This window comes from Kitasatospora sp. NPDC048715, assembly GCF_043198905.1.
GTDB lineage: Bacteria > Actinomycetota > Actinomycetes > Streptomycetales > Streptomycetaceae > Kitasatospora > Kitasatospora lactacystinica.
Window position 1 is genome coordinate 771817 of sequence record NZ_JBICVH010000001.1, and the last position, 57671, is coordinate 829487.

Below are 57671 nucleotides of genomic sequence, written 5' to 3' on the forward strand. Positions count from 1 at the left end.
CGCACGCGGTGGCGCTGGGTTTCCGCTGGGGCCTGGTCCGCTGACCACCGGCGGCGCCGCCGGGTGCGGCGTGCCGCCGGCGGTTCCCGGAGCGGGTGCCGCACAGGCGTGTGACGTTACGGTCCCGAGGTTGCACCATGGAGGAGTGGAGCACCTCGGGGACCAGCGGACAGGCACTGCGGCGAACCACGCAGCCGCAGGACACTCGGCGGACGGCGCGACGGACGGGACCACCACCGATCGCGGCGGGGCGGGAGGCGGCACGGTGCAGGAGGGGCCGGTGGTGCGGGGCACGCCCTACGGTGCCGCAGCGCATAACGTTCCGGTGCACAACTCCGGACGCGGTGCCGCGTTTTCCCGCTCGACCAGGCACCATGGACCGATGCGCGACGACGTCGCCGGTACGGCCGGCCAGGCGGACCCGGCGGAGGCCGAGCCCTCCGGTCCGGGCCGTGATCCGTCGTACGCCGACTCCGACGGTCCCGTCGGCATGACCGGCCCGGACCGCCCGCCGGTGCTCGGCACGGGCGGCTCGCCGCTGATGGGCGAACTGGTCGCGGCCGCGGTCCGCGGCGAGGGCCCGGCGATCGACGCGCTGCTCGCCTACGTCCACCCGCTGGCGCTGCGGTACTGCCGCGCCCGGCTGGTCCGGCTGCCCGGCGGGGCCCGGCACCACGTGGACGACGTCGCGCAGGAGGTCTGCGTGGCCGTGCTCTGCGCGCTGCCCCGGTACAAGGACCAGGGGCGCCCGTTCGAGGCCTTCGTGTACGGGATCGCCGCGCACAAGATCGCCGACCTCCAGCGGGCCGCGATGCGCGGACCCGGCTCGACCGTCGTGCCGCAGGACGACCTGCCCGAGGTGCCGGACGAGGCGCTCGGCCCCGAGGAGCAGGCGCTGCTGAGCAGCGACGCCGCCTGGGCGAAGGAACTCCTCTCCAACCTGCCGGCCCGTCAGCGCGAGCTGGTGCTGCTGCGGGTGGCCGCCGGGCTGTCGGCGGAGGAGACCGGCGAGGTGCTCGGGATGTCGCCCGGCGCCGTCCGGGTCGCCCAGCACCGGGCGCTCAGCCGGCTGCGGGCCCTCGCGGAGGAGTCCTCCTGATCGGGTCCCCCGATCCGGCCGCCCGTCCCGATCCGCACTCTTTCCACCGTTTCCGGGCGGAATGAGCCACGGGGCCGGGTTGTTGTCAAGGGCACACGAGGACACATTCGCGGTGCCAGTACCATGGGGTATCGGCGCCTGGGCGGGTTGCCAAAGTTTGACGGGTGCGCTCTGGGTCCCCTTGGAGGATCCTCCCATTGCATCCGGCTTCGGCGGTCTGCGCGAGTGAGCGATGAATGCGCCCCCACCCTCGGGCGTGAGCGGATAAGGCCGGCCACGGAAGGTACCCCCCAAATGTCTTACAACGCCGCAGGCGTACCCGAGAAGTTCGCGATGCTCGGGCTCACGTACGACGACGTGCTGCTGCTGCCCGGGGCCTCCGAGGTGCTGCCGAACCAGGTGGACACCTCCTCGCGGGTCTCCCGGAACGTGCGCGTCAACATCCCGCTGCTGTCCGCGGCGATGGACAAGGTGACCGAGTCGCGCATGGCCATCGCCATGGCCCGCCAGGGCGGCGTCGGCGTGCTGCACCGCAACCTGTCGGTCGAGGACCAGGCCAACCAGGTCGACCTGGTCAAGCGCTCCGAGTCCGGCATGGTCACCGACCCGATCACGGTCGGCCCGGAGACCACCCTGGCCGAGGCCGACGCGCTGTGCGCCAAGTTCCGCATCTCCGGCGTGCCGATCGCCGACGAGGCCGGCAAGCTGCTCGGCATCGTCACCAACCGCGACATGGCCTTCGAGTCGGACCGCAGCCGCCAGGTCCGCGAGATCATGACCCCGATGCCGCTGATCACCGGCAAGGTCGGCATCTCCGGGGTGGACGCGATGGCCCTGCTGCGCCGCCACAAGATCGAGAAGCTGCCGCTGGTCGACGACGAGGGCCGGATCAAGGGCCTGATCACCGTCAAGGACTTCGTCAAGGCCGAGCAGTACCCGAACGCGGCCAAGGACGCCGAGGGCCGGCTGCTGGTCGGCGCCGCCGTCGGTGCCAGCGCCGAGGCGTTCGACCGGGCCCAGGCCCTGGTCGAGGCCGGTGCGGACTTCCTGGTGGTGGACACCTCGCACGGCCACAGCCACAACGCGCTGGCCTGGATCGCGAAGATCAAGTCGGCGGTCAAGATCGACGTGGTCGGCGGCAACGTGGCCACCCGGGACGGCGCCCAGGCGCTGATCGACGCCGGCGTGGACGGCGTCAAGGTCGGCGTCGGCCCCGGCTCCATCTGCACCACCCGCGTGGTCGCCGGCATCGGCGTCCCGCAGGTCACCGCCATCTACGAGGCCGCCCAGGCCTGCCTGGCGGCCGGCGTGCCGGTCATCGGCGACGGCGGCCTGCAGTACTCGGGCGACATCGGCAAGGCGCTCGCCGCCGGTGCCGACACCGTGATGCTCGGCTCGCTGCTGGCCGGCTGCGAGGAGTCCCCGGGCGAGCTGATGTTCATCAACGGCAAGCAGTTCAAGTCCTACCGCGGCATGGGCTCGCTCGGCGCCATGCAGTCCCGCGGCCAGGGCCGCTCGTACTCCAAGGACCGCTACTTCCAGGCCGAGGTGGCCTCGGACGACAAGCTCGTCCCCGAGGGCATCGAGGGCCAGGTGCCCTACCGCGGCCCGCTGTCGGCCGTGCTGCACCAGCTCGTCGGCGGTCTGCGCCAGACCATGGGCTACGTCGGCGCCGCCACCGTCGCCGAGATGGAGAGCAAGGGCCGGTTCGTCCGGATCACCTCGGCGGGCCTCAAGGAGAGCCACCCGCACGACATCCAGATGACCGTCGAGGCGCCGAACTACTCGGCCCGCTGACCCGCTGAACCCCGAAGGGCCCGCTGCCGCACCGCGGCGACGGGCCCTTCGGGCTGCCCGGCGTGCGTCGGGGGTGCGGCGCGGGGGCGCGGCTCCGGACGCGGCCGGAGGCCTCCGGGGCGTGTCCGGGCCGTGGGCCGTCGGGGCGGGACCAGCGGCGGTACGGGATACTGGGGTGCGGCCGGGGTGACCCGGCGCGGGCATGAGCAACAAAGCAGAAGGGCTCGAAGTGACTGAGATCGAGATCGGGCGAGGCAAGCGCGGCCGACGGGCGTACGCCTTCGACGACATCGCCGTCGTCCCCAGCCGCCGTACCCGGGACCCGAAGGAGGTCTCGATCGCCTGGCAGATCGACGCGTACCGCTTCGAGCTGCCGTTCCTGGCCGCCCCGATGGACAGCGTGGTCTCGCCGCAGCAGGCCATCCAGATCGGCCGCCTCGGCGGTCTGGGCGTGCTGAACCTCGAAGGCCTGTGGACCCGCTACGAGGACCCGCAGCCGCTGCTGGACGAGATCGCCGCGATCACCGACGAGTCCACCGCGACCCGCCGCCTCCAGGAGATCTACGCGGCGCCGATCCGCGCCGAGCTGATCAAGCAGCGGATCCAGGAGGTCCGCGACTCCGGTGTGGTCACCGCCGCCGCGCTCTCGCCGCAGCGCACCGCCGAGTTCTCCAAGGCCGTGGTCGACGCCGGCGTCGACGTCTTCGTCATCCGCGGCACCACCGTCTCGGCCGAGCACGTCTCCAGCGCCGCCGAGCCGCTCAACCTCAAGCAGTTCATCTACGAGCTGGACGTTCCGGTGATCGTCGGCGGCTGCGCCACCTACACCGCCGCGCTGCACCTGATGCGCACCGGCGCCGCCGGCGTCCTGGTCGGGTTCGGCGGGGGCGCCGCCCACACCACCCGGAACGTCCTGGGCATCCAGGTGCCGATGGCGACCGCCGTGGCCGACGTGGCGGCCGCCCGTCGCGACTACATGGACGAGTCCGGCGGGCGCTACGTGCACGTGATCGCGGACGGGGGCGTCGGCTACAGCGGGGACATCCCGAAGGCGGTCGCCTGCGGCGCGGACGCGGTGATGATCGGGGCCGCGCTGGCCCGCGCGACCGACGCCGCGGGCAAGGGGTTCCACTGGGGGATGGAGGCCGTCCACGAGGAGCTGCCGCGCGGCAAGCGGGTGAACCTCGGCGCGGTCGGCACCACCGAGGAGATCCTCACCGGGCCTTCGCACACCCCGGACGGGACCATGAACCTGTTCGGTGCGCTGCGGCGCGCGATGGCCACCACGGGGTACACGGAGCTCAAGGAGTTCCAGCGGGTCGAGGTGACGGTGAACCCGGCGCTCGACCACCGCTGACGGGTGTCGACGGAGGCCCCTGCCGGGAATCGGCGGGGGCCTTCGGGGTTTTCGGGGGGCTTGCGGGAGGGGCGCCGGCGTCAGCTCCGGGTGGCGGTGCGGCGGGTGAGGAGGAAGCCGCCGATGAGGGCGATGGTGTAGAAGGCGGCGTCGAGGGGGCGGAGGTCGGCGCGCCAGGCGGTGACGGTGTCGTGCAGCAGGCCGTGGGGGGCGGGGCCCTCGGCGCGCAGGCGGCGGAGGTGTTCGATCAGTTGGCCGAGGAGGAGGGCGCCGGCGGCGAGGAGGGCGCCGAGCGGGGGGAGCGAGCGGCTCTTGCCGCCGAGGCGGCCGAGGGGGAGGGCGACCAGGCCGGCCGGGGCGATGGCCAGCCAGCCGAGGCTGTCGGCGGCGCGCAGGGGGGCGCTGCCGTAGGCCAGGCCGCCGATCAGCATGGCGAGCAGGGCGAGGGCCACGGCCAGGGCGGTGCGGCGGCGGGGGACGGGCCGGAGCGGGGGTTCGGTGGGTTCGAAACCGGCCACGGGGGCACCGGGCATGCCGGGGGCGACGTAGCCCTCGGGGGCGGCCGGGGGCGGCGCGACCGAGTAGTGCTCGGCGGTGCGGGGCCGGGTCGATGGGCCGTCAGTGCCCGGCGCGGGTGCGGTCATGGGCGTCGAATCCCCCCGGAAAGACGATGAGCTGCCGAACGGTAGCAGTGGTTCGGGCAGATCTTGGCGAGTTTTCGATCACAGATCGAGCACGGAGCGCCGCGCCCGTTCCGGTTCGTCCCGGCTTGTGGCGGGGGCGGGTGGTCGCGGGCCCTCCGGACAGGAGATGATGGAGGCTTGGGCGTCCGGGCCCCAGGTCGGGCCGACGTGCCGTCACCACGACCGCCAGCAGCACATGGGGGAACGTTCCGAATGACCCAGGCGAAGGGTTCCACCGGCCGCCTCCTGGCCGGCCGCTACCGCCTGAACGGCGTGCTCGGGCGCGGTGGCATGGGCACGGTCTGGCGCGCCGAGGACGAGATGCTGGGCCGGACCGTCGCGGTCAAGGAACTGCGGATGAACGCCAGCGTCGACGAGGAGGAGAAGCACCGGCTGATCACCCGGACGCTGCGCGAGGCCAAGGCGACCGCGCGGATCCGGCACAGTTCGGCGGTGACGGTCTTCGACGTGGTCGACGAGGACGACCGGCCGTGGATCGTCATGGAGCTGGTCGAGTCCCGCTCGCTGGCCGACGTGGTGCGGGAGGACGGGCCGCTGGAGCCCGCCCGGGCCGCGGAGATCGCGCTGGACGTGCTGGGTGTGCTGAGCGCGGCGCACGCGCTGGGCATCCTGCACCGGGACGTCAAGCCGTCCAACGTGCTGATCGGCGAGGACGGCCGGGTGGTGCTCACCGACTTCGGCATCGCCAGTGTGGAGGGCGACGCCTCCGTCACCTCGACCGGGATGCTGGTCGGCGCGCCCTCGTACATCTCGCCGGAGCGGGCCCGCGGGCAGAAGCCCGGGCCGCCGGCCGATCTGTGGTCGCTGGGCGGCACGCTGTACGCGATGGTCGAGGGCCGGCCGCCGTACGACCGGGGCTCCGCGCTGGCCACGCTGACCGCGGTGATGACCGAGGACCTGGCGGCGCCGGTGAACGCCGGGCCGCTGCGGCCGGTGATCGAGGGGCTGCTGGCGAAGGACCCGGCCGAGCGCCTGGACGCCTCGCAGACCCGGTCGATGCTCAAGCGGGTGGTCGCGGAGTCCACCGCGCGGGCGGAGTCGACCACCGAGCACGCGGTGCCGGTGGAGAAGGCGGCGCCGGAGCCCGCGAAGCAGGAGCCGGAGCAGGCCGAGGAGGGCCGCGAGCGGCCCGTGGCCGGGCTGCTGGGGACGGTCCGGGTCGGCAGCCGGGCCCAGGACGAGGAGCCCGTCGAGAAGCCGGCCGGGGAGCCGGAGGCGCCGGAGCCGGAGTCGATCCGGCCGGTGACCAGTGAGTGGACGATGGGTGCGACCCAGGCGGCCGGGGCCGATCCGCGCACCGGTCGGCGGCGGCTGGCCATCGCGACCGTGATCGTGGTGCTGCTGCTGATCGCCGGGGTGGTGGCGGTGCTCCGGATGGTCGGCAACGAGGACGGCGGGTCGGGCGGCGGGGCCGCGCAGAGCGCGGGGGCCACCGCGCCGGCGGCGGCGGGTACGGAGCCGGAGTCGAGCCCGCCGGCGGCGCCGCCGGCGGGCGGACCCGCGCCGCAGCCGACCGGCGACCCGGCCGCGGTGCCGGACGCGCCCGCGCAGTCGGCCGGTGCGCCGGCGGCTCCCGTGCAGCCCCCGGCACCGGTCCAGACCCCGGCGCAGCCCACGCCGGGGGGCGTGCCGGCCGGGTACCACGAGTACAAGGACCCGAGCGGCTTCTCGGTCGTGCTGCCGGACGGTCTGCAGCCGGCCTCGTCCGACGCCAACCGGCGGATCTTCAAGAACGCGGCGGACGGCAGCCAGCTGCGGATCGAGTGGACCACGTCGCCCGGTGCGAGCGCGGTCGCCGACTGGCAGGAGTCGGAGCCGAGCGTCCGCGGTCAGGTCACCAACTACCAGCGGCTGAACCTGGCGGCGATCACCTACCGGCAGTGGAGCAACGCCGCGGACTGGGAGTGGACCAACGGCACGCCCAGGATGCACTCGCTCAACCGCGGCTTCGTGACCGGGACCCCGGCCAAGTACGGGTACTCGATCTACTGGATCGTCCCGGACGCCGAGTGGGCCGCCCAGGCCCCGGTCCGGGACGTCGTCTTCAACAGCTTCCAGCCCGCGCCGTAGACGGGCTCTAACCGATCAGGCGTTGCTTGGCGCGGGTGAACTCGTCCTCGGTGAGGGCGCCGGAGGTGCGCAGGGCGGCCAGCCGTTCGAGCTGGTTGATGAGCTGTTCGCCGGTGGCGGCTCCGGCCGGTTCGGCGGGCAGGGCCTTCGGGGTGTTGCGGGCGGTGCGGGCGGCGGCCCGGAGCCGCTCGGCGAAGAACTCGGCCTTGACCACGTCCTCGAAGCGGTGCGAGCCGGTGAGCGCCACCACCAGGAGCACTTCGCCGTTGAGCTTGGTGCGGGTCACGGTGACGTCGCTGACGGCGGCGAGCGGAACCGGGACCGGCGGCTTGCCGTCCTTCAGGAACAGGAGCCGATGGGTGGTCAGCACGAGCACTCCCTTGCGGAAGTGCTCGGGGTGGCGCCCGGCGGTGGAGGCGACCGGTTTCTCGCCGTCGATGACGGTCGCCTCCATGGCGCGGACGGCCTCGGCCTGGTTGGCCTTGCTGCTGTTCCCGGACGCCTCGAGGGCGGTGTCGATCAGATCGGTCCAGTCCATGGATCGAGCCTAAGGGAGCCGCTCAGTAGGCTGGTCGGCGAGCGAGAGGAACTGGCATGCGAGGCGGCCCCGAGCTGTTGCTGGCGGGACGGTACCGGCTGACGGACCGTCCCGGACCGCTGAGCGCCCACGCGGTGGACGAGCGGACCGGAGAATCGGTGCTGCTGAGCGCCCTGGAGCTGCCGGGGCTGCTGACGGTGGGGCAGGATCCGGAGGACGCCGCCGCGGCGCAGGCGGACCGCCTGGTGCGGCGGGTGGCGGCGGTCGGTTCGGCCGCGCCGGTCGCGCACCCGCGGCTGCTGCGGGGGGTCGGCGCGTTCGTCGAGGGCGAGCTGCTGTGGACGGTGGAGGAGCGGCCCGCCGGGTGGACGGTGGCCGAGCTGCTCGCCGAGGGGCCGCTGCCGCCGTACCGGGCGGCCGAGTTGGCGGCGGACCTGGCCGGCGCGCTGCGGGCGCTGCACGCGGCCGGGCTGACCCACGGCGACCTGACCGCGGAGTCCGTGCTGGTCTGCGAGGACGGTGCGGCGATGCTCGGCGGACTGCTCGCCGGGGTGGCGCAGGAGGCGCTGGCCGAGGAGCTCGGCGGGCCGGCCGGGCGGCGCCGGTACGAGGTGCGGGCGACCCTGGTCGGCCCGGTGGCGGAGCGTTGGCCGCTGGACGGCGGCCCGGCGGGCGACTGCTGGGCGCTCGGGGTGCTGGTGCAGCGGATGGTCACCGGCCGCGCGCCGTACCCGGAGCGGAACGTGCCGGAGCTGGTGACGGCCGTACGGGACGGGCGGCGCGAGCCCTCGGTGGTGTGCGGGCCGCTCGGGCCGCTGGTGGAGCGGCTGTTGCAGGCCGATCCGGTGCGGCGGCCGACGGCGGAGGCGGTGCGCGGGGAGCTGGCGGAGCTGCTGGCGGGGGCGCCGGAGCCGGTCGACGAGGAGCGGGCGGCGGCGGTCGCGGTGCCCGCGCCGCCGGAGTCGCGGCAGCCGCGCCGGCGGGGCGGGAGGACCGGGCGCCCCGGGGGCGGCAGGAGTGCCCGAAAGGGCGGGAACGGCGGGGACTTCGGGGCAGGAAACGGTGCGAAGCCGCCCCGGATACCCCCGGCCCTATTGGGCCCGCTGTTGGTCGGTGGAGTGTTTGCGCTGCTCGCGCTGGGAATTGTCGCGGTGGTGCTGTTCGCGGGCTGACGATCCGCCGGGATTCCGGTCCTGCGGTTCAGCGGGTGGGCGTGATTACCCGGGGCGGCAAGGTGCGCCTAATGTGTGCGTGGGATTTGTTCGAACAGTGGTCTGCACCAGGCCCTCCGTCGCTGTGACGGCTGGCGGAGTGTGTGGGGGAGCGGGCGCAGATGGGCGTGCAGGACCGGCCGGAGGCGGCCGAGGCGGAGCGGTTGCTGGCCGGGCGGTACGAGCTCGGCGAGCGGCTCGGCCGGGGCGGCATGGGCACCGTCTGGCGGGCCTGGGACCGGATGCTCGACCGCGAGGTCGCGGTCAAGGAGCTGACCGTCAACCACCTGCCCGAGGAGGACCTCCAGATCCTGCACACCCGGATGAAGCGCGAGGCCAGCGCGGCCGCGCGGATCAAGCACCCCGGTGTGATCACCGTGCACGACGTGCTGGAGCAGGACGGCCGGCCGTGGATCGTGATGGAGCTGGTCGACGGCCGCTCGCTGGCCGACGTGATCAGCCAGGACGGCACCCTGCAGCCGCGCGCCGCCGCCGAGGTCGGCAGCCAGGTGCTGGCCGCGCTGCACCGGGGCCACCAGCTGGGCGTGCTGCACCGGGACGTGAAGCCGGCCAACGTGCTGCTGGAGCGCGGCACCGGGCGGGTGGTGCTGCTGGACTTCGGCATCGCGAAGTACGAGGGCTCGACCGAGCTGACCCGGCCGGGGGACCTGGTCGGGTCGCCGGACTACCTGGCGCCGGAGCGTGCCCAGGGCCAGCGGCCCGGGCCGGCCTCCGACCTGTGGGGCCTCGGGGCGACGCTGTACGCGGCGGTCGAGGGCCAGTCGCCGTTCCGGCGGGATTCGCCGATCACCACGCTCGCCGCGGTGGTCGACGAGCCGCTGCCGGAGTCGCGGCGGGCCGGGCCGCTGGGGCCGGTGCTGGCCGCGCTGATGGCCAAGGACCCGGCCGAGCGGCCCACCGCGGACGAGGCGGCCAGGATGCTGGCCGAGGTGCAGGCCGGGCACACGATGGGCCTGAAGTCGGTTGCGGCGGTGCGCACGCCCACCCGGTCGGTGCCGGTGGTGGACCGCAGCGACGGCCCGGTGCCCGAGGCGGAGCCGGCCGAGGGCTCCGAGGAGCCGACCGAGCCGAAGGCCGCCGCACCCGCCGCGCCCGCCGTCCCCGTCGTCCCCGTCGTCCCCGCCGTGCCCGCCGAACCGGACACCACCGGGGGCGCACAGGCCGCTGCCCGGGCGCACACCGGGCCCATCGCGCCGGTGCCGCACTCCGTCACGCCCGAGCGGGGACCGGCCAAGCGCCGCAGCCTGCTGAAGATCGTCGGCATCGCGGTGGCCGTCGGCCTGCTGGCCGCCGCGGGCACCTTCCTGGTCACCCGGCACGTGGTCGGCGGCGACAGCCCCAACGACCCGACGCCGACCGCCGCGGAATCCACCGGGCCCGAACCCACCAGCGACGCCACCCCCGCGGTGGCACCGCCCAACGGCTACCACTGGGTCGACGACCCGGCCGGCTTCCGCTTCCCGCTGCCGAACGGCACCCCGCCCTGGCAGCGGATCAGCGCCGGCGACAACCAGATCTTCTACAGCCCCGACGGCAAGGTGCACTACCTCCAGTTCGCCGTCACCGTCGGCCAGTCGGTCAAGCCGCTGGAGCACATGCGGCAGATGGAGGCCAGCGTCTCCAAGTCGCTCAAGGACTACAAGCAGCACCGGATGGCCGGCACGGCGGTGAAGGGCCAGGAGGCGGCGGTCTGGGAGTTCAGCTACCTGGCCAAGGAGGGCGGCCGCCGGCGCGCGATCGAGACCGAGTTCATCAGCCAGGACGGCACCAGCTACGCGATCTACTCGTCCAGCCCGGAGCGGGGCAGCGAGTGGAACGAGGCCGAGCAGCGCTTCTACGCCGTGCTCAACAGCTTCACCCCGACCCGCTGACCGGGGCCGGTCGAGGCGCCCGCTTTCACCCGACTGCGGCAGATTCTTGTTACCGACGGGTACCGGACCGGGCGCCGAACGCCTAGGCTGCGCCGTATGTCGGACCTCACAGCAGACGCAGTGGCCACCGAACACCCCGGCACGGGCAACCCGGCGGCACCCGGCGGCGCGCGGACCGTCGCCGCGGCCGTCCCGCCGTCCCTGGTCGCCAAGCTGGCGACCGGCGTCACCGCCACCGGCGAGCCCGACCTGGTGGAGACCGTCGCCCCGCTGACCGGCGAGCGGCTGGCCAGCCTGCCGCAGTCCACCCCGGCCGACGTCGAGGTCGCCTTCCAGCTGGCCCGCCGCGCCCAGACCGCCTGGGCCGCGCTGCCGGTGCGCCGCCGGGCCGCCGTCCTGCTGCGCTTCCACGACCTGCTGCTCAAGCGGCAGGACGAGGTGCTGGACCTCGTCCAGGCGGAGACCGGCAAGGCCCGGCTGCACGCCTTCGAGGAGGTGCTGGCCGTCGCCATGGCCGCCCGGCACTACGGGCGGGCCGCGCACGGATACCTCCGGGACAAGCGGCGCGGCGGCGCGCTGCCGGTGCTCACCCAGGCCGTCGAGGCCCGCCGGCCCAAGGGCGTGGTCGGCCACATCTCGCCGTGGAACTACCCGCTGGAGCTGTCCGTCGGCGACGCCCTGCCCGCCTTCGTGGCCGGCAACGCGGTGGTCAACAAGCCCGACACCCAGACCGCGCTGACCGCGCTGTGGGCCCGCGAGCTGCTGATCGAGGCCGGGCTGCCGGCCGACCTGTGGCAGATCGTGATCGGCGACGGCCCGGTGATCGGCCCCGCCGTGGTGGAGCACGCCGACTACGTCTCGTTCACCGGCTCCACCCGTACCGGCCGCGACGTCGCCCAGCGCGCCGCCGCCCGGCTGGTCGGCGCCTCGCTCGAACTCGGCGGCAAGAACGCCATGCTGGTGCTCGCCGACGCCGACCTCGACGCGGCCGCCGCCGGCGCCGTGCGGGCCTGCTTCTCCTCCGCCGGACAGCTGTGCATCTCGATCGAGCGGCTGCTGGTGCACCGCTCGGTGGCCGACGAGTTCCTGGAGCGCTTCGCCGCCCGCACCCGGGCGCTGCGCCTCGGCGGCGGCCTCGCGTACGGCGCCGACATGGGCTCGCTGGTCTCCGTCCGCCAACTGGAGACCACCACCCGGCACGTCGACGAGGCGGTCAAGGCGGGTGCCACCGTGGTTGCCGGCGGACGGGCCCGGCCGGATCTCGGTCCGTTCTTCTTCGAGCCGACCATCCTCGACGGCGTCACCCCGGACATGGCGGTCTGCGCCGAGGAGACCTTCGGCCCGGTCGTCTCCGTCTACCGCTTCGACACCGACGAGGAGGCGGTGGCCGCCGCCAACTCCACGCCGTACGGCCTCAACTCCAGCGTCTGGACCAGGGACCTGCGGCGCGGCCGGACGGTCGCGGCCCGGCTGCGCACCGGCACGGTCAACGTCAACGAGGCGTACGCCGCCGCGTACGGCTCGATCGCCTCGCCGATGGGCGGGATGGGCGATTCCGGGCTGGGCCGCCGGCACGGCGCCGAGGGCATCCTGCGCTTCACCGAGGCGCAGACCATCGCGACCCAGCGGCTGATGCCGATCGCGCCCTCGTTCGGCCTGGACGACAAGCAGTTCGCCGCGGTGATGACCGCCGGCCTGCGGGCGCTCAAGGCGCTGCGCTTCAAGTAGGCCCGCTTCACGTGGGCCCGCTTCACGTGGGCCCGCTTCACGTGGGCCCGCTTCACGTGGGCCCGCTCACGTGGGCCCGCTTCACGTAGGCCCGCTTCGCGCGGGCCCGGGCGGCGGGCCGGGCCCCGCGGTGCGCGCGGGCCCGGCCTGCCGCCCCACAGACAGGTTCACCCGGCGAAGGAGCGGTGGCAGATGGTGCAGTCCGGCGGTGCGGCGGAGTTCGACTACGACGTGGTGGTGGTCGGGTCCGGCTTCGGCGGTTCGGTCGCGGCGCTGCGGCTGACCGAGAAGGGCTACCGGGTCGCCGTCCTGGAGGCCGGGCGGCGCTTCGACCGGGACGAACTGCCCAGGAACTCCTGGGACCTGCCGAACTACCTGTGGGCGCCGCGGCTCGGGCTGTACGGCATCCAGCGCATCCACCTGCTGGCCAATGTGCTGATCCTGGCCGGCGCCGGGGTCGGCGGCGGCTCGCTGAACTACGCCAACACCCTGTACGTGCCGCCGAAGGCCTTCTTCGAGGACCGGCAGTGGCGCCACATCACCGACTGGCAGCAGGAGTTGGCGCCGTTCTACGACCAGGCGCAGCGGATGCTCGGGGTCCGGCTCAACCCGACCCTCACCCCGTCCGACGTCCACCTCAAGGCGGCCGCCGAGCGGATGGGCGTCGGCGACACCTTCCACATGGCGCCGGTCGGGGTCTTCTTCGGCGACGGCGAGGACGCCGGGGGCACCTCCCGGACGGAGTCCGGGGGAGGCGCGGCCGAGGCGGCCCCGGGGGGCGAGGTGGCCGACCCGTACTTCGGCGGCGCCGGCCCGGCCCGCAAGGCCTGCGTGGAGTGCGGCGAGTGCATGACCGGCTGCCGGCACGGCGCCAAGAACATGCTCACCGAGAACTACCTGTACCTGGCCGAGAAGGGCGGCGCGGAGATCCACCCGCTCACCACGGTGGCCCGGATCCGGGAGATCGGCGGGGCCGACGGGGACCGGGGCTTCGCCGTGGACGTGCGCCGCACCGACGCGCGCTCGAAGACCGACCGGGTGAAGGCGGGCGCGCGGACCATCACGGCGGCCCGGGTGGTCGTCGCGGCCGGCACCTACGGCACCCAGTCGCTGCTGCACCGGATGCGGGACGGCGGCCACCTGCCCCGGATCTCGGAGCGGCTGGGCGAGCTGACCCGGACCAACTCCGAGGCCCTGGTGGGGGCGCAGACCACCGACCGGCGCTACGGTGCCAAGGCGGACTTCACCAAGGGCGTGGCGATCACCTCCTCGATCCACCCGGACGCCAACACCCACATCGAGCCGGTCCGCTACGGCAAGGGCTCCAACGCGATGGGCGCACTGTCCATCGCCCAGGTCAGGGGCGGCGGAACGCTCCCGCGCTGGCTGCGCTACCTGGGCAACTCGGCGCTCCACCCGGTGACCTTCGCCCGCTCGATGAACCAGCGCCGCTGGTCCGAGAAGACGATCATCGGCCTGGTGATGCAGTCGCTCGACAACTCGATCACCGTCTCGCTGAGGAAGGGCCCGCTCGGCAAGGCCCGGCTCACCTCCGCCCAGGGCCACGGCGAGCCCAATCCGACCTGGATCCCGGCGGCCGAGCGCGGTGCCCAGGCGCTGGCCGACGAGATCAACGGCTTCCCCGGCAGCACCGTCGGCGAGATCTTCGACATCCCGATGACGGCGCACTTCCTGGGCGGCTGCCCGATCGGCGACGCCCCCGGGACCGGCGTGGTGGACCCGTACCACCGGCTGTACGGCTACCCGGGGATCAGCGTGGTGGACGGTTCGGCCGTCTCCGCCAACCTGGGCGTCAACCCCTCGCTCACCATCACGGCCCAGGCCGAGCGCGCCCTGTCGATGTGGCCGAACAAGGGCGAGGCGGACCCGCGCCCGGCCCAGGGCGAGGAGTACCGGCGGGTCGCGGCCGTGGCGCCGGTGCGGCCGGCCGTGCCCGAGGGCGCGTTCGGCGCGCTGCGGCTGCCGCTGCTGCCCGTCCCGGAGGTCCCGAAGAAGCGCGGCTGAACCCGGTCCGGAGGGCCAATCCGCCTGCGCCGGTTCCCGGTTGACAGCCGTTCGGGTCCGATGGGATAAACGGGCTCCCTGGGGCGGCCAGGAACTCGTCGAGCGGGGGGAACGCGGGCCATGGCCAACTGCACATCGTGCGGGGCGACTTCGGCGGAGGGGGCGCCCGCCTGCGGGGCGTGCGGCCGGCCGTTCGCGCCCCCGGCCCCGCCGACCGCCCCGCCGAGCGCCGTCCCGCCGGCCGTCCCGCCGGCCGTCCCGCCGACAGCTGTCCCGCCGCCACCGCCGGGTGCGGCTGCGCCCGTGCCGCCGCCCGTGCCGCCGCCCGGGTACGGGCCGCAGCCGGAGTACGGGCCGCAGCCGGGGTACCGGCCCGCGGCCGCGGCCCCGCCCGCCCTGGGCAGCTGGGGCGCCGGGCAGTCGTACGACAGGCAGCCCGCCCTCCAGCGCCTGCTGACGGCCGCGGACTGGCGCCCGGCGGCCAGGGCGGCCGTCGCGCCGACCCTCGTCCTGCTGGCCGTGGCGCTGATCGCGGCGGTCCCCAGCGACTACCAGTACCAGTACCGGTTCGAGGCGCCCGGCTTCGGCGAGCGTTTCGGCGCGATGCTGTCGATGACCCTGAACGCGCTCGGCGCGCCGTTCCGGCTCGCCTACCAGAGCTCGGTGGGCCGGGGCCCGGACGGCTGGACCGAGACCGTCCGGGTGCTGCCGATGACCGTCACGGTCCTGTGGTGCCTGGCGCTCTGGCTCGGCCTGCGGGCCGGGCTGCGCCGGCGCAAGGCGGCCGAGGGCCAGCTGACCCGGGGCCAGGCCGCCGCCGAGGCGATGCGCACCGCGGCGGTCCTCGCGGCGGTGAGCCTGGCGCTCGGCCTGGTCGGCGGTACGGACTGGAGCCCGGACGGCCGCGGCGTGAAGTCCGACTACTTCGACTCCCGGGGGAAGCCGGAGCTGCTGGTCACCGCGGACTCCGGCTGGCTGGAGGCGGTCGCCTGGACCGTGGTGCCGGCCGCCCTGCTGGCCTTCCTGGTGTACGGCACCGACGCGCTGCGCTGGGCGGCCTGGCGCAGCCGCTCGGTGCGCGGCTGGGCGGTGGCCGCGCTGACCGCCGGCCAGGCGCTCGCGGTCTCGGTGGGGCTGTCCTCGGTGGCGGCCTTCCTGCTGGTCGCGCTGAACAGCGACGACGGGGCGTTGACCGGGGTCTCGCTGGCCTTCCTGCCCAACCTCGGCCTCGGCCTGCTCGGCTTCGGGTCGGGGGCGGGCTTCCGGACGCACACCGGTCTGTCCGGTGACGGCGGCGGCTCGTGGCGCGACCGCAGCAACGACACCGAGTTCTCCTTCTTCGACCTGCGGGACCTGAGCGCCGACTGGCGCTGGGCCGGCCTGGCCGCGCTCGTCGCGGCGGGCGTGCTCGGCTGGGCGGCGTACCGGCGGCGCCTGGACGCGACCGACCGGCTGCGCCTGGCGGCCCTGCACGCCGGGGCGCTCACCCTGCTGATGGCGCTCTCCGGGGCGCGGCTGGTGGAGACCACGTCCATGACGGGCTGGACCGAGACCGCCCGGATGGAGTTCTCCCAGGAGTCCTCGGCCGGGCTGGTGTTCCTGGGCACGCTGGTGGCCAACGCGGTCTGGGCGCTGGTCGGCGCCCTGCTGGTGCCGCCGCTGCTGGTGGCCGTCCGCGACCGGGGCGCGGGCGCGCCGAACGGCGCGGTGCCGTACGCCGAGTCCCCGTTCGCCCGTGCCCAGGGCGGCGCGCCGCACCCGGCGGCGGTGCCGCCGCAGGTGCCGTACGCGACGCCGCCGCACGGCGTTCCGGCGCAGCAGGGCGGTCCGGTGCCGGGGTACGGCGGGCCGGCGCGGGCCGTCGTGCCGCAGGACGCGCCGTTCGACTCCGGCGGCGGGGTGAGCGAGGTGCTCGACTCGCACGAGGAGCCGCCCGCCCCGGCCGGCGGGGCGCCGGTGCCCGGCGCGGTGCCGCCGCCCCCGGCCGAGGAGCCGGTCGACCCGAGCGTCTGGCGCAAGCACCCCTGACCCGGGCGGCGGTCGGGGTGCCGGCGGCCGGGAGCACGGTGCCGGAGGTCGGGAGCACGGGGAAAGGGCAAAGGGCCCCGCGGGGGAACGGGGCCCTTTGTCGTTCAGCACTCGGCGTCAGGGCCGCGCCGGTGCTGGGGTGACGGCGCCGGGGGAGGAGCGCCGTCGTGTCGGTCGGCTTCGGGTGCGCCGCGCGGCTCCGGCGTGGGTGGCCGGCCGTGCGGGGCGCGCACCTCCGTGCGCGGCGGGTCGGCACGCAGGTCTGCGCCGGTCCCACGCTCACGGAGCGTGAACTGACAATCGCTGCCACCGCCCTGCGGCGCGGCTGCGGAGAACGCCGTCGCGGGCCTCCTCGGTGGGCCGTGAGGCGCCGGGAGAACCGCTTACAACGAGCATCGTGCTGGACGAGGGGCTCGCTCTGCAACCGGTTCGGCACAGTTCGGCACAGAGCATTTCCCGGCGGGGCCGCCGTCGATGATCACGGTGCGTAGTGGTCCGGATGGTTGTGGCGCACGGGGACGCGCGTAGCGGCACGAGGTGGACGGGGGAGTGCGCCCGGGCGCGCACCGGAACGGACCGGGGGTGCGACGGCCGGTCCCGGGCGTCCCCGGACTCCGGCCGTCCCACCTCTCGGCCCAGTCGCGGCCGGGGTCGCTGTCCCCTGCTCGCCGGCCGCGGCACCCGCGCACGGTCCCACGGAGCCGCGCGCCCGGCGGACCGGGCGGCGGCACCACGTGCGCCGGTGGACTGGGGTGGAGCTCCACGCGTGGTCCTGCTGCCGTACGGTGCCCCCGCGGGGGCGGGCGGCGCGCCTGGCGGACGCGGCGCGGCCGTACGTTCGTCAGAAGCAACGAACCGCGGCCCCGCCCGGTCACGGTTCATTGGACGGGCAGACGAGTGAAACCGGACAGCCCGGTAGAATCGGTGTCCAGACACCCCACACCGTCCGCCGCAGCCGCAGTCCCGCCGGGGAGGCGGCCACGCGTGACACCTCGATACCGCTGCCGGAAGGCCGTCTGTGTCCTCTGCAATTCCCGTCCAGTCCGCGCCGGACAACGACCCCGTCCTGGTGGTCGACTTCGGCGCCCAGTACGCCCAGCTCATCGCCCGTCGGGTGCGTGAGGCGCGGGTCTACAGCGAGATCGTGCCGAGCAGCATGCCGGTCGCCGAGATGCTCGCCAAGAACCCCAAGGCGATCATCCTCTCCGGTGGCCCCTCGTCGGTCTACGAAGACGGCGCGCCGCAGATCGACCGCGCGATCTTCGAGGCCGGTGTCCCGGTCTTCGGCATGTGCTACGGCTTCCAGCTGATGGCCAAGAGCCTCGGCGGCACCGTCGACAACAACGGCGCCCGCGAGTACGGCCGCACCCCGCTGACCGTCTCCCGCACCGGCTCCACCCTGTTCGAGGGCGTCCCGGCGCAGCACTCGGTGTGGATGTCGCACGGCGACGCCTGCTCCGCCGCCCCGGAGGGCTTCGCCGTCACCGCCTCCACCGACCTGGTCCCGGTCGCGGCCTTCGAGAACGACGAGGCCCGGCTCTACGGCGTCCAGTACCACCCCGAGGTGCTGCACTCCGACCACGGCCAGCAGGTCCTGGAGCACTTCCTCTACCGCGGCGCCGGCATCGCCCCGACCTGGACCACCGGCAGCGTGGTCGACGAGCAGATCGCCCTGATCCGCGAGCAGGTCGGCGACAAGCGCGCGATCTGCGGCCTGTCCGGCGGCGTGGACTCCGCGGTCGCGGCCGCCCTGGTCAACAAGGCCATCGGCGACCGGCTGACCTGCGTCTACGTCGACCACGGCCTGATGCGCAAGGGCGAGACCGAGCAGGTCGAGAAGGACTTCGTGGCCGCCACCGGCGTCCAGCTGAAGGTCGTCGACGCCGCCGAGCGCTTCCTGAACGCGCTGAAGGGGGTCACCGACCCCGAGGAGAAGCGCAAGATCATCGGCCGGGAGTTCATCCGGGTCTTCGAGCAGGCCCAGGCCGAGATCGTCGCCGAGGCCGGCGAGCAGGGCGAGTCGGTCGACTTCCTGGTCCAGGGCACCCTGTACCCGGACGTGGTGGAGTCCGGCGGCGGCACCGGCACCGCCAACATCAAGTCCCACCACAACGTCGGCGGCCTGCCCGAGGACCTCCAGTTCCAGCTGGTGGAGCCGCTGCGCAAGCTGTTCAAGGACGAGGTCCGGATGGTCGGCCAGGAGCTGGGCCTGCCGGAGGAGATCGTCCAGCGCCAGCCGTTCCCGGGCCCGGGCCTGGGCATCCGGATCGTCGGCGAGGTCACCGAGGAGCGTCTGGACCTGCTCCGCGACGCCGACGCGATCGCCCGCGAGGAGCTGACCGCGGCCGGTCTGGACCGCGAGATCTGGCAGTGCCCGGTCGTGCTGCTCGCCGACGTCCGCAGCGTGGGCGTGCAGGGCGACGGCCGCACCTACGGCCACCCGATCGTGCTGCGCCCGGTCTCGTCCGAGGACGCCATGACCGCCGACTGGTCGCGCCTGCCGTACGACGTGCTGGCGAAGATCTCCACCCGGATCACCAACGAGGTCCGCGACGTGAACCGCGTCGTCGTCGACGTCACCAGCAAGCCGCCGGGCACCATCGAGTGGGAGTGATCACTCCCGCCGGCCGCCGGGACGCTTCTTCGTCCTGAGGCCGATGCCTGAACGGTCGCGCCGTCGTTCCCGTACTGGAGGGAGCGACGGCGCGACCGTTTGCGGTGCGGGCGTCGCTCTCCGGGAGGACCTCCCACCGAAAGCGGCCGGGAGCGGGCAGAATGCGGACCGGACCTGTCAGGGACTGGCAGGCGGCGAGGGAAGGTGTGAGGGATGTCGGAGGCCAGCAACTCGGTGCCGGCCGGTGGCGGCGCGGCCGGCCGCGCCGCCGGGGCGGCGCAACTGCGGGCGCTCGCGTCCAAGTACGCGCTGCTGCCCCTGCGGCTCTTCCTCGGCGTCACCTTCGTCTACGCCGCGCTCGACAAGCTCTCCGACGCCCACTTCCTGGCCGGGGCGGGCGACCCGGCGTCCTTCGTCTCGCAGACCCGGGCCGCCAAGGCGGGCGGCAGCCCGATCTCCTTCCTGCTCGGCCCCGCCCTGGACCACCCGACCCTGTTCGCGCTCGCCGTCGCCTTCGGCGAGCTGGCGGTGGGCCTGGGCACCCTGCTCGGCCTCTGGGGCCGGGCCGCCGCGCTCGGCGGCGCGCTGCTCAGCCTCAGCCTGTGGCTGACCGTCAGCTGGAGCGTCTCGCCGTACTACCTCGGCAACGACCTGGCCTACCTGATGGCCTGGACGCCGCTGCTGCTGGCCGGCACCCCGTACCTGTCGGTGGACGGCTACCTGGCCCGCCGGGCCGGACGGGACCGCGCGCGCGGGCTGGGCGAGGACCACGTCAAGCGCCGGGCCCTGGTGGACGGCGGGATCGCGGCCGTCGCGATCGGCGGGGCCGGGCTGCTCACCGGCTCGCTGACCCGGACCTTCGGCCGGGACAGGTCGGCCGCGCCCGAGCCGTCGGCGGCCCCGGTCTCCGCCGTCCCGTCCGCCGCGGCCCCGGCCTCCGGCGCCCCGGCGACGGCGCCCACGGTGCCCGCCGCGAGCGTGCCGGTCGGCGGATCGGCCCAGGTCAAGGACCCGGCCACCGGGGACGCCGTCTACATCGTCCAGCCCAAGGCCGGCCAGTACTGCGCCTTCTCCGCGGTGTGCACCCACTCCGGCTGCGCCGTGGACGCGCCGAAGAACGGCCAGCTGTACTGCCCCTGCCACGGCTCCCGGTTCGACGCCGCGACCGGTGCGGTGGTCAACGGGCCGGCGGTCAAGCCGCTGCCCAAGTACGCCGTCAGCAAGGACGGGGACCGGCTGGCCCTGGGCCCGCAGCAGAGCTGAGGGCCCGGAGCCGGTCAGGGGCGGCGCGGGACGTCCGGGGGCCTGCCCCGGCCGCTCACTCCTCGCGGTCGGGCCGGCCGCGCCGGGCCACCGCCGCGACCGCGCCGGCCAGGCCGCCGACACCGAGCACGATGAAGGTGACCGGGATGACGATCCGCCCGTTCACCGACTGGTCGTTGAGCGCCGCGACCAGGTAGAGCACCGCGAGTACGGTGAACAGCGCGCCCGCGATCAGCGAGAACAGGTCGAGCCGGTGCTTCCTCACTGCTGGACCACCTTGATGTTGCCGAGCCCGATTCCGAGTTCGAGATTGAGGGTCCCCTTGGCCGGCTGCCCGTTGGCAGGGCCGATCAGGTAGGTGTGCCGCCCGGTGCCGTCGCTCCGCTCACCCGGGACGGTGACGTTGCCCAGGCCGATCCGGGTCACCAGGTTCACCGTGATGTCGTCCGGCACGGTGACCGTCATGTCGCCGGTTCCGAGGTCGACCTTGGTGGCGAGGGTGGCCCCCGCCGGGTCGAGCGCGGAGAGGTCGAGCCTGATCTGCCCGGCGCCCAGGTTGTACCGGTCGCGCAGGTCGGTCGCCGAGGCGACGGTCCAGTCGCGATCGCCGACGGCGTTGCGCACGGAGTCCGGCGAGTGGCCGACGAAGGCCAGCGCCAGGGTGAGCAGCAGGCCGGTCACCGCCAGCCGGCGGGCCCGGCCGAACTTCGCGCCGACCAGCAGCGTCAGGCCCACCACCAGCAGCGCGGCGGCCAGCACCGTCGCACCCAGCACGGTGGGGTCGTGGTGGTCGGCGGAGGCGGCCCAGACCGCGGCGCCCGCGCCGATCGCCAGCAGGAAGCCGAAGAAGCCGAGCGCCGAGCGCTCCCGGGGGCGCCGTACGGCGGCGGGCGCGGGGCGTCGCCCGGGGTGCTCCTTGCGCAGCGGGTCGCCCTGCGGCAGGTCGGCGCGCTGCCACCAGGGCCGGGCCGGGCCACCGGCCGGCGGCACCGGGGTGCCGAAGGGCGGGGTCGGAGTGCCGAAGGGCGGGGTCGGGGTGGCCGAGGAGCCGCCCCCGTACGGATTGCGCTCGGGGTGGCGGGGGTCCCACAGGTAGCCGCCGGCGCCGGGGGCCGGGCTGTCGGCGGGGCCCTTTCCGGCGGCCCGGGCGGACTCGTCCTGCTCCGGCCGCGGCCAGCGGTAGGCCCCGGCGCTCCCGGCGCCCGCCGCGCCGCCGGTGACCCCGGTGCCCTCGGTGCCCTCGGACCCGTCGGACCCCGGGAAGTGGCGGTCGTACGGCCCGCCGCCGCGGCGGTCGCGCCCCCGGCCGCGGCCCCGGCGGCGCTCCGGGTCGTAGCGCACCGCCAGGAAGACCAGGGCGGCGAGCAGCAGCAGCGGGAACATCTGGTCCCCGTCGCCCATCGAGGAGAAGAACACCCCGGTGCCGATCACGGTCAGCAGCACCGCGCCGACCGACTGGCCGTCCACCCGCCCGGTGAGCACCCGCTGGAGCTCGGTGCGCCCGCCGCGGCCCTTGGACTCGTCGTCGGTCGGGACGATCAGCCAGGCCAGGCCGTACAGGAACAGCCCGAGGCCGCCGGAGAGGCAGAGCACCACCGTGACGATCCGGAAGACCACCGGGTCGATGTCCAGGTGCCGGCCGAGGCCGCCGCAGACGCCGGCCACCACGCGGTGGTGCTCGGCCCGGGTCAGTGGCGGGCGGTCCGGTTCCGGCGGGGCGGCGGGCCCGGCCTCCTCGATGCGGGGGTCCTCGGTCATGGGCACCATCCTTCCGGCAGGGGCGGGCCCGGCCCAACCGGGTCGATCCCTGTCCGTACCCTGACTTGTCCCTGATACGCGATGGGGACACACCCTGATGCGCCCGTGGGCGCGCGCGTGGAACCATCGGTGCCGTGGCAGCCCCCGGTACCGATCCCCGACCCACCGCCCCCGACGCCGCGTCGTCGGCCGGCGCCGACCCGAGCGCGCCCGACGACGGGAGGCCGCCCTACCGGCGGCTCTACCGCAGCCCGCAGGGACGGATGCTCGGCGGCGTCGCGCACGGCCTGGCGGTGCACCTCGGGCTGCCGGTGCGGTGGGTGCGGATCGCCTTCGTCGTGCTGTTCTTCGCGCAGGGGATCGGCGCCCTGCTGTACGCCGCGTTCTGGTTCGTGGTGCCGATCGGCATCGGCGAGCCCTCGCAGCGCGGCGGCGCCCAGTGGGTGTACGTCAACGGGGTGTTCGTCCCGGCCTCGCCCGGGGTGCAGGGCGGCCTGCTGAGCAAGGGCGGCCAGGCCGGCGGCTGGGTGGCCCGGATGCGCCGGCTGCTCCAGCACACCCTGCAGGGCGAGCCGGTGGGCGCCCCCGCGGAGGGGGAGGAGGCGGCGCCGGCCGGCAAGGCCGGGCAGGGCGGCCTGGGCCAGCTCGCCGCCCTGGTGATGACGGTGATCGGCCTGATCGCCCTGCTCAACGTGCTCGGCCTGCAGACCGCCAAGCCGTACACCTGGCCGCTGCTGGCGATCGGCGTCGGCGTGGCGCTGGTCTGGCGGCAGGCCGACGACTCGCGCTGGCAGCGCTGGTTCGGCATCGAGGAGGGCGAGAAGCGGCGCGGCGCCTACACCCGGGTCGGCGCCGGCGTGCTGCTCGCGGTGGCCGGCACCATCGCGCTGCTCGCCATGCAGGGCAGCGGTTCCACGCTCGGCTCGGTGGTCGAGGCCTCGCTCGCGGTGCTGGCCGGCGTGCTGGTGCTGCTGGGCCCGTACGGACTGCGGCTCTGGCAGGACCTCGGGGCCGAGCGCACGGCCCGCATCCGCGCCCAGGAGCGGGCCGAGATCGCCGCGCACATCCACGACTCCGTGCTGCACACCCTGACCCTGATCCAGCGCCGGGCCGAGGACCCCAAGGAGGTGCTGCGGCTGGCCCGCTCGCAGGAGCGCGAGCTGCGGCTGTGGCTGTACCGCCCGGAGGCCGCCGCCGAGGCCGCACCGGACACCATGGCGGAGAGCCTGCGGGCCGCCGTCGCCGAGGTCGAGGACCGGCACGGCGTCCCGGTGGAGCTGGTGATCGTCGGCGACTGCCCGATGGACGAGAGGATCGCGGCACAGATGCAGGCCGCGAGGGAGGCGACCGTCAACGCGGCCAAGTACGGTGGCGGGGGACCGGTCCAGGTCTACGCCGAGGTGGAGGGGAGGACGGTGTCGGTGTTCGTCCGCGACCACGGCCCCGGCTTCGACCCCGACACGGTGCCCGAGGACCGGATGGGCGTACGGGAGTCGATCATCGGCCGGATGAAGCGCAACGGCGGCACCGCTCGGGTGCGGCCGGCTGCGGGCGGCGGCACCGAGGTCGAGTTGGAGATGGAGAGAGCGGATGACTGAGGCAGCTCCGGAGCGTTCTGCGCGGGTCGTGCTGGTGGACGACCACCGGATGTTCCGGACGGGGGTCAGGGCCGAGATCGGCCGCACCGAGGTGACCGGCATCGACGTGGTCGGCGAGGCCGACGACGTGGACTCGGCGGTCCGCGTGGTCGCCGAGACCAGGCCGGACGTGGTGCTGCTCGACGTCCACCTGCCGGGCGGCGGCGGCGTCGAGGTGCTGCGCCGCTCGGCCGGGGTGATGGGCGAGGGGTCGGGAGGCGCGGCGCGCGGCGGCTCGGACAAGAGCGGTGGCGAGCGACGGGAGGGCGTGAAGTTCCTGGCGCTGTCGGTGTCGGACGCCGCCGACGACGTCATCGGCGTCATCCGCGGCGGTGCGCGCGGCTACGTCACCAAGACCATCACCGGCGCCGACCTGGTGAACGCGATCTTCCGGATCGCCGACGGCGACGCGGTGTTCTCGCCCCGGCTGGCCGGCTTCGTGCTGGACGCCTTCGCCGCCACCGACACCCCGCCGGTGGACGAGGACCTGGACCGGCTCACCCAGCGCGAGCGGGAGGTCCTGCGGCTGATCGCCCGCGGCTACGCCTACAAGGAGATCGCCAAGCAGCTCTTCATCTCGGTGAAGACGGTCGAGAGCCACGTCTCCGCGGTGCTGCGCAAGCTCCAGCTGAGCAACCGCCACGAGCTGACCCGCTGGGCCACCGCCCGCCGTCTGGTCTGAGGCTCTGAGGCTCTGAGGGGCTGGGGCGTCCGGCGCCCCCGAAGGCCGGTGCGGGCCCGTCCGACCGGCCCGCACCGGCCCGCACCGGGCCCGGTCGCCCGGGGCGGGCGGGCTTGTCGGTGGGTGGCCATAGACTCGATGTGCCATGAGTAGCCTCTTTGACGACCTTCCGCTCCCCGGTTTCGAGGCACCCGCCGCCGGGTCGAAGCAGCCCGCAGCTCCCCTCGACGAGGAGCCCCCGCCGTACGACGACGACGTTCCGTACGACGCGTACGAGGAGGCCATCCCGGACGGGCTGTTCCGGACCGACCACTCCGCCGAGGCGGAGCGGGACGCCTGGTACCGCAACGGCGCCGCGCGGACGGTGGTGGACCCGGCGCAGCTGCTGGAGGGGATGAACGACCCGCAGCGCGAGGCGGTGCTGCACGCGGGCTCGCCGCTGCTGATCGTGGCCGGCGCCGGCTCGGGCAAGACCCGGGTGCTGACCCACCGGATCGCCCACCTGCTGGGCGCCCGCGGGGTGCAGCCGGGGGAGATCCTGGCGATCACCTTCACCAACAAGGCGGCCGGCGAGATGCGCGAGCGCGTCGAGGCGCTGGTCGGCCCGCGCGCCCGGGCGATGTGGGTCTCCACCTTCCACAGCGCCTGCGTGCGCATCCTGCGCCGCGAGTCCAAGCAGCTGGGCTTCACCTCCAGCTTCTCGATCTACGACTCGGCGGACTCGCAGCGGCTGATGTCGCTGGTCTGCCGGGACCTCGACCTGGACCCGAAGCAGTTCCCGCCGAAGTCCTTCACGGCGAAGGTCAGCAACCTCAAGAACGAGCTGATCGACGAGGAGACCTTCGCCGACCAGGCCGCCAACCCGATGGAGAAGAAGCTCGCCGAGGCGTACGCGCTCTACCAGCGGCGGCTGCGCGAGGCCAACGCGCTGGACTTCGACGACATCATCATGACGACGGTGAACCTGCTGCAGGCCTTCCCCGACGTCGCCGAGCACTACCGGCGCCGGTTCCGGCACATCCTGGTCGACGAGTACCAGGACACCAACCACGCCCAGTACATGCTGGTCAGGGAGCTGAGCGGGGGCTCCGTCGCGGCCGCGCCCAGGCGCACCGCGGACGGCGACCTCGTGAACCCGGCGGCGGGGCGGCTCGCCGAGGTGCCGCCGGCCGAGCTGTGCGTGGTCGGTGACGCGGACCAGTCGATCTACGCCTTCCGCGGCGCGACCATCCGCAACATCCTCCAGTTCGAGGAGGACTACCCGAACGCGACCACGATCCTGCTGGAGCAGAACTACCGCTCCACCCAGACCATCCTGAGCGCCGCCAACGCCGTCATCGAGCGCAACGCCAACCGCCGCGAGAAGAAGCTGTGGACGGCCGGCGAGCACGGCGAGAAGGTCATCGGCTACGTCGCGGACGACGAGCACGGCGAGGCCCAGTTCATCGCCGACGAGATCGACCGGCTCACCGACAAGGGCGAGGCCAAGCCCGGCGACGTCGCGATCTTCTACCGGACCAACGCCCAGTCCCGCGTGTTCGAGGAGGTGTTCATCCGGGTCGGCCTGCCGTACAAGGTGGTCGGCGGGGTGCGCTTCTACGAGCGCAAGGAGGTCCGGGACGTCCTGGCGTACCTGCGGGTGCTCTCCAACCCGGAGGACACCGTGCCGCTGCGCCGGATCCTCAACGTGCCCAAGCGCGGCATCGGCGAGCGGGCCGAGGCGATGATCGACGCGCTGGCCGCGCGGGAGCGGATCTCCTTCGCCCGGGCGCTGGTCCGGGTCGACGAGGCCTACGGGATGGCCGCGCGCTCGGCCAACGCCGTCAAGAAGTTCAACACCCTGATGGCCGGGCTGCGCCAGGTCGTCGAGTCGGGCGCGGGCCCGGCGGCGGTGCTGGAGGCCGTCCTGGAGGAGACCGGCTACCTGGCCGAGCTCCAGGCGTCGACCGATCCGCAGGACGAGACCCGGGTGGAGAACCTCCAGGAGCTCGCCTCCGTCGCCCTGGAGTACGAGCAGGACCCGGGCGAGCGGCCGGAGGGCGACGCCGAGGGCACGCCGCCGGTCGGCTCGCTGGCCGACTTCCTGGAGCGGGTCGCGCTGGTCGCCGACTCCGACCAGATCCCGGACGACGACGAGAACGGGCAGGGCGTCATCACGATGATGACCCTGCACACCGCCAAGGGCCTGGAGTTCCCGGTGGTCTTCCTGACCGGCATGGAGGACGGGATCTTCCCGCACATGCGGGCGCTCAACCAGGTCAAGGAGCTGGAGGAGGAGCGCCGGCTCGCGTACGTCGGGCTCACCCGGGCCCGCGAGCGGCTGTACCTGACCCGCTCGGTGCTGCGCAGCGCCTGGGGGCAGCCGGCCTACAACCCGGCCTCGCGGTTCCTGGAGGAGATCCCGGAGACGCTGGTGGAGTGGAAGCGCACCGGGGCGGCGCAGGCGCCGGTCCAGCGCGGCTTCTCCTCCGGCTCGTCCTGGGGCAGGTCCTCGTCCGGGGGCGGCGGTTCGCGGTCCTCGTCGACGGCGGCCGCGCCGAAGGCGGGCTGGGGGCAGTCGGCCCGGCGCGGCGGCCGGACGGCGGAGCGCGAGGCCGTCTCGCTCGCGGTCGGCGACCGGGTCACCCACGACAGCTTCGGGCTGGGCACGGTGATGGCCGTCACGGGTGCCGGCGACCGGGCGCAGGCCACCGTCGACTTCGGTGCCGAGGGCCGCAAGCAGCTGCTGCTGCGCTACGCGCCCGTCGAGAAGCTGTAGGGCGGCTCAGCGCGGGTCCAGCCCGTTCGCGAGGAACCAGGGCAGCGGGTCGATCGGTCCGCTGCCCTGCGGCCGGATCTCGAAGTGCAGGTGCGGGCCGGTGCTGTTGCCGCTGGTGCCGACGAAGGCGATCACGTCGCCCTGCTTCACCGGGCCCTTGCGCACCTTGTACGCCCGCAGGTGGCAGTACCAGGCCTCGGTGCCGTCGGGCATCTTGAGGATCGTCATGTAGCCGTAGAACGGGTTCCACTGGGTGCGCAGGGTGCCGTCGGTCACGGCGTAGACCTCGGAGCCGCCGTCCACCGGGAAGTCGATGCCGGTGTGCCGGTTGGCCCAGTGGGTACCGGCCTCGCCGAACTGTTCGCCGAGACCGTGCCGGGCGACCGGCATGACCACCTTGGGCCCGACCGGCTCGGGCGCCGGCTCGGCGGTGGGCTGCGCGGTGGGGGCCTCGGTGGGCTGGGCGCCGGCCAGCGGCAGGCGGGCGTCGCCGCGCGAGGCCTGGGTCGGCGCGCCGGCCGCGACCGCCTGGGCCGCCGCCTGAGCGGCGGTGGTGTCCGGGGCGTTGTCGACCGCGGTCCGCGGCACCTGTCCGGCGGCCTGGGCGCGCTGCTGGTCGGCCTCCCCCTGCACCGTGATCGCCGCCGCCGCGGCCACCCCGAGCGCGGCCACCGACGGCAGCGCGACCCGCAGCAGCGCCGTCCGGGTGGCCGCCCTGGCGGCGCCGCGGCGCTGGGCACGGGACTGCTCGCGGGCGGCGAGGCGCAGCTCCGCGCGGGTCGGACGGGCGGCTGCATCGGGAGCCATCGGGGGCTGCCTCCTCGGTGGGCCTCGGACGTCGTCGGGCGGGGGAAGACAGCCGTGACTGTAGCTCCCTGGCCGACGCCCCGGAAAAACCTCCGGATGTCAAGGGGGCGGCCGGGGGGTCTGTGCGGAGGTTGCGGGGAGGAGGGGTAGGCCCGCCGGTGGCAAGGCCCGGAGCTGTGACTTTGCCCTCCTCTTGGGAGGTGGCACGGTCAACCGTGCCGGGTGGCGCTAACCTCCCCTCAGGTTGGTTATTGACCGTTAACCGCGCCGGCGGCCCACGAGGCCCGGTCGGATGGTGGACGACGACGTCCAGGAGGCAGTCATGAGTGTGTCGGGGCCGATCCGTGTGGTGGTCGCCAAGCCCGGGCTCGACGGTCACGACCGTGGTGCCAAGGTCATCGCGCGCGCCCTGCGCGACGCCGGTATGGAGGTCATCTACACCGGACTGCACCAGACGCCCGAGCAGGTCGTCGACACCGCGATCCAGGAGGACGCGGACGGCATCGGGCTGTCCATCCTCTCCGGCGCCCACATGACGCTGTGCGCGCGGGTCCTGGAGCTGCTGAAGGAGCGCGACGCGGAGGACATCAAGGTCTTCTGCGGGGGGATCATCCCGGACGAGGACATCGCCGAGCTCAAGGCGATGGGTGTCGCGGACATCTTCACCCCGGGCACGCCGACCCGCGACGTGGTCGCCTGGGTCGAGTCGAACCTGCGGGCCGGCTGAACCACCGCGCGTCGAGCGGGCCGCCCCTCCCCGGGGCCGGCCCGCTCCGCCGTTCCGGGGCCCGGAAAGCCCCGGAAAGCCCCGGGCCGGCCCGTCGGCCCCGTCGGCCCCGGCTCAGCCCGCCAGCTCCGCGAGCATCGCCGCCCGGAAGCGCAGGGTGCCGGCCAGCCGGGCGAAGGTCTCGGACCACGCGGAGTCCGGGGCGGCCCCGGCGGCCAGCTCCTCCACCGCGGCGGCCGTCTCCGGGGCGAGCGCGCGCTCCGTCATCCCGAGCACCCCGCTGTGGCTCCACGGGTACGCCCCGGAGGCCGCCGCCCGGGCCAGGGCGGTCACCACGGCGGTGGACAGCGGCGGCGTCCACGGGGTGGCGCAGGCGCCGAGCAGCTGGAAGGCCTCGCCCAGCCCGTGCGCCGTGATGAACGCCGCCGTCCAGACGGCCCGCTCCTCCGGCGGGAGGACGGCCAGCAGCTTGGCCGGGGCGCCGGTGGCGCGCGCCGCGCGGGCCCGCGCACCGCGCCCGGACGGGGCCGGGCCGAGCAGCGCCCGCGCCCAGTCGGCGTCCTGCTGGCGGACGGCGGCCCGCGCCCAGGCCTCCCGCAGGTCGTCGGCCCAGCTGCTGCTGGTCTCGTCGATGCTGTCGCCGACCCGCAGGGCGAGCAGCTGCTCGGGCGTCAGCCCGGTGCTCTCCGGCCAGAGCGACAGCGGCGCGGCGGCCACCACCTCGCCGAACCACCAGGCCCGTTCGCCGCGCCCGGTGGGCGACTTGGGCGCGATCCCGTCGCGCTGCATCTGCGCGTCGCACTCGGCGGGCGGGGTGACCAGCAGATGCGTGCCGGTGCCGGCGAGCCGGACGGCGGCCCGCGCCCGCTCGGCCATCCGGCGGGCCAGGGCCGAGCCGGGCAGGGTGGAGAGCAGTTCGGCGGCGGTGGCCCGGACGTTCTTGCTGCGGTCGCCGAGGGCGGCCTCCAGGAACGGTTCGTCGGCGGGGGAGAGGCCGTCCTGGAGGGCGTCCAGGAAGAGCAGGCGGTCCTCGGCGCGCTCGGTGGACCAGGTGCCGCGCAGCAGTTCCAGGCCGGCCGCCGGATCGCGGCGGCGCAGCAGCGTGAGGTGGGTGACCCGCTCGGCGAACAGGCCCTCGTGCCAGAGCCGGTCGTCCGTCGGCTGCTGCGGCAGGTCGGGGGCGGTGGTGCGCAGCACGAACCGCCAGTCGGGGTTCTGCTCGGCCAGCCAGCGGCCCGGCGGACCGGCCAGGGCCACGGCGTCGGGGCGCAGTTCGCTGCGGGCGCGGGCGGCGTCGAGCAGGCCGGGTATCAGCGCGGCGGGCGGGCGCAGGCCCCGGGCCCGGGCGGTGGTGAGCCACTGCGGCAGCAGCTCGGCCAGGTTGGCCAGGGTGCCGCCGCCGCTGCCGGCCCGCCCCGAGAGCAGGACGGCCAGCCGGCGGGCGGCCGGCTCGGGCAGCTCCGGGCGGGTGTCCTCGGCCGCGGGCGGCCCGGGCGGCCCGGCGGCCGGTACGGGCAGCGCTCCGGCCCGGCGGCGGACGGCGGCCAGCGCGGCCAGCTCCAGCAGGGCGGTGGCCGGATCGCCCCGGTCCACGGCGTCGGCGAGCGGCAGGGCGGTGGCCGGGAGCGGGCGGCGGTCGGTGCCGAGCAGGGCGCTGGTGTGCAGGGTCTCCCACGGGTCCTGGGTGATCGTCATGCCGGGTTCTCCTGGGGAGTGTCTGGGGCGTGTCTAAGCGTTGGTGAGGCCGACCGGGGGTCGGCCGGCGGCCCAGGCCGTGACCGGGGCGAAGCCCTGGTGGCCGTACTCGCCGAAGACCGTCAGCGGGCGGCCGGTGGAGACGGCGGCCAGCCGCCACAGGGCCGTCTCCGGGACGGTCGAGGCGCGGACCGGCACGGTGTGGTGGCCGTCCGTCAGGAACCAGCCGTCCGGGGTGCGGACCGGGACGACGTCGCCGAGCACCGTCGGCCGGCTCTCCAGCCACGGGTCGTCGGCGACGGCGGTGCCGTAGCCGGCCACCGCCTCGGCGACGGTGAGCCCGGCGGGCGGTTCGGCGGGGCCCGGCTCGGGGGCGCCGTAGCGCTCGCCGAGGGTGGCGCGCAGCGGGTGGGCGCCCGGGTGGTAGGCGAGGTCGGCCTCCACCAGGCGGCCGGTGGGCAGGGCGAGGGCGGGGGCCTGGCCGGTGCGGCCGAAGGAGAGCAGCAGCGCCGGGCGGCCGGTCTTGGCGCCGCGCAGCCAGATCCGGCGGGTGATGAGCCGCTCGTCCGAGGTGTCGCGGCTGCCGAGTACCAGCCAGCGGTCGCGGACGGTCGGGCCGGCCAGCACCTCGTTGCTCTCCACGGTGTAGCCGACCCGGGTGCGGACGGTGGCGGCCAGCTCGGCGGGCAGTTCGTCCAGCCGGGTGGCGGCGGTGGCGAGCAGGTGCAGCATCGCGTACTCCTCCAGCAGCCGCTCCTGCGGCAGCGCGTCCAGTTCGCGGACCCGGGCGGCCAGGCCGGGGGCCTGTGCGTCGACCATCCGGGCGGCGACCTCCTCCCAGGGCCCGGCGGTGGACCGGTCGGCGAGGCCGTGCCGGACCCGGTCGGCCAGCCGCAGCCGCAGTTCGGCCGCGCCGGCCGCGACCCGGGCGCCGCGCCGCTCGGCCCGGCGCCGGGCGCCCTCCGGATCGACGACCTGCTCCTTCACGCGCTTCTCGGCGCGCTCCTGGCGGGACGTGAGCCACTCGGCCACCCAGTCGGCGGGTTCCCCGGCCGGGACGGCCTGCGGGGTGCCGCTCCACAGCAGGAGGAGCCCGAGCGCGTGCTTGCACGGGAACTTCCGGCTGGGGCAGCTGCACTGGTAGGCGGGCGTGGCGAGTTCGATCGCGGTGCGGTACGGCGTGCGGCCGCTGCCCTTGCACTCGCCCCACAGCGCGGTGCCGTCGGTGCCGGTGCCGGACCACGGCGCGGGCGCGGACAGCTTGCCCGCGGCCTTCTGCGAGGCGGCGTCAGGTGCCAGGGACAGGACGTGTTCGGTGCTCCAGCGTTCCTCCATGCGACCGACCGTAGGCGGCGGCACTGACATCGGCTGACGGTCCGTCCGGGGCCCCGCCGGGTTGTCAGTGGCTCGGTGCAGGGTTGGTTCCACAGGCCGGGACGCCGACCTGGCTCCCCCCGATCACCCTTGCGCCCGGGGCACCCGTGTGCCCGGCGGCAGACCCGAAGGAGCCCCCATGACCGACGTTCTGCGGCAGCACGCCGAGGACGCGTTCGCCGGCGAACTGGCCGCGCTGGCCGCACAGGACGACCGTCCGCGTCCCGAGCGCTGGAAGCTCTCGCCGTGGGCCGTGGCGACGTACCTGCTCGGCGGCGAACTGCCCGACGGCACCCGGATCACCCCCAAGTACATCGGCCCGCGCCGGGTCGTCGAGGTCGCCGTGACGACCCTGGCGACGGACCGCGCGCTGCTGCTGCTCGGCGTGCCGGGCACCGCGAAGACGTGGGTGTCCGAGCACCTGGCGGCGGCGATCAGCGGCGACTCCACGATGCTGGTGCAGGGCACCGCCGGCACCCCCGAGGAGGCCGTCCGGTACGGCTGGAACTACGCCCAGCTGCTCACCCGCGGGCCCAGCCGGGACGCCCTGGTGCCCTCGCCGCTGATGCGGGCGATGGCCGAGGGCAGGATCGCCCGGGTCGAGGAGCTCACCCGCATCCCGGCCGACGTGCAGGACAGCCTGATCACCATCCTGTCGGAGAAGACGCTGCCGATACCGGAGTTGGGCTCCGAGACGCAGGCGGTGCGCGGCTTCAACGTGATCGCCACCGCCAACGACCGCGACCGCGGCGTCAACGAGCTGTCCAGCGCGCTGCGCCGCCGCTTCAACACCGTGGTGCTGCCGCTTCCGGGCTCGCTGGACGAGGAGGTCGACATCGTCACCCGCCGGGTCAACCAGCTCGGCCGCTCCCTGGAACTGCCCGAACTGCCCGGCGGCGCCGAGGAGATCAGGCGCGTGGTCACCGTCTTCCGGGAGCTGCGGGCCGGGATCACGGTGGACGGCCGGACGAAGGTCAAGACCCCGAGCGGCACCCTCTCCACCGCCGAGGCGATCTCGGTGGTGACCAACGGACTCGCGCTGGCCGCCCACTTCGGCGACGGCGTGCTGCGCGCCGGGGACGTGACGGCCGGCATCCTCGGCGCCGTCGTCCGCGACCCGGTGGCGGACCGGGCGGTCTGGCGCGAGTACGTCGAAGGGGTGGTGCGCGAGCGCGACGGCTGGAAGGACTTCTACCGCGCCGCCCGTGAGGTGGGGGCATGACGGCGCCCGAGGTCGCCCTGCTGGGCATCCGCCACCACGGCCCCGGCTCGGCCCGGGCGGTCGCCGCCGCGCTGGCGCAGTGGCGGCCGGACGCGGTGCTGATCGAGGGCCCGCCGGAGGCCGACGGCATCGTCCACCTGGCCGCGGAGAAGGACCTGGTCCCGCCGGTCGCGCTGCTCGCCCACGCGGTGGACGACCCGGCGAAGGCCGCCTTCTGGCCGTACGCCGAGTTCTCCCCGGAGTGGGTGGCGATCCGGCACGCCGTGGAGCACGACCTGCCGGTCCGCTTCATCGACCTGCCCGCCGGGCACGGCTTCGCGCCGGCCCCCGAGGAGGACGCGGAGGGGACGGCCGAGGAGGGGACGGCCGTCGAGGGCACGGCCGCCGAGGAGGAGGACACCGGGCCGGTCGCCGACCCGCTGGCGCTGCTCGCCGAGGCGGCCGGGCACGACGACGCGGAGCGCTGGTGGGAGGACGTGGTCGAGCACCGCGCGCCCGGCGACGACGCGCTGGCGCCGTTCGCCGCCGTCGCCGAGGCGATGGGCGCGCTGCGCGCGGAGGGCCTCGGCGAGTCCCGCCGGGACCTGCTGCGCGAGGCGTACATGCGCCAGCAGATCCGTGCCGCCCGCCGCGCCGGGCACCGCAGGATCGCCGTGGTCTGCGGGGCCTTCCACGTCCCCGCGCTGGAGCGGATGCCCACCGTCGCCCACGACCGGGCGCTGCTCGCCGCACTGCCGAAGAAGGTGCGGACGGACATCACCTGGGTGCCGTGGACGCACCGCCGGCTCTCCCAGGCCACCGGTTACGGCGCGGGTGTGCAGTCGCCCGGCTGGTACCACCACCTGTTCACCACCGACGGTGACCCGGTGCCGCGCTGGCTCACCCGGGCGGCCGACCTGCTGCGCGCCGAGGACCACCCGGTCTCCTCCGCGCACGTGATCGAGGCGGTCCGGCTGGCCGAGACCCTGGCCGTGCTGCGCGGCCGCCCGCTCGCCGGGCTGACCGAGACCCTGGACGCCGTGCGCGCGGTGCTCTGCGAGGGCTCGGACGTCGCCCTGGAGCTGGTCCGGGACCGCCTGGTGGTCGGCGACGCGCTCGGCGAGGTCCCGGACGCCGCACCGGCGGTGCCGCTCCAGCGCGACCTGACCCGGTTGCAGCGCTCGCTGCGGCTCAAGCCCGAGGCCGCGCCGAAGGACGTCGACCTCGACCTGCGCAAGGACACCGACGCGGCCCGCTCCCGGCTGCTGCACCGGCTGCGGCTGCTGGGCGTGGACTGGGGCGTGCCCGCGCGCTCCTCGGTGAACTCGACCGGGACGTTCCGGGAGAGCTGGCGGCTGTGCTGGCAGCCCGAGTTCGCGGTCCGGATCGCCGAGGCCGCCCAGTGGGGCACCACGGTCGAGGAGGCCGCGGCCAACAAGGCCGTCGGCACCGCCCGCGCCGCCGGGGAACTCGCCGAGCTGACCGGCCTGGTGGAGACCTGCCTGCTGGCCGGGCTGTCCGGCGCACTGCCCGCCGTGATGCGGGTGCTCGCCGACTGCGCGGCACTGGACACCGACGTCGCGCACCTCGCGGGCGCGCTGCCCGCACTGGTCCGCGCGCTGCGCTACGGCGACGTGCGCGGCACCGACCACGGCGCGCTCGCCGAGGCGGCCGCAGGCCTGGCCGAGCGGATCTGCGTCGGACTGCCGCCCGGCTGCGTCGGCCTGGACGCGCGGGGCGCGGAGGCGATGCGCGGCCGCCTCGACGAGGTGCACGGCGCGATCGGCCTGCTGGCCGCCGATCCCGCCGACGCCACTGCCGCCGGCAGCACCACTGCCGACACCACCGCCGCCGGCACCGCGCCGGACCCGGACGGCCTGGCCGGCCTGGCCGACCGCTGGGCCGCCGCCCTGCGCTCGCTGGCCCGCCGCGAGCCGGCCGGCGGACCGGCCACCGGCGCCCCCGGGCTGCTGCGCGGCCGGGCCGTGCGGCTGCTGCTGGACGACGGCCGGCTCGACTCCGCGGAGGCCGGCCGACGGCTGCGGCTGGTGCTCTCCGCCGCCAACGCCCCGGCCGACGCGGCCGGTTGGGTCGAGGGCTTCCTGACCGGCGGCGGCGCCCTGCTGCTGCACGACCCGCGGCTGCTCGCCCTGCTGGACGAGTGGCTGACCGGGGTGAGCGGCGAGGCCTTCACCGACGTCCTGCCGCTGCTGCGCCGCACCTTCGCCGGACTGGAGGCGGGCGTGCGCACCACCATCGGCGGACGGGTCGCGGCCGGCCCGCTCGGTGAGCCGCCGGCCGTCGACGCCGCGGCCGGTGAGCTGGACCGCGCCCGGGCCGACGCCGCCGTCCCGGTGGTGGCCCTGCTGCTCGGGATCCGCCCGAGGATCCCCCGGCAGGCCGCCGGCCGCGACACCTGACACCCGCCGCGGTGGCACCCACCGCACCGAACGCCTGCCCCACCGCAGGACCCGCTGAAGGAGGACGAGATGGCAGCGCCCACGACCGACGAACGGCTGCGCCGCTGGCGGCTGGTGCTCGGCGGCGAGGCCGACGGCACCGGCTGCGCCCTGCGCGGCCGCGACGCCGCGATGGACGGCGCCCTCGCCGCGCTCTACCGCGGCGCCCCCGAGGAGGGCGCCCGGGCCGGGCGCACCGGCCGCCGCGGTGCCGGGCTGGGCGGTTCGGCCCCGCAGGTGGCCCGCTGGCTGGGTGACATCCGCGAGTACTTCCCCTCCACCGTGGTGCAGCTGATGCAGCAGGACGCGATCACCCGGCTCGGCCTGGACCGGCTGTTGCTGGAGCCGGAGATGCTGGAGGCCGTCGAGCCGGACGTGCACCTGGTCGGCACCCTGCTGTCGCTCAAGCACGCGCTGCCCGAGACCACCCGGGAGACCGCCCGGGCGGTGGTCGGCAAGGTGGTCGCCGATCTGGAGCGCCGGCTCGCCGACCGCACCCGGGCCACGCTCGGCGGCGCCCTGGACCGCAGTGCCAGGGTCAACCGTCCCCGCCACCGCGACATCGACTGGGACCGCACCATCCGGGCCAACCTGAAGAACTACCTGCCCGAGCACGGCACCGTCGTCCCCGAGCGGCTGGTCGGCTACGCCCGCGCCCAGCGCGCCGTGAAGAAGGACGTCATCCTCTGCATCGACCAGTCCGGCTCGATGGCGCCCTCGGTGGTCCACTCGGCGGTCTTCGGCGCGGTGCTCGCCTCGATGCGCACCCTGGACACCCGGCTGGTCGTCTTCGACACCTCGGTGGTCGACCTCACCGAACAGCTCACCGACCCGGTCGACGTCCTGTTCGCCACCCAGCTCGGCGGCGGCACCGACATCAACCGCGCCCTGGCCTACTGCCAGTCGAAGATCACCCGGCCCTCCGAGACCGTCGTGGTGCTGATCAGCGACCTGTACGAGGGCGGCATCCGGGACGGCATGCTCAAGCGGGTCGCCGCGATGAAGGCGGCCGGCGTCCAGTTCATCGCCCTGCTCGCGCTCTCCGACGAGGGGGCCCCGGCGTACGACCACGCGCACGCCGCCGCGCTGGCCTCGCTCGGCGCGCCGGCCTTCGCCTGCACCCCGGACGCGTTCCCGGAGATCATGGCGGCGGCGATCGAGAAGCGCCCGATCCCGCAGAACCTGATCAGGGGGGCCGCCCAGGGGGGGTGAGGGATTCACCTGAACGCGCTAATCGGACCGATCGGTGGACCGGCCGCCCACCCCGTCCCTCCTGGGCATTCTGTGACGGTTCTCACCCATGCCGGGCAGGCCCCGGGCGGAACAGTCCCGTCCCGCGGGGATAACCTGCCAGACGGACGTGACGCGCGTGTTGATTGACGTGAGCGCCCGTGGCTGTGTGGGCCGCAAGGCCGTACCTCTGCGTACCCGCACCGCCCCGACGACCCGCAGCGAAGATCCTGCCGTGGCACGCTCGTAGAGACACAATCCGCGACCACGAACAAGGACAAACACGTGGACCTGTTCGAGTACCAGGCGAGGGACCTCTTCGCCAAGCACGGTGTGCCCGTGCTTGACGGCGATGTCATCGAGACCGCCGCAGACGCTGCCGCCATCGCGGAGCGCTTCGGCGGCCGCGCCGTCGTCAAGGCTCAGGTGAAGGTGGGTGGCCGAGGCAAGGCCGGCGGCGTCAAGCTCGCCGCCGACCCGGCGGACGCCGTCGCCAAGGCCGAGCAGATCCTCGGCATGGACATCAAGGGCCACACCGTTCACAAGGTGATGCTGGCCCAGACCGCGGACATCAAGGACGAGTACTACGTCTCGTTCCTGCTGGACCGCACCAACCGCACCTTCCTGGCCATGGCCAGCGTCGAGGGCGGCGTGGAGATCGAGGTCGTCGCCGAGCAGAACCCCGAGGCGCTCGCCAAGATCCCGGTCGACGCCAACGAGGGCTGCACCCCGGAGAAGGCCGCCGAGATCGTCGCCGCGGCGAAGTTCCCGGCCGAGGTCGCCGACCAGGTCGCCGAGGTCCTGCAGAAGCTGTGGACCGTCTTCATCAAGGAGGACGCCCTCCTCGTCGAGGTCAACCCGCTGATCAAGTCCGGCGAGGGCAAGATCATCGCGCTCGACGGCAAGGTCTCCCTGGACGAGAACGCCGAGTTCCGCCAGCCCGAGCACGAGGCCCTGGAGGACAAGGCCGCGGCCAACCCGCTGGAGGCCGCCGCCAAGGCCAAGGGCCTGAACTACGTCAAGCTCGACGGCCAGGTCGGCATCATCGGCAACGGCGCGGGCCTCGTCATGAGCACCCTCGACGTGGTCGCGTACGCCGGTGAGAACCACGGCGGCGTCAAGCCCGCCAACTTCCTCGACATCGGTGGCGGCGCCTCCGCCGAGGTCATGGCGAACGGCCTGGAGATCATCCTGGGCGACCCCGACGTCAAGTCGGTCTTCGTCAACGTCTTCGGCGGCATCACCGCGTGCGACGCGGTCGCCAACGGCATCGTGCAGGCCCTCGCGCTCCTGGAGGGCAAGGGCGAGAACGTCACCAAGCCGCTGGTCGTCCGTCTGGACGGCAACAACGCGGAGCTGGGTCGCAAGATCCTCGACGACGCCAACCACCCGCTGGTCCAGCGCGTGGACACCATGGACGGCGCCGCTGACCGCGCCGCCGAGCTGGCCAACAAGTAAGGAAGGGGACTTAACACCATGGCTATCTTCCTTACCAAGGACAGCAAGGTCATCGTCCAGGGCATGACCGGCGCCGAGGGCATGAAGCACACCCGCCGCATGCTCGCCTCCGGCACCCAGATCGTCGGCGGCGTGAACCCGCGCAAGGCCGGCACCACGGTCGACGTCGACGGCACCGAGATCCCGGTCTTCGGCTCCGTCGCCGAGGCGATGGAGAAGACCGGGGCCGACGTCTCCGTCCTCTTCGTGCCGCCGGCCTTCACCAAGGCCGCCGTCGTCGAGGCCATCGACGCCGAGATCGGCCTGGCCGTCGTCATCACCGAGGGCGTCCCGGTGCACGACACCGCCGCCTTCTGGGCGCACGCCGGTGCCAAGGGCAACAAGACCCGCATCATCGGCCCGAACTGCCCCGGCCTGATCAGCCCCGGACAGTCGAACGCCGGCATCATCCCGGCCGACATCACCAGCTCCGGCAAGATCGGTCTGGTCTCGAAGTCGGGCACCCTGACCTACCAGCTCATGTACGAGCTGCGCGACATCGGCTTCTCCTCGGCCGTGGGCATCGGCGGTGACCCGGTCATCGGGACCACCCACATCGACGCCCTCAAGGCCTTCCAGGAGGACCCGGAGACCGAGATCATCGTCATGATCGGTGAGATCGGTGGCGACGCCGAGGAGCGTGCCGCGGCCTACATCGCCGAGCACGTCACCAAGCCGGTCGTCGGCTACGTCGCGGGCTTCACCGCCCCCGAGGGCAAGACCATGGGCCACGCCGGCGCCATCGTCTCCGGCTCCTCGGGCACCGCCCAGGCCAAGAAGGAGGCCCTCGAGGCCGCCGGTGTCAAGGTCGGCAAGACGCCGTCCGAGACCGCCCGCCTGGCCCGCGAGATCATCGCCGCCCAGGCCTGATCCCGCCCCGCGCGTGACGAGCGCCCCCGCCCTCCCGGGCGGGGGCGCTCGCCGTTCGCGGCTCAGTGCCGCCCCGGCCCCGTGGTGCAGGGCAGCGGCGACCACTGCCGGCAGGCCGCCGGGCCCTGCGGCGGCGGAGCGGCGCCCCGGGCCGCCGGCGGCAGCTCCCAGCGCGCGACCGCCTGGGGCTGCGGATCCACCAGGACGGCCTCCAACCCGGGCGCCGGGCTGCACCAGATGCTGGTGATGCCGTTCGGCGCCCCGTCGGGCAGCAGCGGCACGGCCGGCTCCGCCGCCTGCGCCGCGGTGGCGGCCAGGCAGAGCGTGGGCGCCGGCGGGGTGGTCGGCCGGAACAGCTCCGCGGGGCGCACCCCCGCCAGGGTCGCCAACGTCGCCCCGCCCACCGCGACCGTCAGCAGCGCCGCCGCGCCCGTCCGGCTCGCCGTCCGGAGCCGGTACCGGGCCCGCAGCACCGGCACCGGCGTCCGGTGCGGCTCCGGACAGCCGCGCACCGCCGCCCGGTGGAGCAGCCCGCACAGCCCGTCCGCGAAGCCCGGTGCCGCCGGGTCCGGCCCGACCAGGTCCGGCACCCACGCGGCCAGCGCCGCCCGGGCGGCCCACACCCGCCCCTCGGCCGCCGCCCGGGAGGACTCCACCTCCACCGCGACCGCCGCGGCCGGCAGCCCCAGCCCGTCGTGCAGCACCAGCGCCCGGCGCTGGGGGCGGGACAGCCGCTTGAGCGCCTTCAGCAGCGCCCGGTCCCGGTCGGTCAGCCGGTCGTGGTCCGGCAGCACCGCCTGGGTCTCGTCGGCCGGCCGCACCTTGATCCGCCGGTGCGGCAGCCCCCACGCGTGCGCCCGCCGGGGGCCGCCCCGGTGCCACGGGGACAGCGCCAGCTCGCAGGCGCGCGCCCGTACCCAGCCCTCCGGGTTCCCCGAACCGGCGGCCGTGCCCCAGCACCGCCGGGCCTCGCCGAACGCCCGCCGCACGCAGTGCACCGCCCGGTGCCGGCAGGCGGTCAGCAGGAACACCTGCTGCACCAGCCGGGTGTGCGCGGTCTCGTAGAGCTCGTCGAAGCCCATCGCCGGGGGCTCGGCGTCGAGGTCGTCGTCCGCGCCCGAGGGAGCGGCGGCGGCCAGCGCCGCCCGGCCGGGACTGGCGGCGGCAGGGTTCTGCGGCTCCGGCCGTGCCGTCCGCGCCCGGTCGGGTTCGGCGGCCGGTGGCCGTCCGGCGTCCGGCCCGGTGTCCGGTTCGGGTGCGGCCGGGGCGTGGTGCGGCGTGTCGCCGTGGCCGGCGGCCGGGCCGGCGGGGGCCTCCTCCGACCCGCCTCCACCGGCCGCGTCCGCGGTCGGAGCGCTCGCCTGCCCGGCCGGCCCGGCGGCGGAGGCACCGGGAGTGCCGGGCGTGCCGCCGGGCCGGTCGGGGTCCCCGGGGGCCGTCGGCGGGTGGCCGGTGTCGGTCGGCTGACGCCGCCCGTCGTCCGCCGCCGCGGCCGGAGGTGCCTGGAGGGCGGCGGCTCCTGGCCGGCCCCCGGGCGTGCGTGGCTCCTGCGCGCGCCCGGGGGCGGCGCTCCTCCCGTCGGCCGTCGGCCCGTCGGCGGCCTGCCGGGGCTGCCCGGCCGGGGCCGCCCGCCGGGTGCCGCCCGAGGGTCCCGGGGCGGGTCTCCCGGCTCGGGTGCGGCTCCGCTTTCCGGTCGCCTCCCCGTCCGTTGCCGCGTCGGCCCGCGGGCGGTCTGCTCCCGCCACGGAACCGGGGGCGGCCGGGGCGGAGGAGCCCGGGTCCGGCCGTAGGAGGACCGGTTCGGCCGGTGGGAGCCCGGCATCCGGGGCCGGGCCCGGGTCGGCCGGGTCGGCCGGGTCGAGGCCGGCGAAGTTCGCCGGGTGTCCGGTCGGGCCGGGGTCCTGGGGGCGCGGCGGCGTGCCGGCCAGCAGGGCGAGTGCCTCCGCCGCGGTGCGGGTGCCGAGCTTGCGCATCGCGCGCTGGAGGTAGCTGCGGGCGGTGGTGGGGGTGACCCCGAGGGTGGCGGCGGTGCGGGGGAGGTCGTGGCCGGCGGCGAGGTGGGCCAGGGTCTGGGCCTCACGGGGGGTCAGCTTCCGCAGCAGGCGGCCCGGGTCGGTCTCGGCGCGGGCGGGCCTGCGGTGGCGCTCCGGAGTGGGGGAGTCGGCGGTGGGTGGCGTGGCCATCAGACGCTCCGGGCCGGGGCGCCGGCGGCTTGGGGGCAAGGTCTGAAAATGCGCATAAGCCAATAATCTGGGACACGGCGGCGGTTTGGCGCTTCACGGAGCATGGCGAGTCGCCTTGGCACCATGTGGCCCATGACGCAGCTGATGGGCCGTCCGATCCTGGAGTCGCCCGGTGAATTGGGCGGACGCCCCGCGCTGGCCGACCTGTTGGCGGGTGTACGGACGGCGTTGGTCGGCCTGGCGGTGGTCGGGGCGCCGGTGCTCGGGCTCTGGGTGGCGACGCCGTACGCGGACGACGGCGCGGCCGTTGTCACCCGGTTGGCGGGGGCGCTCTGGCTGCTGGGGCACGGAGCGCCGCTGCTGCGCGGGCCGGCGGACGCCCCGCTGACGGTCACTCCGCTGCTGCTCGGCGCGCTGGCCGTGGTCCGGCTCTACCGCGCGGCCGCCGGGGTGGCCGCGCGGCGGGGGCCGCGCCCGCGCTGGGGCGGTCCGGTGGCGGTGTGGGCGGGGTACTGCGCGGTGGCCTTCGCGGTGGCGCTGCACTGCGCGGCCACCGGGCCGTTCCGCAGCCGGGTGCTGCTGGACGTGCTGGTGGTGGCGCTGGTGGCGGGCCTGGCGACGGCCGCGGGGGCCCGCTCGGTGGCCGTCCTGGACGTGCCGGTCGACTCCCCGCTGGACCGCCTCCCGCTGCCGTACCGCCCGGTCGACGGTGCGCCGGTGGTACGGGCCGCGGCGCTGGCGGCCGGGGCCGGGCTGGTCGCGGCGGGCGGTCTGCTGGTGGTGTTCTCGGCGGTGCTGGACGCGGTGGCGGGCGGTGGGCGCGGGATGGCGCTGCTCGGCGGCGGGCCCGTCGCACTGGTGGGGCTGGTGCTGCTCGCGCTGGCGCTGCTGCCGAACGCGGTGCTGTGGGGTGCGGCGTACGCGCTGGGGCCGGGCTTCGCGCTCGGCACCGGGACGGTGGTGTCGCCGACCGGTGCGGTGCTGGGCCCGGTGCCCGAGTTCCCGCTGTTCGCCCTGCTGCCGGCGGACGGGCCGGGCGGCTGGCGGCTCGCGGCGTCGGTCCTGCCGCTGCTGGCCGGGGTGGTGCCGGCGGTGCTGCTGGGCCGTGCGGCGGCGGGCCGGCGGCTGCCGGTCTCCGGGGCGGGGGCCGGGGAGCGGCCCGAGCCCTGGACGCCGGCCGCGACGGTGGTGGCCGCGCTGGCGGCGGCGCTGTGGGTCGGGGCCGGGGCGGCGGTGCTGGGCCGGCTCTCCGGCGGGGCGCTGGCGGGGGAGCGGCTGGCGTGGGTGGGGCCGCTGCCGTGGACGGGTCCGGCGGCGGCGGGCTGGATCGCGCTGGTCGCCGTCCCGGGCGCGTTGCTGGTCCGGTACCGGATGCTGGGCCCGGCGGACGGCGTGGGCGTGTACGCCCGGCTCGCGCGCCAGGCCCGCCGGGGTGCGCTGGGGCTGCGCGCCCGTACGTACGCCCTCGTGCTGCGGCTTTCGGAGCCGGGTGCCGGGCCCGCCGCCGGCGGACCGGGCCCCGACGGGCGGGACCCGGACGACCGCGCGGGCCTCGACGACCGACCGGGCCTCGACGACTGACCGGGGCCGGGGGACCGGGCGGACCCGGAGGTCCGGCTACTCGGTGTTCCCGGTGAAGTCCACGTACCACTGCGGCGCGTACCGGTCGCAGTTCTGGGCGCCGACGCTGGTCAGCGAGTCCTGGACGCAGGTGACGTAGTCGCGGTAGTGGTACCCGAGGCCGATCACCGAGGTCGCGACCACGATGGTCATCGCACCGGTCAGGATGCCGGCGAGCGCCGCCGGGGTGAGCGGGTTCGGGGCGGGGGCCGCGGGGAGCGGCCCGGCCGGCCCGGCGACGGTGGCGGACGGGGCGGGCCGCCGGGTCCGCAGCGCGCCGACGCCCCAGACGATGCCGAGCGCCCCGATCAGCAGGGCGATCCAGTGGAACCCCGCGAACAGGCAGACCAGGGCGAACGGCCCGGCCAGCGCCGCGTTGCGGGCCTTGCGGTGGGCCGGATCGGCGAGGTCGAGCCGGGGCGGCTGCGGGGACGGCGGTCGCTGGCCGGTGCGGCCGTCGCCGGGGCCCCACTGCGGCGGCAGCTGCGGACGCTCGCCGCCCCTGCCGTCGGAGCCGCCCTGCCCGGTGGGGCCGCCCTGCCCGGTGGGGCCCGCTTGGCCGTCGGAGCCGTGACCTCCGCCGGCCCAGGGGCTGCGCGGCTGCCACGGCTGGTCCGGGGCATCCGCCGGCGGCGGCGCGAAGGGGTTGCGCTCGCCGGTGTCGTCGCCGCTGCTCATGGGTTCAGCCATTCCTTCTCGGTCGGGGCTCGTTCGGAGGTTCTCGCGTCGGAGCGGTCTCCCGCGCCCCCAATGATCCCGCAGTCGTCCGTCGGGCCACCGGCGGCCCGGTGCCGCGGGGCGGGCGGGGACGCCGGGGCCGGTGCGGCCCGGGGCAACTCCGGTGCGGTGGGCCGGAGGAGATCCCCGTCTCAACTACGCGCGTAGCGCCGCCGGGAGGGTGCGGAGGCCCTCCGACCAGCCGTTATCGTGGTGACGGTCAGCAGCCCACAGAGGTTCCCCGGGGCCCGCGTCGCGGCGGATTTCCCTGGAGTTCCCCCTCGCTCGACCTGCCGTTCGTAGTGGCCCCACCACCGGTGGACGTACCAGCGGACGGCGCCCGACCTACGGAGAGACGCGCAGTGGCCGCCGCCCCCGCCCAGCACTTCCCGCCCCGTACGCCCGGACCGGCCCGCCTGGTGGTGCTGGTCTCCGGCTCCGGCACCAACCTGCAGGCGCTGATCGACGCCGTCGCCGACCCGGCCTACGGCGCCGAGATCCTCGCCGTCGGCGCGGACCGGGACGGGATCGCGGGCCTGGAGCGCGCCGGGAAGGCGGGCCTGCCGACCTTCGTCCACCGGGTGAAGGACCACCCGGACCGGGCCGCCTGGGACCGCGCGCTGACCGCCTCCGTCGCCGAGTACCAGCCGGACCTGGTGGTCACGGCCGGTTTCATGAAGATCCTCGGCCCCGAGTTCATCGCCGCCTTCGCCGGGCGGACCGTCAACACCCACCCCGCGCTGCTGCCCTCCTTCCCCGGCGCCCACGGCGTCACCGACGCGCTCGCGTACGGCGTGAAGGTCACCGGCTGCACCGTCCACCTGGTCGACTCCGGCGTGGACACCGGGCCGATCATCGCGCAGGGCGTCGTCGAGGTCGTCGACGCCGACCACGCCGATGGCGGCGAAGCGCTGCACGAGCGCATCAAGACTGTCGAGCGCCAGTTGCTCGTCGACGTCGTGGGCCGGCTGGCCCGCGAAGGTCACCGCATCGAGGACCGAAAGGTATGGATTCCGGCATGAGTGCCAGCTCCACCACGCCCGTTTCGGAGAACGTCCGTCCGATCCGTCGCGCGCTGATCAGCGTGTACGACAAGACCGGTCTGGAGGAGCTGGCCCAGGGCCTGCACGCCGCCGGGGTCGCCATCGTCTCCACCGGCTCCACCGCCGGCCGGATCGCCGCCGCCGGTGTCCCGGTGACCGAGGTCTCCGAGCTGACCGGCTTCCCGGAGTGCCTGGACGGGCGCGTGAAGACGTTGCACCCCCGGGTGCACGCCGGCGTGCTGGCCGACCTGCGGCTGGAGTCGCACCGCGCCCAGCTGGCCGAGCTCGGCGTCGAGCCCTTCGACCTGGTCGTCGTGAACCTCTACCCGTTCAAGGCCACCGTCGCCTCCGGCGCCACCCCGGACGAGTGCGTCGAGCAGATCGACATCGGCGGCCCGAGCATGGTCCGCGCCGCCGCCAAGAACCACCCCTCGGTGGCCGTGGTGGTCGACCCGGCCCGCTACGGCGACGTGCTGAAGGCGGCGCAGGAGGGCGGCTTCGACCTGGCCACCCGCAAGCGCCTGGCCGGTGCCGCGTTCGCCCACACCGCCGCCTACGACGTGGCCGTCGCCTCCTGGTTCGAGGACGGCTACGCCCCCAGCGACGAGCACTTCCCCGAGTTCCTCGGCTCGACCTGGGAGCGGCAGAACGTGCTGCGCTACGGCGAGAACCCGCACCAGGGCGCCGCGCTCTACAGCGACGGCACGGGAGGCCTGGCCGGCGCGCAGCAGCTGCACGGCAAGGAGATGTCGTACAACAACTACGTCGACACCGACGCCGCCCGCCGCGCCGCCTACGACCACGCCGAGCCGGCCGTCGCGATCATCAAGCACGCCAACCCGTGCGGCATCGGGACCGGCGCCGACGTCGCCGAGGCGCACCGCAAGGCGCACGAGTGCGACCCGGTCTCCGCGTACGGCGGCGTGATCGCCGTCAACCGCCCGGTCACCGTCGCGCTGGCCGAGCAGATCGCCCCGATCTTCACCGAGGTCGTGGTGGCCCCCGGCTACGAGGAGGGCGCCCTGGAGGTGCTCACCCGCAAGAAGAACCTGCGGGTGCTGCTCGCCCCCGAGGCCCCGGCCAACCGCCAGGAGGTGCGCCCGATCTCCGGCGGCGTGCTGCTCCAGGACGCCGACCGGGTGCACGCCGAGGGCGACGACCCGGCGAACTGGACCCTCGCCAGCGGTGAGGCGCTGACCGCCGACGAGCTGGCCGAGCTGGCCTTCGCCTGGCGGGCCTGCCGGGCCGTCAAGTCCAACGCGATCCTGCTGGCCAAGGACGGCGCCTCGGTCGGCGTCGGCATGGGCCAGGTCAACCGGGTGGACTCCTGCAAGCTCGCGGTCGAGCGGGCCGGCGAGCGCGCCAAGGGCGCCTACGCGGCCTCGGACGCCTTCTTCCCGTTCGCGGACGGCCCGGCGATCCTGATCGCGGCCGGTGTCAGGGCGATCGTCCAGCCCGGCGGCTCGATCCGGGACGAGGAGGTCGTCGCGGCGGCCGCCGAGGCCGGCGTGACCATGTACTTCACCGGCGCGCGGCACTTCTTCCACTGATCCCGCCGATTCCACCGGTACCGCCGACGGCGTGACGGCGTGACGGTGTGACGGCACGACAGAGCGGCCCGGCCCCCTCCGAGGAGGGAGCCGGGCCGCTCTGCGTCGTTCGTGCGGGCCGGTCAGTAACGCGGCCGGTTGAACCAGTTGACGCCGTCCTGGACGCACATGGCGGTGATCCAGATGATGCTGATCGCCAGCCAGAGCAGGGCCATCACCAGGCCGACCGCGGTGCCGCCGGAGATGGCGCCGAGCAGGATCAGCAGGCCGACCAGGGCGCCCAGCGAGCCGTACACGATGGTGGTGACGCGGACGGCGTTGCCGCCCTTGCCGAACTTCACACCGAGCGTGATGGAGAGCGCGGCGAACAGCCCGAACAGCACACCGACGACGAGCAGGACACCGGCGGCGGCGTCGCCCAGCGCGGTGAACGGGTTGTCGTCGCTGGTGGTCCGGCTGGCGGCGTTGGTGACGTCCTTGGCCGCCGCCCCGATGATCACGTAGGAGATCGCGGCGAGCGTCTGGACGCCGCCGACGATGAACAGCAGCACCCGGGCGGTGGTCATCAGGCCCGGCATGGACGGCGGGACCATCGGCGCATATCCGTAGGCCGGGGCCTGCTGCGGGTAGCCGTAGCCCGGGGCGGCCTGCGGCGGGGCCTGCTGCGGGTAGCCGTAGCCCGGGGCGGCCGGCGGCTGGCCGTACGGGTTGTTCGGGTCGGGCGGGTACGTCATGGATGCCTCCGGGCAGTTACGGGGACGCGGGGACGGGACGCCGACGGTCCCGGTCGGTGAGTCGGGTCACCGGCCGAGGGGGACGTCGGCGGAGCGGGGAACGGCCCGGCGGCGGTGACGGGCGCCGCGGCTCGCAGCGTGGTGAGCGTCAGGGGTGCGAGGCGGCCGACGGGTACGGCGCGGGCGGAACGGTGCCCCCGCGGTCGGACTGCTCGTTCTGCTGTGGTCGGCTCACTGGCTCTTTCCCCCGGGTACGCCCCGCCGCGGGGTCCGTCGGCCCGTCACCGGGCCGGTATCGCGGCGGGAATGCGCGCTTATCGTCATCCGGACGGCGGCGCCCTGTCCAGCCGGTTCCGTGTGCCGCGTCAAGACTGTGGCGCAACCGCAACGTGCGTCGGACCTTCGTACCCGTCCGTTCACCCGTTCGTCCACCCCGGAGGCGTGCCCGGGACCGGGCCGGAGCCGCGCCCCGGACAGCGCCCGGGACCGGGCCCGCAAGCGCGCCCGCGAGCGCGGCGGCAGCGGTCGGACGCCCTCGGTACGGAGACCCCCGGCGATCCGGGAGAATGGGGTCATGACTGCCCAGATTCTCGATGGCAAGGCCACCGCCGCCGCGATCAAGTCCGAACTCGCCGCCCGCGTGGCGGTCCTCAAGGCGAAGGGCGTCACGCCCGGCCTCGGCACCGTCCTGGTCGGCGACGACCCGGGCAGCCGCTGGTACGTGAACGGCAAGCACAAGGACTGCGCCGAGGTCGGCATCGCCTCGATCCAGCGCGAGCTGCCCGCCACCGCCACCCAGGAGGACGTCGAGAACGTCGTCCGCGAGCTCAACGCCGACCCGTCCTGCACCGGCTACATCGTTCAGCTGCCGCTGCCCAAGGGCCTGGACCAGAACCCGGTCCTGGAGCTGATGGACCCGGACAAGGACGCCGACGGCCTGCACCCGACCTCGCTCGGCCGGCTCGCCCTGGGCATCGAGGGCCCGCTGCCGTGCACCCCGCTCGGCATCGTCGAGCTGCTGCGCCGCCACGACGTCGAGATCAACGGCGCCGAGGTGGTCGTGGTCGGCCGCGGCATCACCGTCGGCCGCTCGATCGGCCTGCTGCTGACCCGCCGCAGCGAGAACGCCACCGTCACCCTGTGCCACACCGGCACCCGGGACCTCGGCGCCCACCTGCGCAAGGCCGACATCATCGTGGCCGCCGCCGGCGTGCCGCACCTGGTCAAGCCGGAGGACGTCAAGCCGGGCGCGGCGGTGCTGGACGTGGGCGTCAGCCGCAGCGAGGGCAAGATCGTCGGCGACGTGCACCCGGGGGTGGCCGAGGTGGCCGGCTGGATCTCCCCGAACCCCGGCGGCGTGGGCCCGATGACCCGCGCGATGCTGCTCAACAACATCGTCGAGGCGGCCGAGCGCCGCGCCGGCATCTGACACCCCAGGGACGGCGAGCATGACTGAACCGCGACCGGCACGGTCCCGCCGCAGGCCGGTCAGGACGACCGGCACCCTGCCGCCCGAGGGCGCCTCCGCGGCCCTCGGACGCGAGCACGCGCTGCCGGTGCGGCAGTGGCCGATCACGCTGGTCCTGCTGGTCGTCGGCGCCGGCCTCGCGGTCACCTGGTTCGCCGACTTCAAGGACGGGTTCAAGTACGGGCTGCTGATCCTCGGCTGCGGCGTGCTGCTCGGCGCGGTGCTGCGGCTGGTGCTGCCCGAGGTCGGGATGCTGGCGGTGCGCAGCCGCTTCACCGACGTGATCGTGCTGAGCTTCCTGGGCATCTCGATCGTGCTGCTGACCCTGGTGGCGCAGCCGAACCCGTGGCTGCAGATCCCGCTGCTCGACAACATCGGCCAGCTGATGGGCCGGCCCAGGCACTGATCCGCGGGGCCTGCGACGGCCCCCGCCCGGTCCCGTGGAAATCCAGGGCCCGGGCGGGGGCCGCCTTGCTTCTGTGACGCATCAGCCACGCCGGGACACCGGGCATACGCTTCCCTTTGCGATAACCTGACGCCGGTCTCTCGACGTCGAGAGAGATCATCCTGGCTCCAGTGCCGGTGTGCCTGGGGCGCCTGGCGATTTGCTGGAGAAGGTAGAAATGACCCGCACCCCCGTCAACGTCACCATCACCGGAGCAGCCGGCCAGATCGGCTACGCGCTGCTCTTCCGCATCGCCTCGGGCCACCTGCTCGGTGCCGACGTGCCGGTGAACCTGCGCCTCCTGGAGATCCCGCAGGGCCTCAAGGCCGCCGAGGGCACCGCCATGGAGCTCGTCGACTGCGCCTTCCCGCTGCTGCGCGACATCACGATCACGGACCAGCCGAACGTGGCCTTCGACGGCGCCAACGTCGCGCTGCTGGTCGGCGCCCGTCCGCGCACCGCGGGCATGGAGCGCGGCGACCTGCTGTCGGCCAACGGCGGCATCTTCGGCCCGCAGGGCAAGGCCATCAACGACAACGCCGCGGACGACATCAAGGTCCTGGTCGTCGGCAACCCGGCCAACACCAACGCCCTGATCGCCCAGCGCAACGCCCCGGACGTCCCGGCCGAGCGCTTCACCGCGATGACCCGTCTGGACCACAACCGCGCCGTCGGCCAGCTGTCCTCCAAGACCGGCGCCCTGGTCTCCGACATCAAGCGCGTCACCATCTGGGGCAACCACTCCGCGACCCAGTACCCGGACATCTTCCAGGCCGAGATCGCCGGCAAGCCGGCCTTCGAGGCCGTCGGCAGCGACCTGGCCTGGCTGGAGGGCGACTTCATCCCGACCGTCGCCAAGCGCGGTGCCGCCATCATCGACGCCCGCGGCGCCTCCTCGGCCGCCTCGGCCGCCAACGCCGCCATCGACCACGTCCACACCTGGGTCAACGGCACCGCCGAGGGCGACTGGACCTCCATGGGTGTCGTCTCCGACGGCTCCTACGGCGTTCCGGAGGGCCTGATCTCCTCCTTCCCCGTCACCACCAAGGACGGCAAGTTCGAGATCGTCCAGGGCCTGGAGATCTCCGACTTCTCGCGCGCCCGCATCGACGCCTCGGTCAAGGAGCTGACCGAGGAGCGCGACGCGGTCCAGGAGCTGGGCCTCATCTGAGCCCGCCCCGCACGGTTCCGCCGGCGGCCCGCCGCTTCCCTCCCGGAAGCGGCGGGCCGCCGTCGTGTCCGGGTCCTCGCGGCAGCGGCGGTCCTACACTGGCCCGCTGTGAACGAAACACTCGGGGACGCCGCGCTCGTCCTCGTCTTCATCCTGCTGGGCGGGTTGTTCAACGTCGCCGAGATCTCGCTGATCTCGCTGCGCGAGGGCCAGATCCGGACGCTGGAGGGGCTCGGCACCCGGCGCGCGGCGCGGGCCGCGCACCTGGCGGCCGACCCCAACCGCTTCCTGGCCGCCGTCCAGGTCGGCGTGACCTGCATGGGCTTCCTGTCGGCCGCCTTCGGCGCGGACACCCTGTCCGGCAAGGTCGCCCCGCTGTTCGTCCGGGCCGGGCTGTCCGCGGGCGTGGCCGACGCGGTGGCCCTGGTCGGCCTCACCCTGGTGATCAGCTACGCCTCGCTGGTGCTGGGCGAGCTGACCCCCAAGCGGATCGGCCTGCAGCGCGCCGCGTCCATCTCGGTCATCGCCGCCCCGGTGGTGGACGTGATGTCGGTGGTGCTGCGGCCGGTGATCTGGCTGCTCGGCCACTCCACCAACCTGATGGTCCGGCTGCTCGGCGGCGACCCGGCGGCGGGCCGCGGCTCGATGAGCTCCGAGGAACTGCGCGGCCTGGTCGCCGCCAACACCGAACTCGGAAGCGACGAACGGGCGTTGATCGCCGATGTGTTCTCCGCCGGAGAGCGTCAGCTGCGCGAGGTGATGGTCCCGCGCACCGAGGTGACCTTCCTGGACGCCGAGCGCCCGCTGGCCGCCGTGCGGCACCAGGCCGACACCTCCCCGCACTCGCGCTACCCGGTGGTCGAGGGCAGCGCCGACGCGGTGGTCGGCTTCGTCCACGTCCGCGACCTGTACGGCGCGCGCGGCGAGCAGGCCGTCAAGGTCCGCGACCTGGCCCGCCCGGTCAAGCTGCTGCCCGGCACCAAGCTGGTGCTGGAGGCGATGGGCGAGATGCGCCGGGAGGGCCACCACCTGGCCATCGTGGTGGACGAGTACGGCGGCACCGCCGGGATCGTCACCCTGGAGGACCTGGTCGAGGAGGTGATCGGCGAGATCCGGGACGAGTACGACCGCCCGGAGGCCGCCCCCACCCGCCGGCTGGCCGGCGGCGGCGTCGAGCTGGACGGCCTGCTCAACCTCGGCGACTTCGCCGAGGAGACCGGCGTCTCCCTGCCCGAGGGTCCGTACGAGACGGTGGCGGGCTGCCTGGTCGCCGCGCTCGGCCGGCTGCCCCGGGACGGCGACCAGGTGCGCGTTCCGGTCGAGGGCGGCGGCGGGGTGTTGCTGACGGTGGCCAAGGTCGAGGGCCGGAGGATCGCCCGGGTCGGGGTGAGTGCGGTCACACTGGCCGAACCTCCGGGGGCGGAGGTTTCCTGAGCGAGCGGTGGAACTGGAACAATGGCGCGCATGGTCAACGCAGCGGTCACCGGTCCGGCCAAGGACCGTCCCCGGGTGCTCTCCGGCATCCAGCCCACTTCCGGCTCGTTCCACCTCGGCAACTACCTGGGCGCGGTGCGCCAGTGGGTCGACCTGCAGAAGGAGAACGACGCCTTCTACATGGTCGTCGACCTGCACGCGATCACGGTGCCGCAGGACCCGGCGACGCTGCGCGAGAACACCCGGATCTCCGCCGCCCAGCTGCTCGGCGCGGGCCTGGACCCGGACCACTGCACGCTCTTCGTCCAGTCGCACGTGCCCGAGCACGCCCAGCTCGCCTGGGTGATGAACTGCCTCACCGGCTTCGGCGAGGCCTCGCGGATGACCCAGTTCAAGGACAAGTCCTCCCGGTACGGCTCCGAGAGCACCACGGTCGGCCTGTTCACCTACCCGATCCTCCAGATCGCGGACATCCTGCTCTACCAGGCGGACGCCGTCCCGGTCGGCGAGGACCAGCGCCAGCACGTCGAGATCACCCGCGACATCGCCGAGCGGTTCAACTCGCGCTACGCCCCCACGTTCACGATCCCGAAGCCGTACATCCTCAAGGAGACGGCGAAGATCATGGACCTCCAGGACCCGGGCATCAAGATGAGCAAGTCGGCCTCCTCGGCCAAGGGCCTGGTCGGCCTGCTGGACGAGTCGAAGGTCAGCGCCAAGAAGTTCAAGAGCGCCGTCACCGACACCGGCACCGTCGTCTCCTACGACGAGGAGGAGAAGCCGGGCGTCTCCAACCTGCTGCGCATCCACTCCGCGCTCAGCGGCCGGTCGGTGGACCAGCTGGTCGAGCACTTCGAGGGCAAGATGTACGGCGCCCTGAAGACCGAGCTGGCCGAGCTGTTCGCCGAGTGGGTCACCCCCTTCCAGGAGCGCACCCGGGTGTTCCTGGACGACCCGGCGGAGCTGGACCGGGTGCTGGCGATCGGCGCCGAGAAGGCGCGCGCGGTGGCGTCGGTGACGCTGGAGACGGTGTACGACCGGATCGGCTTCCTTCCGGCCGCCAAGCGGTGACTCCCCTCACGCACCTGCCCGGTGGTGGCGACCTCCCCGAGGTCGTCACCATCGGCGTGTCCGTGAGCGTCCCGGACCCGTACGGCGCGGCGGTCCAGGACGCCCGGGCCGGGCACGGCGATCCGCTGGCCCGGTCGATACCCACCCACGTCACCCTGCTGCCGCCGACCGAGGTGCCCGCCGAGGCGCTGCCGAAGATCGAGGAGCACCTGGCGGCGGTGGCGGCCGCGCACCGCCCGTTCCGGATGCTGCTGCACGGCAGCGGGACCTTCCGCCCGGTCTCCCCGGTGGTGTACGTCCGGGTCGAGGAGGGCGCCCAGGAGTGCCGGCTGCTGGAGGCGGACATCCGCTCCGGCCCGCTGGCCCGCGAGCTGGCCTTCCCGTACCACCCGCACGTGACGGTCGCCCACGGACTGTCGGACGACGTGCTGGACCAGGCGTACGAGCAGGCGCGCGACTTCCGGGCGGACTTCCCGGTGGAGGGCTTCGGCCTCTCCCGGTTCGGCGCGGACGAGGTCTGGCGGCCCTGGCGGAGCTACCCGTTCGGGTGAACCTGGGCGTCTCCTGGCCCCGCATTCCCGCCTAGCCCCGCCGCCCGGCCTCCCCGCCCGGCCCCGCCTCCCGGCCTCCCCGGCCGCCGAGTTCGAGCATCCGGTCGACCACCCGGCGGGCCGCGCGGCCGTCGTCCAGGGCGCAGTGCTCGGCCCGGAAGCGCCGGTAGCGCTCGGCGTAGTCGGGCGGCGGTCCGCCGTCGCCGTCGGCGAGTCCGCGCAGCGCGCCGAGCAGTTCGGCCGAGGTCGGCACCAGCGGGCCGGGGGCGTTCGCCTCGAAGTCGAAGGAGAAGCCGCGCAGGGTGTCGCGGTAGTGCTCCAGGTCGTAGGTGAAGAAGTACATCGGACGGCCGGTGATGGCGAAGTCGAACATGATCGACGAGTAGTCGGTCACCAGGACGTCCGCGACCAGCAGCAGTTCCTGCGGGTCGGGGTAGTCCCCGCAGTCGTACAGGAAGCCGTCGCCGGCGCCGGGCAGCGGTTCGCGCACGTGCGCGTGCGGGCGGACCAGCAGCACGTGGTCCGGCCCGAGCAGGCGCCGGGCGTGGTCGAGGTCCAGCCGCAGGTCGAGCCGGAAGCCCTCGCCGTCGCCGCGCTGCTGGTCCTCGCGCCAGGTCGGTGCGTACAGCACGATCCGCCGGCCCTCGGGAACGCCGAGCCGGCGGCGGACGGCGGCGACGGTCCGCGGGTCCGGTCGGGCGAGCACGTCGTTGCGCGGGTACCCGGACTCCAGCAGCTCGCCGGCGTAGCGGAAGGCGCGCCGCAGGATCGGGGTGGCGAACGGGCTGGGGGAGAGCAGCAGGCTCCACTGCGGCGTCTCCCGGTCGAGCGCCGCCAGGTAGCCGCGGTCGGCCAGCCAGGGGCTCTCGACGTCGTGGGCGATCCGCTTCAGCAGGGAGCCGTGCCAGGTCTGCACGACGACCTGGCCGGGACGGCGCTCCAGGAAGTCCGGGAAGTGGGTGTTGCCGACCAGGTACCGGCAGGTGGCCAGCGCGCGGTACCACTCCGGGCTCCAGCTGCGCACCGGGACGATCCCGGGCGGCACCTCGGCCTGGGCGTCGTCGACCACCCACAGGTGCTCCAACCGGGCGTTGCGGCGCACGAGTTCGGTGTGCACCGCGCGCGGGGAGTCGGCGTAGCCGCGGCCGCCGAACACGTCGTACAGCACCGCCTCGCGCAGTGGCGCGCGGCGGGCGGCCGGGTAGCGCTCGGTGCGCAGCCGGCGCTGCGTCCAGGCGCTGCGCTCGGTGGCGGTGAGCACCGGGGTGGAGTCCACCACCAGGGTGTCGTGCCACCGGCGCTGCAGCAGGACCCGCTTGCCGCCGGCGGTGGTGGCGGCGGGGACGGCGGACAGCGCGGCGGGGGCGGCGAGCAGCGGCCGGCCGTCCCCGGGGCGGGCGACCGGCTCCAGGGCGGCCTCCCAGACGCCCTTGCGCAGCGGCAGCGCGACGCCGTCCGAGCCGGTCCGGGCGGCGGGCACCCGGACCCGGAAGCGGCCGTCCGGGCCGGTGGCGACCGGGGTGCGGACCTCGCTCGCGGAGCCGGCGTGCCGCAGCACCAGTTGCAGCCGGTCCGCGGCCGGGTCCGGGCAGCGGCCGGACAGTTCGAAGCCGCCGTCCCGTACGGCGATCCGGTCGACCAGGCCGGCCGCGGGCTGGACGCAGAGCTGGAGCCGGCCGTCGGCGAGGTGCTTGAGGTAGAGCACCCGGTCCGGGACGCCGGGCAGCGGGTGCTGGCCGGCCACCGGGCCGCCGCGCTCGTCGAGGCAGAGCTGTTCGGTGCCGCCGTCGGGGCGCAGCAGTTCGGCGTCCCAGTGCTCCAGCCTGCCGCTGCCCCGCCCGTCGGCGGTGAACGGCCGGTACGGCACCCGGACGGTGAAGGTGTTGCCGGTGCGGGCGAGCGGCTGCTCGACCACCGCGTCGCTCTCCCGGTGGCGCAGCCGCAGCACGGTGCCGGAGGGGCAGGCGTCGGCGACCCCGCCCAGGTCCAGGCCGTCGGGGGCGGGGGTGGCGCGGGTGATCCGGACGGCCGGGCGCTCCAGCCGCAGCCGCAGCCGGCCGTCGGCGAAGAACGGCTGGAGCCGGACGCCGTCGTCCACCCAGTGGGCCGGCGGGTACTCGCCGGAGCCGCACCAGTGCGGGGCGAGGGCGCCGTACCGGCGGCGCACCCGGGCGGGGCGGGGGCGGGTGAAGAGCGTGGCCTCGATCCGCCAGTCGCCGAGCAGCCAGTGGTCCCCGCGGCGCAGCCGGCCGGGTGCTATCAGCGCGGTGAAGCCGGACCAGTCGTGGTTGTGCTCGGACTGGGCGCTGTCGTCGGTGACCTCGGGCATCCGGCGGGGGCGGGAGCGCAGGTGCAGCGGCGGCTGGGACCGGTTCTGGTGGCGCAGGGTCAGCCAGGTCCAGGCGGAGCCGGGGCGGGCGGTGTCCTGGCCCTTCGGGCGGGCGAAGCCGGTGAGCTCCAGGCCGCGGCCGTGCCAGCGGGCGCGCAGCAGCCCGAAGACGACGTCCTCGTCCTCGGCGGGGCGGCCGGCGGTCACCCGGGGGGCGGCGTGCGGCAGGACCAGCCGCGTGAGCACAGGCATGGCGGTGGGAGCCCTTCGGAAGGGAAGTCAACATCCCATCCAGAAATGGCGCCGGGGTCAATTGCACGCTTTTTCGAATGCCCCGGGGAATGCATTTCCGGGAACGCCGGTTCGAATGCGGATCCGGTGTTCCGGTCCTTTCCGCCGGGCCCTTTTCGGTCCCTTCCGCCCGGACGCACAGGTGCCCGGACACAAGCGGGCGCCCGGCACCGATCGGTGCCGGGCGCCCGCCGGAGCGTGCGCCCCGGCTACTCCTTGCGGAGCATCGCGTCGACCACCCGGGCGGCGGCCTTGCCGTCGTCCAGGTCGCAGTACGCCTCGCGGAACGCGGTGGCCCGGTCCGCGTACTCGGCCGTGATCCCGTCCACCCGGCCGAGCACGGAGACGAGCTCCTCGGAGGTGGCCGGCATCGGGCCGGGCGCCTCGGCCTCGAAGTTCAGGCTGAAGCCGCGCAGGTTGTCCCGGTAGTGCTCCAGGTCGTAGGTGAAGAACACGATCGGCTTGCCGGTCGCCGCGAAGTCGAACACGCTCGCCGAGTAGTCGGTCACCAGCACGTCGGCGATCAGCAGCAGCTCCGCCATGTCGGGGTAGCTGCCGACGTCCCAGATGTAGCCGTTGCCGGCGCCCGGGATCTGGCCGCACATCAGGTGGTGCCGGCGCACCAGCAGCACCTGGTCGTCGCCGAGCGCGGCCCTCGCCGCCGCCAGGTCGATCCGCAGGTCGATCTGGTAGCCGTCCTGCGGCCGGCGCCGGTCCTCGCGCCAGGTCGGCGCGTAGAGCACGACCTTCTTGCCCTCGGGCAGGCCGAGCCGCTCCCGGACCTGCTCGGCGGTCTTCTCCCGGTCGGAGGCGAACAGCAGGTCGTTCCGGGGCGAGCCGCTCTCCAGGATCTCGCCCTTGAAGTCGAAGGCGCGCCGCAGCACCGGGGCCGACCAGCGGTTGCCGGCCACCAGCAGGCTCCAGTTCGGGACCTCCCGGGCCAGGCTCTTGAGGTACTTGGAGTCGGTGAACCAGACCTTCTCGAAGTCGAAGCCGATCTGCTTCAGCGGGGTGCCGTGCCAGGTCTGGACGACCACCTGGTCGGGACGGCGGACGAAGAAGTCGGGCAGGTGGGTGCTGGCCACCACGTACTTGGCGGTGGCCAGCGCCTCGTACCACTCCGGGCTGCGGTACCGCAGCGCGGTCGCGCTCTGCGGCAGCTCGGCCTGCATGTCGTCGTTGCCCCACAGGTGCTCCAGCGGCAGGCCGCGGCGGACCAGTTCCTCGTGGACGGCCCGGGGCGAGCCGGAGTACGTGCCGTACTTGCCGGTGTGGTACACCACCGTGTCGCGCACCGGCAGCCGTCGGGCGGCCGGGTAGTCCACGCTCTGCAGCTGGCGCTGGCGGAAACCGGCCCGCTCCTCGGGCAGCAGCACCGAGTCCGATTCCAGCGACAGGCCGTCGTGGTCGCGACGCTCCAGCAGTATCCGCTTGCCGCGGGACTCCACCACGACCGGCAGGACGTCGAAGCAGTCCGGGGTGACCAGCGCGGCGGCGTCCGGCAGTTCGGGCACCTGCACGCCGACCGGGCGGAAGACGACGTGCCAGGTGCCCCGGGAGAGCGGCACCCGGCCGGCGAAGGAGGCGGTCGGCACGGCGGGCAGCGCGGTGCGGAACCGGCCGTCGGAGATCTCCACCGGGTAGGCGTGCTCCTCCTCGCGCCACTTGTGACGGACCACCAGTTCCCAGCGGTGCGCGCCGGGCAGCGGGAACGAGCCGCTCAGCAGGAAGCCGTCGGCGCCGCGCGAGGACACGTCGTCCACCAGCGGCTGGAGCACCTGGTCGGTGAACTGGAGGTGCCCGTTGGGGGAGGGCTTGGAGTAGAGCGCCCGGCGCTCGGCCACCGGGGCCTGCGGGTTCAGCGCCAGGTGCAGCCGCTCGGGCGCGTTGCGGTCGTCCCAGGCCAGCGGGACGGTGCTGCCGTCGGCCAGCAGCAGGGAGCCGTCCCAGTGGTCGCGGCTGCGCTCGGCGGCCACCGGGTCCAGCTCGGCCCAGGCCTCGCGGACGGCGGTCAGCTCGGCGACCGGGGCGAGCGCGGTGAAC

42 protein-coding genes and 1 pseudogene (2 of these 43 only partly in view) are annotated in these 57671 nt (G+C 74.7%); 31 read left to right on the top strand and 12 right to left on the bottom strand.

Features of this window, described 5'->3' with window-relative positions; translation table 11 throughout:
- The 4 genes from ACGFSC_RS03625 to ACGFSC_RS03640 form a co-directional block, all read left to right on the top strand.
- A protein-coding gene (locus tag ACGFSC_RS03625) for a response regulator transcription factor (protein ID WP_014136228.1) crosses the window boundary here: on the top strand, positions 1-44 show its 3' end. Its footprint begins 568 nt before the window's first position; 44 of the gene's 612 nt are visible here — the last part of the coding sequence; its start codon lies off the left edge, out of view; it ends in the stop codon at positions 42-44.
- A gap of 446 nt (positions 45-490) precedes the next feature.
- Positions 491-1099 (top strand): RNA polymerase sigma factor ShbA, encoded by a 609-nt coding sequence (shbA, locus tag ACGFSC_RS03630; protein WP_380356914.1) that lies wholly within the window; start codon positions 491-493, stop codon positions 1097-1099.
- A 294-nt stretch (positions 1100-1393) separates the two neighbouring features.
- Complete coding sequence (guaB, locus tag ACGFSC_RS03635; protein WP_359897484.1) at positions 1394-2896, top strand: IMP dehydrogenase; 1503 nt, start codon at positions 1394-1396, stop codon at positions 2894-2896.
- A 229-nt stretch (positions 2897-3125) separates the two neighbouring features.
- Entirely contained in the window at positions 3126-4253 is a 1128-nt protein-coding gene (locus ACGFSC_RS03640; protein WP_359897483.1) for a GuaB3 family IMP dehydrogenase-related protein, read from the top strand.
- A gap of 80 nt (positions 4254-4333) precedes the next feature.
- Here ACGFSC_RS03640 and ACGFSC_RS03645 read toward each other — a convergent pair whose 3' ends face one another.
- Positions 4334-4897, bottom strand: coding sequence for a hypothetical protein (locus tag ACGFSC_RS03645; protein ID WP_359897482.1), 564 nt, complete (start codon positions 4895-4897; stop codon positions 4334-4336).
- 252 nt (positions 4898-5149) lie between these two features.
- Between ACGFSC_RS03645 and ACGFSC_RS03650 the strand changes: the two genes are divergently transcribed.
- Positions 5150-7027 (top strand): serine/threonine-protein kinase, encoded by a 1878-nt coding sequence (locus ACGFSC_RS03650; RefSeq protein WP_392862321.1) that lies wholly within the window; start codon positions 5150-5152, stop codon positions 7025-7027.
- A 7-nt stretch (positions 7028-7034) separates the two neighbouring features.
- On the opposite strand, the gene ACGFSC_RS03655 is transcribed toward ACGFSC_RS03650, so the two are convergent.
- Complete coding sequence (locus tag ACGFSC_RS03655; RefSeq protein WP_359911231.1) at positions 7035-7565, bottom strand: SHOCT domain-containing protein; 531 nt, start codon at positions 7563-7565, stop codon at positions 7035-7037.
- A 56-nt stretch (positions 7566-7621) separates the two neighbouring features.
- Here ACGFSC_RS03655 and ACGFSC_RS03660 point away from each other — a divergent pair, with 56 nt between their 5' ends.
- The 8 genes and pseudogenes from ACGFSC_RS03660 to ACGFSC_RS03695 all read left to right on the top strand — a co-directional run bounded on the left by ACGFSC_RS03660 (position 7622) and on the right by ACGFSC_RS03695 (position 20326).
- Positions 7622-8737 carry a protein kinase gene (locus tag ACGFSC_RS03660; protein ID WP_359911234.1) on the top strand — a complete coding sequence of 372 codons (1116 nt, stop codon included), beginning with the start codon at positions 7622-7624 and terminating at the stop codon, positions 8735-8737.
- Between the two features lie 161 nt (positions 8738-8898).
- Positions 8899-10668, top strand: a complete 1770-nt coding sequence (locus tag ACGFSC_RS03665; RefSeq protein WP_359911237.1) for a serine/threonine-protein kinase — start codon at positions 8899-8901, stop codon at positions 10666-10668.
- A 96-nt stretch (positions 10669-10764) separates the two neighbouring features.
- Positions 10765-12396 carry a succinic semialdehyde dehydrogenase gene (locus tag ACGFSC_RS03670; protein WP_359911240.1) on the top strand — a complete coding sequence of 544 codons (1632 nt, stop codon included), beginning with the start codon at positions 10765-10767 and terminating at the stop codon, positions 12394-12396.
- A 192-nt stretch (positions 12397-12588) separates the two neighbouring features.
- A complete protein-coding gene (locus ACGFSC_RS03675) occupies positions 12589-14421 on the top strand; it encodes a GMC family oxidoreductase (RefSeq protein WP_359911243.1) in 1833 nt (610 codons plus the stop codon).
- 303 nt (positions 14422-14724) lie between these two features.
- Positions 14725-16449, top strand: coding sequence for a hypothetical protein (locus ACGFSC_RS03680; RefSeq protein WP_359911246.1), 1725 nt, complete (start codon positions 14725-14727; stop codon positions 16447-16449).
- Positions 16450-17467: 1018 nt separating this feature from the next.
- Positions 17468-19063, top strand: a complete 1596-nt coding sequence (gene guaA, locus ACGFSC_RS03685; protein ID WP_359911249.1) for a glutamine-hydrolyzing GMP synthase — start codon at positions 17468-17470, stop codon at positions 19061-19063.
- A 213-nt stretch (positions 19064-19276) separates the two neighbouring features.
- A pseudogene (locus tag ACGFSC_RS03690) lies at positions 19277-19810 on the top strand (DoxX family membrane protein); the annotation flags it as partial.
- 231 nt (positions 19811-20041) lie between these two features.
- Complete coding sequence (locus ACGFSC_RS03695) at positions 20042-20326, top strand: Rieske (2Fe-2S) protein (protein ID WP_359911290.1); 285 nt, start codon at positions 20042-20044, stop codon at positions 20324-20326.
- A gap of 55 nt (positions 20327-20381) precedes the next feature.
- Here the strand turns inward: ACGFSC_RS03695 and ACGFSC_RS03700 are convergent, their stop codons facing one another.
- Both ACGFSC_RS03700 and ACGFSC_RS03705 read right to left on the bottom strand, forming a co-directional pair.
- Positions 20382-20591 carry a hypothetical protein gene (locus ACGFSC_RS03700; protein ID WP_359911252.1) on the bottom strand — a complete coding sequence of 70 codons (210 nt, stop codon included), beginning with the start codon at positions 20589-20591 and terminating at the stop codon, positions 20382-20384.
- Positions 20588-22084: a PspC domain-containing protein gene (locus ACGFSC_RS03705; protein WP_359911255.1), complete on the bottom strand. Its 1497-nt coding sequence runs from the start codon at positions 22082-22084 to the stop codon at positions 20588-20590. The genes ACGFSC_RS03700 and ACGFSC_RS03705 overlap by 4 nt, the downstream gene beginning before the upstream one ends.
- A 263-nt stretch (positions 22085-22347) precedes the next feature.
- On the opposite strand from ACGFSC_RS03705, the gene ACGFSC_RS03710 reads away from it, so the two are divergent.
- The 3 genes from ACGFSC_RS03710 to pcrA all read left to right on the top strand — a co-directional run bounded on the left by ACGFSC_RS03710 (position 22348) and on the right by pcrA (position 27161).
- Positions 22348-23682: a PspC domain-containing protein gene (locus tag ACGFSC_RS03710; RefSeq protein ID WP_380355709.1), complete on the top strand. Its 1335-nt coding sequence runs from the start codon at positions 22348-22350 to the stop codon at positions 23680-23682.
- Positions 23675-24403: a response regulator transcription factor gene (locus ACGFSC_RS03715; protein ID WP_359911261.1), complete on the top strand. Its 729-nt coding sequence runs from the start codon at positions 23675-23677 to the stop codon at positions 24401-24403. The genes ACGFSC_RS03710 and ACGFSC_RS03715 overlap by 8 nt, the downstream gene beginning before the upstream one ends.
- 145 nt (positions 24404-24548) lie before the next feature.
- Positions 24549-27161 (top strand): DNA helicase PcrA, encoded by a 2613-nt coding sequence (gene pcrA / locus ACGFSC_RS03720; RefSeq protein ID WP_359911264.1) that lies wholly within the window; start codon positions 24549-24551, stop codon positions 27159-27161.
- 6 nt (positions 27162-27167) lie between these two features.
- On the opposite strand, the gene ACGFSC_RS03725 is transcribed toward pcrA, so the two are convergent.
- Positions 27168-27968: a M23 family metallopeptidase gene (locus ACGFSC_RS03725; RefSeq protein WP_359911267.1), complete on the bottom strand. Its 801-nt coding sequence runs from the start codon at positions 27966-27968 to the stop codon at positions 27168-27170.
- A gap of 322 nt (positions 27969-28290) precedes the next feature.
- Between ACGFSC_RS03725 and ACGFSC_RS03730 the strand changes: the two genes are divergently transcribed.
- A complete protein-coding gene (locus tag ACGFSC_RS03730; RefSeq protein ID WP_224285525.1) occupies positions 28291-28695 on the top strand; it encodes a cobalamin B12-binding domain-containing protein in 405 nt (134 codons plus the stop codon).
- Positions 28696-28809: 114 nt separating this feature from the next.
- Here the strand turns inward: ACGFSC_RS03730 and ACGFSC_RS03735 are convergent, their stop codons facing one another.
- Both ACGFSC_RS03735 and ACGFSC_RS03740 read right to left on the bottom strand, forming a co-directional pair.
- Positions 28810-30390 (bottom strand): DUF5691 domain-containing protein, encoded by a 1581-nt coding sequence (locus tag ACGFSC_RS03735; protein ID WP_359911270.1) that lies wholly within the window; start codon positions 30388-30390, stop codon positions 28810-28812.
- 33 nt (positions 30391-30423) lie between these two features.
- On the bottom strand, positions 30424-31725 hold the full coding sequence (locus ACGFSC_RS03740; RefSeq protein WP_359911273.1) for an SWIM zinc finger family protein: 1302 nt from the start codon (positions 31723-31725) through the stop codon (positions 30424-30426).
- 178 nt (positions 31726-31903) lie between these two features.
- Between ACGFSC_RS03740 and ACGFSC_RS03745 the strand changes: the two genes are divergently transcribed.
- The 5 genes from ACGFSC_RS03745 (at position 31904) to sucD (ending at position 39021) form a co-directional block, all read left to right on the top strand.
- A complete protein-coding gene (locus tag ACGFSC_RS03745) occupies positions 31904-32986 on the top strand; it encodes an AAA family ATPase (RefSeq protein WP_359911276.1) in 1083 nt (360 codons plus the stop codon).
- Positions 32983-35385 (top strand): DUF5682 family protein, encoded by a 2403-nt coding sequence (locus ACGFSC_RS03750; RefSeq protein ID WP_359911279.1) that lies wholly within the window; start codon positions 32983-32985, stop codon positions 35383-35385. The genes ACGFSC_RS03745 and ACGFSC_RS03750 overlap by 4 nt, the downstream gene beginning before the upstream one ends.
- Before the next feature lie 69 nt (positions 35386-35454).
- Positions 35455-36636: a VWA domain-containing protein gene (locus tag ACGFSC_RS03755; RefSeq protein WP_359911282.1), complete on the top strand. Its 1182-nt coding sequence runs from the start codon at positions 35455-35457 to the stop codon at positions 36634-36636.
- A 303-nt stretch (positions 36637-36939) separates the two neighbouring features.
- Positions 36940-38112 carry an ADP-forming succinate--CoA ligase subunit beta gene (sucC, locus tag ACGFSC_RS03760; RefSeq protein WP_359911285.1) on the top strand — a complete coding sequence of 391 codons (1173 nt, stop codon included), beginning with the start codon at positions 36940-36942 and terminating at the stop codon, positions 38110-38112.
- 18 nt (positions 38113-38130) lie between these two features.
- Positions 38131-39021: a succinate--CoA ligase subunit alpha gene (gene sucD / locus ACGFSC_RS03765; RefSeq protein WP_359911288.1), complete on the top strand. Its 891-nt coding sequence runs from the start codon at positions 38131-38133 to the stop codon at positions 39019-39021.
- A gap of 62 nt (positions 39022-39083) precedes the next feature.
- Here sucD and ACGFSC_RS03770 read toward each other — a convergent pair whose 3' ends face one another.
- Complete coding sequence (locus ACGFSC_RS03770; protein WP_359915179.1) at positions 39084-41204, bottom strand: LuxR C-terminal-related transcriptional regulator; 2121 nt, start codon at positions 41202-41204, stop codon at positions 39084-39086.
- Positions 41205-41336: 132 nt separating this feature from the next.
- Between ACGFSC_RS03770 and ACGFSC_RS03775 the strand changes: the two genes are divergently transcribed.
- Complete coding sequence (locus ACGFSC_RS03775; protein ID WP_359915181.1) at positions 41337-42785, top strand: DUF6350 family protein; 1449 nt, start codon at positions 41337-41339, stop codon at positions 42783-42785.
- Positions 42786-42821: 36 nt separating this feature from the next.
- On the opposite strand, the gene ACGFSC_RS03780 is transcribed toward ACGFSC_RS03775, so the two are convergent.
- A complete protein-coding gene (locus ACGFSC_RS03780; protein WP_359915183.1) occupies positions 42822-43502 on the bottom strand; it encodes a hypothetical protein in 681 nt (226 codons plus the stop codon).
- Between the two features lie 401 nt (positions 43503-43903).
- Between ACGFSC_RS03780 and purN the strand changes: the two genes are divergently transcribed.
- A complete protein-coding gene (gene purN, locus ACGFSC_RS03785; protein ID WP_359915185.1) occupies positions 43904-44563 on the top strand; it encodes a phosphoribosylglycinamide formyltransferase in 660 nt (219 codons plus the stop codon).
- Positions 44560-46134 (top strand): bifunctional phosphoribosylaminoimidazolecarboxamide formyltransferase/IMP cyclohydrolase, encoded by a 1575-nt coding sequence (purH, locus tag ACGFSC_RS03790; RefSeq protein ID WP_359915187.1) that lies wholly within the window; start codon positions 44560-44562, stop codon positions 46132-46134. Before purN ends, purH begins: the two co-directional genes overlap by 4 nt.
- Positions 46135-46256: 122 nt before the next feature.
- On the opposite strand, the gene ACGFSC_RS03795 is transcribed toward purH, so the two are convergent.
- Positions 46257-46868 carry a hypothetical protein gene (locus tag ACGFSC_RS03795; RefSeq protein ID WP_359915188.1) on the bottom strand — a complete coding sequence of 204 codons (612 nt, stop codon included), beginning with the start codon at positions 46866-46868 and terminating at the stop codon, positions 46257-46259.
- A gap of 574 nt (positions 46869-47442) precedes the next feature.
- Here ACGFSC_RS03795 and ACGFSC_RS03800 point away from each other — a divergent pair.
- The 6 genes from ACGFSC_RS03800 to ACGFSC_RS03825 all read left to right on the top strand — a co-directional run bounded on the left by ACGFSC_RS03800 (position 47443) and on the right by ACGFSC_RS03825 (position 53008).
- Positions 47443-48297 (top strand): bifunctional methylenetetrahydrofolate dehydrogenase/methenyltetrahydrofolate cyclohydrolase, encoded by an 855-nt coding sequence (locus tag ACGFSC_RS03800; protein ID WP_359915190.1) that lies wholly within the window; start codon positions 47443-47445, stop codon positions 48295-48297.
- Between the two features lie 19 nt (positions 48298-48316).
- A complete protein-coding gene (locus tag ACGFSC_RS03805) occupies positions 48317-48742 on the top strand; it encodes a DUF3017 domain-containing protein (protein WP_359915192.1) in 426 nt (141 codons plus the stop codon).
- A gap of 217 nt (positions 48743-48959) precedes the next feature.
- Positions 48960-49952 (top strand): malate dehydrogenase, encoded by a 993-nt coding sequence (locus ACGFSC_RS03810; RefSeq protein ID WP_359915194.1) that lies wholly within the window; start codon positions 48960-48962, stop codon positions 49950-49952.
- 108 nt (positions 49953-50060) lie between these two features.
- Positions 50061-51386: a hemolysin family protein gene (locus tag ACGFSC_RS03815; RefSeq protein WP_359915475.1), complete on the top strand. Its 1326-nt coding sequence runs from the start codon at positions 50061-50063 to the stop codon at positions 51384-51386.
- 75 nt (positions 51387-51461) lie between these two features.
- Entirely contained in the window at positions 51462-52457 is a 996-nt protein-coding gene (gene trpS / locus ACGFSC_RS03820; RefSeq protein ID WP_359915480.1) for a tryptophan--tRNA ligase, read from the top strand.
- Positions 52454-53008, top strand: a complete 555-nt coding sequence (locus ACGFSC_RS03825; RefSeq protein ID WP_359915476.1) for a 2'-5' RNA ligase family protein — start codon at positions 52454-52456, stop codon at positions 53006-53008. The genes trpS and ACGFSC_RS03825 overlap by 4 nt, the downstream gene beginning before the upstream one ends.
- A 31-nt stretch (positions 53009-53039) precedes the next feature.
- Here the strand turns inward: ACGFSC_RS03825 and ACGFSC_RS03830 are convergent, their stop codons facing one another.
- On the bottom strand, positions 53040-55589 hold the full coding sequence (locus ACGFSC_RS03830; RefSeq protein ID WP_359915478.1) for a CDP-glycerol glycerophosphotransferase family protein: 2550 nt from the start codon (positions 55587-55589) through the stop codon (positions 53040-53042).
- 248 nt (positions 55590-55837) lie between these two features.
- On the bottom strand, positions 55838-57671 hold the 3' portion of the coding sequence (locus tag ACGFSC_RS03835) for a bifunctional glycosyltransferase family 2 protein/CDP-glycerol:glycerophosphate glycerophosphotransferase (RefSeq protein WP_359911579.1). 1739 nt of this gene lie beyond the right edge of the window; the window shows 1834 of its 3573 coding nt (coding positions 1740-3573); its start codon lies off the right edge, out of view — the gene reads right to left on this strand; its stop codon occupies positions 55838-55840.

Coding starts and splice junctions, on each gene's coding strand:
- shbA (WP_380356914.1), top strand. CDS start 491: ATGACCGGCCCGGACCGCCCGCCGGTGCTCGGCACGGGCGGCTCGCCG.
- guaB (WP_359897484.1), top strand. CDS start 1,394: ATGTCTTACAACGCCGCAGGCGTACCCGAGAAGTTCGCGATGCTCGGG.
- ACGFSC_RS03645 (WP_359897482.1), bottom strand. CDS start 4,897: ATGACCGCACCCGCGCCGGGCACTGACGGCCCATCGACCCGGCCCCGC.
- ACGFSC_RS03650 (WP_392862321.1), top strand. CDS start 5,150: ATGACCCAGGCGAAGGGTTCCACCGGCCGCCTCCTGGCCGGCCGCTAC.
- ACGFSC_RS03655 (WP_359911231.1), bottom strand. CDS start 7,565: ATGGACTGGACCGATCTGATCGACACCGCCCTCGAGGCGTCCGGGAAC.
- ACGFSC_RS03660 (WP_359911234.1), top strand. CDS start 7,622: ATGCGAGGCGGCCCCGAGCTGTTGCTGGCGGGACGGTACCGGCTGACG.
- ACGFSC_RS03665 (WP_359911237.1), top strand. CDS start 8,899: ATGGGCGTGCAGGACCGGCCGGAGGCGGCCGAGGCGGAGCGGTTGCTG.
- ACGFSC_RS03670 (WP_359911240.1), top strand. CDS start 10,765: ATGTCGGACCTCACAGCAGACGCAGTGGCCACCGAACACCCCGGCACG.
- ACGFSC_RS03675 (WP_359911243.1), top strand. CDS start 12,589: ATGGTGCAGTCCGGCGGTGCGGCGGAGTTCGACTACGACGTGGTGGTG.
- ACGFSC_RS03705 (WP_359911255.1), bottom strand. CDS start 22,084: ATGACCGAGGACCCCCGCATCGAGGAGGCCGGGCCCGCCGCCCCGCCG.
- ACGFSC_RS03710 (WP_380355709.1), top strand. CDS start 22,348: ATGCTCGGCGGCGTCGCGCACGGCCTGGCGGTGCACCTCGGGCTGCCG.
- ACGFSC_RS03715 (WP_359911261.1), top strand. CDS start 23,675: ATGACTGAGGCAGCTCCGGAGCGTTCTGCGCGGGTCGTGCTGGTGGAC.
- pcrA (WP_359911264.1), top strand. CDS start 24,549: ATGAGTAGCCTCTTTGACGACCTTCCGCTCCCCGGTTTCGAGGCACCC.
- ACGFSC_RS03725 (WP_359911267.1), bottom strand. CDS start 27,968: ATGGCTCCCGATGCAGCCGCCCGTCCGACCCGCGCGGAGCTGCGCCTC.
- ACGFSC_RS03730 (WP_224285525.1), top strand. CDS start 28,291: ATGAGTGTGTCGGGGCCGATCCGTGTGGTGGTCGCCAAGCCCGGGCTC.
- ACGFSC_RS03735 (WP_359911270.1), bottom strand. CDS start 30,390: ATGACGATCACCCAGGACCCGTGGGAGACCCTGCACACCAGCGCCCTG.
- ACGFSC_RS03740 (WP_359911273.1), bottom strand. CDS start 31,725: ATGGAGGAACGCTGGAGCACCGAACACGTCCTGTCCCTGGCACCTGAC.
- ACGFSC_RS03745 (WP_359911276.1), top strand. CDS start 31,904: ATGACCGACGTTCTGCGGCAGCACGCCGAGGACGCGTTCGCCGGCGAA.
- ACGFSC_RS03750 (WP_359911279.1), top strand. CDS start 32,983: ATGACGGCGCCCGAGGTCGCCCTGCTGGGCATCCGCCACCACGGCCCC.
- ACGFSC_RS03755 (WP_359911282.1), top strand. CDS start 35,455: ATGGCAGCGCCCACGACCGACGAACGGCTGCGCCGCTGGCGGCTGGTG.
- sucD (WP_359911288.1), top strand. CDS start 38,131: ATGGCTATCTTCCTTACCAAGGACAGCAAGGTCATCGTCCAGGGCATG.
- ACGFSC_RS03770 (WP_359915179.1), bottom strand. CDS start 41,204: ATGGCCACGCCACCCACCGCCGACTCCCCCACTCCGGAGCGCCACCGC.
- ACGFSC_RS03775 (WP_359915181.1), top strand. CDS start 41,337: ATGACGCAGCTGATGGGCCGTCCGATCCTGGAGTCGCCCGGTGAATTG.
- ACGFSC_RS03780 (WP_359915183.1), bottom strand. CDS start 43,502: ATGAGCAGCGGCGACGACACCGGCGAGCGCAACCCCTTCGCGCCGCCG.
- purH (WP_359915187.1), top strand. CDS start 44,560: ATGAGTGCCAGCTCCACCACGCCCGTTTCGGAGAACGTCCGTCCGATC.
- ACGFSC_RS03795 (WP_359915188.1), bottom strand. CDS start 46,868: ATGACGTACCCGCCCGACCCGAACAACCCGTACGGCCAGCCGCCGGCC.
- ACGFSC_RS03800 (WP_359915190.1), top strand. CDS start 47,443: ATGACTGCCCAGATTCTCGATGGCAAGGCCACCGCCGCCGCGATCAAG.
- ACGFSC_RS03805 (WP_359915192.1), top strand. CDS start 48,317: ATGACTGAACCGCGACCGGCACGGTCCCGCCGCAGGCCGGTCAGGACG.
- ACGFSC_RS03810 (WP_359915194.1), top strand. CDS start 48,960: ATGACCCGCACCCCCGTCAACGTCACCATCACCGGAGCAGCCGGCCAG.
- ACGFSC_RS03830 (WP_359915478.1), bottom strand. CDS start 55,589: ATGCCTGTGCTCACGCGGCTGGTCCTGCCGCACGCCGCCCCCCGGGTG.